Annotated in this window: 42 protein-coding genes (1 of these 42 cut by a window edge); 26 read left to right on the top strand and 16 right to left on the bottom strand. The window is 73.6% G+C overall.

Features of this window, described 5'->3' with window-relative positions; translation table 11 throughout:
- Positions 1 to 657: the 5' portion of a LysR family transcriptional regulator gene (locus ACFY4B_RS29355; protein ID WP_234348579.1), read on the bottom strand. The gene continues 252 nt to the left of window position 1, outside the view; 657 of the gene's 909 nt are visible here — the first part of the coding sequence; the start codon lies at positions 655 to 657; its stop codon lies off the left edge, out of view.
- A gap of 126 nt (positions 658 to 783) precedes the next feature.
- Between ACFY4B_RS29355 and ACFY4B_RS29350 the strand changes: the two genes are divergently transcribed.
- From ACFY4B_RS29350 to ACFY4B_RS29340, 3 genes are all read left to right on the top strand, one after another.
- A complete protein-coding gene (locus ACFY4B_RS29350; protein WP_387972912.1) occupies positions 784 to 1,782 on the top strand; it encodes an FAD-dependent oxidoreductase in 999 nt (332 codons plus the stop codon).
- 227 nt (positions 1,783 to 2,009) lie between these two features.
- Positions 2,010 to 2,330 carry a hypothetical protein gene (locus ACFY4B_RS29345; RefSeq protein ID WP_387972910.1) on the top strand — a complete coding sequence of 107 codons (321 nt, stop codon included), beginning with the start codon at positions 2,010 to 2,012 and terminating at the stop codon, positions 2,328 to 2,330.
- 121 nt (positions 2,331 to 2,451) lie between these two features.
- The gene (locus ACFY4B_RS29340; RefSeq protein WP_074005251.1) at positions 2,452 to 3,381 is read left to right on the top strand and encodes an aegerolysin family protein; all 930 of its coding nucleotides are present in this window, start codon (positions 2,452 to 2,454) and stop codon (positions 3,379 to 3,381) included.
- Positions 3,382 to 3,510: 129 nt separating this feature from the next.
- On the opposite strand, the gene ACFY4B_RS29335 is transcribed toward ACFY4B_RS29340, so the two are convergent.
- Both ACFY4B_RS29335 and ACFY4B_RS29330 read right to left on the bottom strand, forming a co-directional pair.
- Positions 3,511 to 4,713: a LuxR C-terminal-related transcriptional regulator gene (locus ACFY4B_RS29335; RefSeq protein WP_387972907.1), complete on the bottom strand. Its 1,203-nt coding sequence runs from the start codon at positions 4,711 to 4,713 to the stop codon at positions 3,511 to 3,513.
- Positions 4,714 to 4,776: 63 nt separating this feature from the next.
- Entirely contained in the window at positions 4,777 to 6,198 is a 1,422-nt protein-coding gene (locus ACFY4B_RS29330) for an AAA family ATPase (RefSeq protein ID WP_387972904.1), read from the bottom strand.
- 501 nt (positions 6,199 to 6,699) lie between these two features.
- On the opposite strand from ACFY4B_RS29330, the gene ACFY4B_RS29325 reads away from it, so the two are divergent.
- The 6 genes from ACFY4B_RS29325 (at position 6,700) to ACFY4B_RS29300 (ending at position 11,721) form a co-directional block, all read left to right on the top strand.
- A complete protein-coding gene (locus ACFY4B_RS29325) occupies positions 6,700 to 7,197 on the top strand; it encodes a flavoprotein (protein ID WP_181970499.1) in 498 nt (165 codons plus the stop codon).
- A gap of 107 nt (positions 7,198 to 7,304) precedes the next feature.
- Positions 7,305 to 8,693 carry an NAD(P)/FAD-dependent oxidoreductase gene (locus tag ACFY4B_RS29320; protein ID WP_387972901.1) on the top strand — a complete coding sequence of 463 codons (1,389 nt, stop codon included), beginning with the start codon at positions 7,305 to 7,307 and terminating at the stop codon, positions 8,691 to 8,693.
- Between the two features lie 267 nt (positions 8,694 to 8,960).
- Positions 8,961 to 9,923, top strand: a complete 963-nt coding sequence (locus ACFY4B_RS29315; RefSeq protein ID WP_387972899.1) for a DUF6528 family protein — start codon at positions 8,961 to 8,963, stop codon at positions 9,921 to 9,923.
- Positions 9,924 to 10,294: 371 nt separating this feature from the next.
- Positions 10,295 to 10,492 (top strand): hypothetical protein, encoded by a 198-nt coding sequence (locus tag ACFY4B_RS29310; protein ID WP_049657510.1) that lies wholly within the window; start codon positions 10,295 to 10,297, stop codon positions 10,490 to 10,492.
- Positions 10,489 to 11,067, top strand: coding sequence for a thioesterase family protein (locus ACFY4B_RS29305; protein ID WP_074005255.1), 579 nt, complete (start codon positions 10,489 to 10,491; stop codon positions 11,065 to 11,067). Before ACFY4B_RS29310 ends, ACFY4B_RS29305 begins: the two co-directional genes overlap by 4 nt.
- 258 nt (positions 11,068 to 11,325) lie before the next feature.
- Complete coding sequence (locus tag ACFY4B_RS29300) at positions 11,326 to 11,721, top strand: DUF2267 domain-containing protein (RefSeq protein WP_049660531.1); 396 nt, start codon at positions 11,326 to 11,328, stop codon at positions 11,719 to 11,721.
- 68 nt (positions 11,722 to 11,789) lie between these two features.
- Here the strand turns inward: ACFY4B_RS29300 and manA are convergent, their stop codons facing one another.
- The 7 genes from manA to ACFY4B_RS29265 all read right to left on the bottom strand — a co-directional run bounded on the left by manA (position 11,790) and on the right by ACFY4B_RS29265 (position 21,768).
- Entirely contained in the window at positions 11,790 to 12,998 is a 1,209-nt protein-coding gene (gene manA / locus ACFY4B_RS29295; protein ID WP_387972895.1) for a mannose-6-phosphate isomerase, class I, read from the bottom strand.
- A gap of 20 nt (positions 12,999 to 13,018) precedes the next feature.
- A complete protein-coding gene (locus tag ACFY4B_RS29290; RefSeq protein ID WP_387972892.1) occupies positions 13,019 to 13,951 on the bottom strand; it encodes an ROK family protein in 933 nt (310 codons plus the stop codon).
- Between the two features lie 65 nt (positions 13,952 to 14,016).
- Positions 14,017 to 17,064 (bottom strand): alpha-mannosidase, encoded by a 3,048-nt coding sequence (locus ACFY4B_RS29285; RefSeq protein WP_387972889.1) that lies wholly within the window; start codon positions 17,062 to 17,064, stop codon positions 14,017 to 14,019.
- A gap of 40 nt (positions 17,065 to 17,104) precedes the next feature.
- On the bottom strand, positions 17,105 to 18,361 hold the full coding sequence (locus ACFY4B_RS29280) for a glycosyl hydrolase (protein WP_387972886.1): 1,257 nt from the start codon (positions 18,359 to 18,361) through the stop codon (positions 17,105 to 17,107).
- 81 nt (positions 18,362 to 18,442) lie between these two features.
- Positions 18,443 to 19,384: a carbohydrate ABC transporter permease gene (locus ACFY4B_RS29275; RefSeq protein WP_387972883.1), complete on the bottom strand. Its 942-nt coding sequence runs from the start codon at positions 19,382 to 19,384 to the stop codon at positions 18,443 to 18,445.
- A gap of 6 nt (positions 19,385 to 19,390) precedes the next feature.
- The gene (locus tag ACFY4B_RS29270) at positions 19,391 to 20,263 is read right to left on the bottom strand and encodes a carbohydrate ABC transporter permease (RefSeq protein ID WP_074005259.1); all 873 of its coding nucleotides are present in this window, start codon (positions 20,261 to 20,263) and stop codon (positions 19,391 to 19,393) included.
- 215 nt (positions 20,264 to 20,478) lie between these two features.
- Positions 20,479 to 21,768 (bottom strand): ABC transporter substrate-binding protein, encoded by a 1,290-nt coding sequence (locus ACFY4B_RS29265; protein WP_387972880.1) that lies wholly within the window; start codon positions 21,766 to 21,768, stop codon positions 20,479 to 20,481.
- Positions 21,769 to 21,918: 150 nt separating this feature from the next.
- On the opposite strand from ACFY4B_RS29265, the gene ACFY4B_RS29260 reads away from it, so the two are divergent.
- From ACFY4B_RS29260 to ACFY4B_RS29245, 4 genes are all read left to right on the top strand, one after another.
- On the top strand, positions 21,919 to 23,001 hold the full coding sequence (locus tag ACFY4B_RS29260) for a LacI family DNA-binding transcriptional regulator (protein WP_082345973.1): 1,083 nt from the start codon (positions 21,919 to 21,921) through the stop codon (positions 22,999 to 23,001).
- A gap of 240 nt (positions 23,002 to 23,241) precedes the next feature.
- Positions 23,242 to 25,710, top strand: a complete 2,469-nt coding sequence (locus ACFY4B_RS29255) for a discoidin domain-containing protein (protein ID WP_387972875.1) — start codon at positions 23,242 to 23,244, stop codon at positions 25,708 to 25,710.
- 90 nt (positions 25,711 to 25,800) lie between these two features.
- Complete coding sequence (locus ACFY4B_RS29250) at positions 25,801 to 30,006, top strand: NEW3 domain-containing protein (protein WP_387972872.1); 4,206 nt, start codon at positions 25,801 to 25,803, stop codon at positions 30,004 to 30,006.
- A complete protein-coding gene (locus tag ACFY4B_RS29245) occupies positions 30,003 to 30,698 on the top strand; it encodes a hypothetical protein (protein WP_387972869.1) in 696 nt (231 codons plus the stop codon). Before ACFY4B_RS29250 ends, ACFY4B_RS29245 begins: the two co-directional genes overlap by 4 nt.
- 198 nt (positions 30,699 to 30,896) lie before the next feature.
- Here the strand turns inward: ACFY4B_RS29245 and ACFY4B_RS29240 are convergent, their stop codons facing one another.
- Positions 30,897 to 31,217 (bottom strand): putative quinol monooxygenase, encoded by a 321-nt coding sequence (locus tag ACFY4B_RS29240; RefSeq protein ID WP_387972866.1) that lies wholly within the window; start codon positions 31,215 to 31,217, stop codon positions 30,897 to 30,899.
- Positions 31,218 to 31,743: 526 nt separating this feature from the next.
- Between ACFY4B_RS29240 and ACFY4B_RS29235 the strand changes: the two genes are divergently transcribed.
- Entirely contained in the window at positions 31,744 to 32,034 is a 291-nt protein-coding gene (locus tag ACFY4B_RS29235) for a winged helix-turn-helix transcriptional regulator (protein WP_387972863.1), read from the top strand.
- A gap of 37 nt (positions 32,035 to 32,071) precedes the next feature.
- On the opposite strand, the gene ACFY4B_RS29230 is transcribed toward ACFY4B_RS29235, so the two are convergent.
- Positions 32,072 to 33,544, bottom strand: a complete 1,473-nt coding sequence (locus tag ACFY4B_RS29230; RefSeq protein WP_074005266.1) for a cytosine permease — start codon at positions 33,542 to 33,544, stop codon at positions 32,072 to 32,074.
- A gap of 249 nt (positions 33,545 to 33,793) precedes the next feature.
- Between ACFY4B_RS29230 and ACFY4B_RS29225 the strand changes: the two genes are divergently transcribed.
- Positions 33,794 to 37,303: a hypothetical protein gene (locus ACFY4B_RS29225; protein ID WP_387972860.1), complete on the top strand. Its 3,510-nt coding sequence runs from the start codon at positions 33,794 to 33,796 to the stop codon at positions 37,301 to 37,303.
- A 36-nt stretch (positions 37,304 to 37,339) separates the two neighbouring features.
- Here ACFY4B_RS29225 and ACFY4B_RS29220 read toward each other — a convergent pair whose 3' ends face one another.
- Complete coding sequence (locus tag ACFY4B_RS29220; RefSeq protein WP_387972857.1) at positions 37,340 to 37,954, bottom strand: ArsR/SmtB family transcription factor; 615 nt, start codon at positions 37,952 to 37,954, stop codon at positions 37,340 to 37,342.
- 90 nt (positions 37,955 to 38,044) lie between these two features.
- Between ACFY4B_RS29220 and ACFY4B_RS29215 the strand changes: the two genes are divergently transcribed.
- Entirely contained in the window at positions 38,045 to 39,046 is a 1,002-nt protein-coding gene (locus ACFY4B_RS29215; RefSeq protein WP_387972854.1) for a S41 family peptidase, read from the top strand.
- Between the two features lie 51 nt (positions 39,047 to 39,097).
- On the opposite strand, the gene ACFY4B_RS29210 is transcribed toward ACFY4B_RS29215, so the two are convergent.
- A complete protein-coding gene (locus ACFY4B_RS29210) occupies positions 39,098 to 40,336 on the bottom strand; it encodes a serine hydrolase domain-containing protein (RefSeq protein WP_387972851.1) in 1,239 nt (412 codons plus the stop codon).
- Positions 40,337 to 40,532: 196 nt separating this feature from the next.
- Between ACFY4B_RS29210 and ACFY4B_RS29205 the strand changes: the two genes are divergently transcribed.
- A complete protein-coding gene (locus tag ACFY4B_RS29205; RefSeq protein WP_387972848.1) occupies positions 40,533 to 41,069 on the top strand; it encodes a DUF1707 domain-containing protein in 537 nt (178 codons plus the stop codon).
- Here ACFY4B_RS29205 and ACFY4B_RS29200 read toward each other — a convergent pair.
- Positions 41,017 to 42,693 (bottom strand): FAD-dependent monooxygenase, encoded by a 1,677-nt coding sequence (locus tag ACFY4B_RS29200; protein WP_387972845.1) that lies wholly within the window; start codon positions 42,691 to 42,693, stop codon positions 41,017 to 41,019. The two genes, ACFY4B_RS29205 and ACFY4B_RS29200, sit on opposite strands and share 53 nt — an antisense overlap.
- An 89-nt stretch (positions 42,694 to 42,782) precedes the next feature.
- Between ACFY4B_RS29200 and ACFY4B_RS29195 the strand changes: the two genes are divergently transcribed.
- The 3 genes from ACFY4B_RS29195 to ACFY4B_RS29185 all read left to right on the top strand — a co-directional run bounded on the left by ACFY4B_RS29195 (position 42,783) and on the right by ACFY4B_RS29185 (position 44,403).
- Entirely contained in the window at positions 42,783 to 43,367 is a 585-nt protein-coding gene (locus ACFY4B_RS29195) for a CGNR zinc finger domain-containing protein (RefSeq protein ID WP_387972842.1), read from the top strand.
- 84 nt (positions 43,368 to 43,451) lie between these two features.
- Entirely contained in the window at positions 43,452 to 43,661 is a 210-nt protein-coding gene (locus ACFY4B_RS29190; RefSeq protein ID WP_117486873.1) for a hypothetical protein, read from the top strand.
- 376 nt (positions 43,662 to 44,037) lie between these two features.
- Entirely contained in the window at positions 44,038 to 44,403 is a 366-nt protein-coding gene (locus ACFY4B_RS29185) for a hypothetical protein (RefSeq protein ID WP_074005273.1), read from the top strand.
- Between the two features lie 366 nt (positions 44,404 to 44,769).
- On the opposite strand, the gene ACFY4B_RS29180 is transcribed toward ACFY4B_RS29185, so the two are convergent.
- The gene (locus tag ACFY4B_RS29180; RefSeq protein WP_387972839.1) at positions 44,770 to 48,708 is read right to left on the bottom strand and encodes a polymorphic toxin-type HINT domain-containing protein; all 3,939 of its coding nucleotides are present in this window, start codon (positions 48,706 to 48,708) and stop codon (positions 44,770 to 44,772) included.
- Between the two features lie 617 nt (positions 48,709 to 49,325).
- Between ACFY4B_RS29180 and ACFY4B_RS29175 the strand changes: the two genes are divergently transcribed.
- From ACFY4B_RS29175 to ACFY4B_RS29150, 6 genes are all read left to right on the top strand, one after another.
- Entirely contained in the window at positions 49,326 to 49,817 is a 492-nt protein-coding gene (locus ACFY4B_RS29175) for a hypothetical protein (RefSeq protein WP_375877572.1), read from the top strand.
- A gap of 55 nt (positions 49,818 to 49,872) precedes the next feature.
- Positions 49,873 to 50,391 carry a hypothetical protein gene (locus ACFY4B_RS29170; RefSeq protein ID WP_387972836.1) on the top strand — a complete coding sequence of 173 codons (519 nt, stop codon included), beginning with the start codon at positions 49,873 to 49,875 and terminating at the stop codon, positions 50,389 to 50,391.
- A 50-nt stretch (positions 50,392 to 50,441) separates the two neighbouring features.
- Entirely contained in the window at positions 50,442 to 52,052 is a 1,611-nt protein-coding gene (locus ACFY4B_RS29165; RefSeq protein ID WP_387972833.1) for a trypsin-like serine protease, read from the top strand.
- A 101-nt stretch (positions 52,053 to 52,153) separates the two neighbouring features.
- Positions 52,154 to 53,725, top strand: coding sequence for a trypsin-like serine protease (locus ACFY4B_RS29160; RefSeq protein WP_387972831.1), 1,572 nt, complete (start codon positions 52,154 to 52,156; stop codon positions 53,723 to 53,725).
- A 92-nt stretch (positions 53,726 to 53,817) separates the two neighbouring features.
- Positions 53,818 to 55,560 carry a trypsin-like serine protease gene (locus tag ACFY4B_RS29155; RefSeq protein WP_387972828.1) on the top strand — a complete coding sequence of 581 codons (1,743 nt, stop codon included), beginning with the start codon at positions 53,818 to 53,820 and terminating at the stop codon, positions 55,558 to 55,560.
- Positions 55,561 to 55,670: 110 nt separating this feature from the next.
- Positions 55,671 to 57,512: a trypsin-like serine protease gene (locus ACFY4B_RS29150; RefSeq protein ID WP_387972826.1), complete on the top strand. Its 1,842-nt coding sequence runs from the start codon at positions 55,671 to 55,673 to the stop codon at positions 57,510 to 57,512.
- Positions 57,513 to 57,671 lie beyond the last annotated feature (159 nt).

The raw sequence follows: 57,671 nt of genomic DNA, 5'->3' as shown, positions 1-57,671 counted from the left end.
CCGGCCCGGCCACAGCTGCCCGGTGATCAGCGCGTGCATCCCGGGCCCGTTCTGGCGCGGCCAGAGCACCACCGGCTCGTCCGCGATCCGGTGCCGGCCGATCCGGGCCCGGGTGCGGGCGAGCGGATGGCCGGCCGGCACGGCGAGCAGCAGCTCCTCCTCGGCGACGATCCGGCAGTCGAGCCCGGGGACGTCCAGCGGCGGCCGGACGAACGCCGCGTCCAGCCGCCCGGCGAGCAGCTCGGCGACGTTGTGCGAGGTCCAACCGGTCTGCAGGGCGACGTCCAGCCGCGGGTAGCGGTTGCGGAACTCCGTCACCAGGGCGTCGCAGACCCCGCCCCGGGCGGAGCGGGTGTACGCCACCCGCAGCCGCCCCTCCCGCCCCTGGACCACCGCCGCGACCCGCTCCTCGGCCGCCGCCACCTCCCGCAGCACCCGCCGGGCCTCCTCGGCGACCGCGCGCCCGACCGGGGTCAGCGCGCAGCCCTTGCTGGTGCGCTCGACCAGCTCCACGCCCAGCTGCCGCTCCAGCGCCCTGACCTGCTGGCTCAGTGCCGGCTGCGCCACGTGCAGCCGGCGGGCGGCCCGGGTGAAGTTCAACTCCTCGGCCAGAACCGAGAAGTAGCGCATGCGCCGCAGATCCATCCGCAGATCCATCCGGCGATGATAAGGGCGGCTTATCGCTTCCGGACAGAACCGGTCTTGGACGGCTTCCGGCGCGAGCCGCTTTCCTGGTGAGGGCCGCCGGCACCCGGCGGGCGGCCTCCGAGGGAGGGGTTCGCGATGGACGGCACGACGGACGGTGCGACGGGCGGCACGGTGGACGGCGTGATGGACGTCGTCGTGGTCGGGAGCGGGATCATCGGGCTCACCACGGCGATACGCCTGCAGGAGAAGGGGCTTCGGGTCGTCGTGGTGACGGCCGACGGGCTGCTGTCGACGACCTCGGCGGTGGCGGCCGCCGTCTGGTTCCCGGTCGCCACCGGCACCGGCGGCCGGGTGGCGGACTGGTCCGCGACGGCCTTCGCGGAGTTCGCCCGCCAGGCCGAGGAGGGCGTGCCCGGCGTCTCGATGCGCAGCACCCGCATGCTGGAGCACGAGCGGCAGTCGGCAGGCCAGCCCTGGTGGGGCGACGCCGTCCCCGACCTGCGCCGGCTGACGGCCGCCGAACGCGGGGCGGACTGCGCGGACGGCTGGTCGTTCACCGCGCCCGCCGTCGAGATGCCGCTCTACCTGCCGTGGCTGCTCGGCCGGTTCGTCGACAACGGCGGCGGGATCGTCCACCGCCGCCTCGACACCCTCGACCAGGCCCGCGCCTGGGCGCCCGTGGTCGTCAACGCCACCGGGATCGGCGCCCGGCAGCTCTGCGACGACCCGGCCGTGCACCCGATCCGGGGCCAGCTCGTCCTCGTCCGCAACCCCGGCCTGCCCACCTCGACCCGGATCCAGGACGACCCGGCCGGCTACACGTACATCCACCCCCGCAGCACCGACGTCGTCCTCGGCGGCACCTTCGAAGCGGACGACTGGAACACCGTCGCCGACCCGGCCACCGCCGAGGCCATCCTCGCCCGCTGCACGGCCCGGATCCCCGCACTGCGCGAGGCCCGCGTCCTCGGCCACGTCGTCGGCCTGCGGCCCGCCCGCCACGGCGGTCCCCGCCTCGAGGCGGAGCCGGACGGCCGGACCGTCCACAACTACGGCCACGGGGGCGCCGGCGTCACGCTCAGCTGGGGCTGCGCCGACGCCGCGGCCGAACTGGCGGCCGCTGCGGCGAGTTGACCCCGTCGCGGGTGCGTACCGGCCCCCGAGCGCGCCGTCGCGGCGCCGCTCGGGGGCCTTCGGCCGGACGCCCGCCGTGCCAAGTTCGCGGTTTTCCACGATGCCCGAGCGTGGCGGTCGGATGCCAGTCTGTGACTGCCACCGCACCCCGCAGCCGGGTCGGGGCGGGACCGATCGGCCCCGGGTGACCGGCTGTTCACGTGGAACGCCCAGAAGGGACACTTGTCATGAACAGGCGAATCGGAGCGGCCTCGCTCAGCGCGGCTCTCGCGGCCGCGGTTCTCGTCGGCGGTACCGCCCAGGCCTACGCCGCCGAGGCCTCCCCCGCCCCGGCGCACGCCGCCCCGGCGCCCGTCGCGGCGCCCGCCGTCCAGGAAGGCGCGTCGGCGCAGGCGCTCGACATCTGGCACTGGGTCGGCCGGTACAACTCCCAGTTCGCCGCCGAGGCCGCGTACTGGGTGCTGTACGGCCTCGGGAGCGCCATCGCGATGAGGATCGAGAAGATCTGGGACAACGGCGTGGAGACCTGGGAGCTCTACATCCAGTGAGTCTCCACAGCCAGTGAGTCACCCGGCGCCGGCACCCAGCCGCGGCGCCCCCCTCCGGACGGGACCAAGGCGAGCGTGACGCGTGTCCGCTCGTCCAGCCGAGAAGAGAGTTGGTAGACCCATGCAGCGTACGACCTCCATGACCGGTCTGGGCCGCACGGCCGCGGGCGCCCTCACCGCCGTGCTGATGGCGGCCGGAGCGGTCGCCCTCGCCCCGTCCGCGCAGGCCGCGGCCGGACAGGACGGGCCGCAGGCCTCGGCGGCGCAGCGCCCGGCCGCCGAGAGCGCGGCGGCGAACGTGCCGCTGGTCGCCGCGGACCGTTCCACGAAGGTCACGCTCTCCAACGGCAGCGGGTCCGGCCTGACCAAGACGTGGGACAAGCTCGACCACGGCTGCTGGACGAACGACATGCTGCCGTCCGACTACATCCCCAACACGAAGTCCTCCAGCTGGCAGAGCGAGTCCTGCGGGTTCGCGACCGGGACCGAGGGCAACATCACCTACACGCTCGACAACGGCGGCGAGGTCAAGCTGCACTGGAACAACCCGTACTGGGGCAGCAACGACTACAGCTGCTCCGTCCCGGACGGGTACACCTGTTCCCGGAGCGGCGGCAGCGGGGACAACACCGCGGTCACCTTCAGCATCGGGCGCAGCCGGGCCAAGGCCGCCGCCGCGGAGATGCCCAGCCTGACCAGCGCCTCCCGGAGCACGAGCATCAACCTGACCAACAACTCGGGGAAGCTGCTCACCCGCTCCGGCGCGAGCCTGCAGTGGGGGATCTGGTCCGACAACATGATGCCGCCGTCGATGGTCCAGCCCGGTGTCACCGCGAAGTGGGCGAGCGAGTCCGAGGGCGTGATGACCGGCACCGAGGGTGAGGTCAGCTTCAACGTGGCCGGGGAGCAGAACCAGGTCAAGGTGCACTGGAACAACCCGTACTGGGGCAGCAACGGCTACAGCTGCGACGCGCCGGCCGGGTACAAGTGCACCTGGCAGGGCGGCAGCGGCGACAACGCCGCGGTCTCCTTCACCCTGTCGAAGTCCTGACGCCGAAGTCCTGACGCCGAAGTCCTGACGCGGGATCCGGTGCCGGGGCCCTGATCGCGTCGGGCCGGGTCGAACCGGCCGCCTCCGCCCGGGTGCATCCGCACCCGGGCGGGGGCGCGTTCGCGGCCGCTACCGGTCCAGCGCCGCCACCAGCTGGGTGCGCCGGGCGATCCGCAGCTTCCGGTAGGCGTTGGTGAGGTGGGTCTCCACGGTGCGGCGGGTGAGGCAGAGCGCGGAGGAGATCTGGGCGTTGGTGTGCCCCGCCGCCGCCAGTTCGGCCACGCGCCGTTCGGCGGGGCTCAGGGCGTGCCCGCCGTCCCGGTTCCGCACCCCGCCCTCGCGCAGCGCCTCCTCCGCCGCGCCGAGGAGACGGCCGACCGGGGCCGGTCCGCCGGTCTCCGGGGCGGGCCCGGCCAGCCGCAGGGCCACGGCGTGCGCCTCGCGCAGCGTGTCGCGGCCCTTGCGGCCGCTGCCCGCCTCGATGTGGGCCCGGCCGAGGTCGATCAGCACCTCCGCGAGTTCCACGGGCGCGGCGGCCGGCCTGAGCAGTTCGGCGCCCTCGGTCAGCGAGCACAGGGCCAGCCGGCCGCCCACGGCCGCGGCGTAGGCCCGCAGCGCCCGGCCGACGGTGCGCGGGGTGCCCCAGGTCCGGGCGTGGCGCAGTTCCTCCTCGGCGAGTTCGCGGGCTTCGTCCCGCCGTCCGAGCCGTACCAGGGCGAGCGCCGCTCCGGAGCGCCACGGCGTGGCGACCGGGCTGACGAAGTCGTGGGCGAGCTGGCCGGCTCCGCAGACCAGGTAGTCGTCGAGGGCGGCCTGCCAGTCGCCGTCCGCGGCGTGCAACAGGGCCCGGGTGTAGCTGAGTTCGTTCCACTCCCAGGAGCTGTCGCTGCCGGACGGGCCGACCAGGGCCACGGCCTCCCAGGCCGCGGAGCGCCGGCCGGTCTCGCGCCGGGCGGTCGCCACCATGGCGGCGAGGTGCGGCAGCCGGACGCCCTGTCCGGCGGTCGCCTCCACCAGGGGGGCGTTCTCGGCGATGACGCGGTCGAACTCCCCCGCCCAGAGCGCGGCTTCGGCCCGGACGCTGAGCAGGCACTGCAGGCCCACGTCGGTCAGGTCCGGGGGGACGGGCGGGGCGGGCAGGCACTGGCCGGTCAACTCCCGTGCCTCGTCCAGGCGGTCCGCCCACTGGAGCAGGGTGGCCGCGCTGCCGAGCCAGGCGGTCCGCAGCCGCGGGTCCACCGGCGCGGCCAGCCGCGGCCGGACCCGGTCGAGCACCTCGGCCGCCGAGCAGAGGCCGGCCCCGGCCTCGTACTCGGTGATCAGTCCGCACACCAGGGGCTCGATGGCGGGGGGCGCGGTCGGGGCGAGTGCGCGCAGGCCGGCGACGGCGCCGCGTCAGGCGTCGCTGTCGTGCGAGGAGACGAGCGCGCCGAGGGTCCCCAGCACCTGGACGAGTTCGTCGTCGTCGGCGCCGCGACCGGCCCGGCGGAGGACCTCCAGCGCGGTGTCGGGATCCCGGCGCGCGACGTGGGCCGCGCAGAGGGCGGTGGCCGCGGTGGCCCGGTCCCGGAGGTCGGTGTGCAGTTCCAGTCCGGTGCGGAGCCGGCGGATGCCGGCGGTCGCGTTGTGCGGGAGTTCCAGGGCGCCGAGGCGCATGGTGAGGGCGGCCCGGCGGTCCGGATCGAGCGGGCCGCTCAGGGCGTGGCGCAGGTACGCGGCGGACTCCGCGACGTGACCGGCGCGCATCGCCTCCTCGGCGGCCTCGGACAGCGAGCGGGCCATCCACGCCTCACCGGGCCGTTCGACGCGCAGCAGCCGGGAGGCCACGGCGGTCGCGGGCGCGCCGCTCTCGTCGAGGAGTTCCGCGACGCGGGTGTGCAGTGCGGCGATCTCCTCCGGCGCGGCGACGGCGAGGACGGCCTCCCGCGCGAGGGGGTGGTCCAGCAGCCTGCTGATGCGGCGCGCCGACCGCTCGCCCGGGGAGCGCGTGGCGGTGCAGAGGTCGGAGAGCTGGTGGAGCAGGCCGGGGCCGACGGGCATCCCGCCCTCGGCGGCGACGGCGAGGGCGAGGCAGGCGTGGCGTACGCAGGGGTCGGCCCGTCCCAGCCAGCGGGCGATCGTGTCGCGGAAGCGGCTGCGGGACGGGGTGGACGACGGGCGGGGGAGCGCCCCGTCGGCGAAGTCGGCGACGAGCGCCCGCACCAGGGCCGGGTTGCCGATGCCCGCCTCGACGCAGGCCACGGTGGAGCGCTGGTCCAGGCCGGCGTCCCGGGCGAGGCGGATGACGGCGGGGACGCTGAGCGCGGGGAGGGCGACGGCCGTGCCGGTGGCGGGCGGGAAGGGGGCCGGACCGGACGGGTCGGCGCGCTCGGTGAGCACCAGCAGGACGGGGATCTCGGCGATGCGGCGGGCGAGGTAGCCGAGCCAGCGCCGGGACGGCTCGTCGGCGTGGTGGAGGTCGTCCACCGCGAGCAGGACCGGCCGCCCGGCGGCGGACCGGGTCAGCCTGGTCACCAGCCCGTGGAACAGCCGCTGTTCGTCCGCTCCGGCCGCGACGGAGAAGGGCACGGCCTCGTCGTCCGCGAAGAGCTGGCGGACGAGCCCGAACGGGAACGCCGTCTCCTCCGGTACGCCGCGGGCGCGTCCGACGCGTACGGCGTCACCGTCGGCCTGCTGCCGGACGATCGCCTCCAGCGCGGCGGTCCGTCCCATGCCGGACACCGGTGCCGAGAGCAGGACCCAGCGTCCGCTGCCCGCCCGCGCCGCCGCCGCGGCCGCCGAGGCCGTGCCCAGCACCTCGTCGCGCTCCAAGAGCATGTGCTCCCCATCCTGTCGGTCCTGTTCGGCCGGTCCGGCGCGTGGTACCGGTCCGGGCCGTCCCCAGCGGTCCGGACAGGGGTTTCCGCGGTCATCGGAGCCGTATTCCGCAGGAACATCGTGAACGATCTCTTTCCGGTTCGATCTTCACCCATGGGTGGCGCGAGGCGGCCGGTCGAAACGGAAAACGGCGTGATCATGCTCATGGCGAAGCTTGATCCCGACGCTACCGCCGGGTTTCCCGCAGGGTGTCCTGCCTGCGACGACGGCCGCACCCGGCCGCCCGGCCCGTCGGGCGGGGCCCCGGAGCGGAGCGGCGGGCGTGCGGCCGTGCCCACTCGGTTCGTCGGCGTACTGGTGGGGCCCGGCCAGGTTGTTCGAATACCGCTCGATTCCGTCGGGCGTCGACCGGGCGGGTGGAGCGGGCCACGGGGGCGGCTTACTGTTCGGGGGTCCGGAGGCGGGTCGAGAGCGAGCAGTCCGAGAGTGGGGAGGCCGAGGGTGTCCGAGGCGAGGAAGCCGGTGCTGTACGTCGTGGTGTGCGCGGCGGGGGTCGCGGGCGGGGTGGGGGAGCTCATCTCGGCCGCGCAGGAGCAGAACTGGGACGTGGGGGTGGTGGCGACGCCCCAGGCCATGGGGTTCATCGACGCCGAGGCGATCGAGGCGCGGACCGGGTACCCGATCCGCTCCGCCTGGCGGAAGCCGGGGGAGCCCCGGCCGCTGCCGGACCCGGACGCCCTCGTCGTGTCCCCCGCCACCTTCAACACGCTCAACAAGTGGGCCCTGGGCATCTCGGACACCCTGGCGCTGGGGATCCTCTGCGAGTCGTACGGCTGGGGAGTCCCGGTCGCCGTCCAGCCCTGCCTGAGCGCGGCGCAGGCGGCGCATCCGGCCTATGCGGACAGCCTGGCGAGGCTGCGGCGGATGGGGGTGCGGATCGCGGACTTCACGCCGGGCTCGTACGACTGGACGCGGGCCCTGGAGCTGCTGCGGGACTGACAGGGTGGCTGATCGGGCCCGGTGATCCTTGCAGTGTGGGGGGTGGCCCGGGCCGAACCCGCGGAGGTAGCGTCCGGGCAGGTCAGCGAGGGTACGGGAGGTTTCCGGTGGCGGCGGTCAACGGCGAGGTGTCGTTCTGGTACGCGGCGGACGGGGTGCCGGAGCCGGGCCCCGCGCTGCCCGGGGACCGGGACGTCGACGTGTGCGTGGTCGGCGGCGGGTACACCGGGCTCTGGACGGCCTACTACCTGAAGAAGGCCGACCCCGGTCTCCGGATCGCCGTCCTCGAACGGCGGTTCTGCGGCTACGGCGCCTCCGGGCGCAACGGCGGCTGGCTGTACAACGGCTTCGCGGGGCGTGGAGCCTTCGCCAGGCGGTACGGGCGGGAGCGCGCGGCCGCGATGCAGCGGGCGATGGACGAGGCGGTCGGGGAGGTCGTCGGCGTCGCCGGGGCCGAGCGGATCGACGCGGACATCGTGCGCGGCGGCGTCCTCGAAGTCGCCCGCAGCAAGCCGCAGTTGGAGCGCCTGCGGGCCCACGTCGAGGCCGAGCGGGCCTACGGCGAGGGCCGGGTCGAGCTGCTCGGCGCCAAGGAGGCGGCCGAGCGGATCAACGTCGCCGGCACCCTCGGCGGCTGCTGGACGGCGCACGGCGCCCGCATCCAGCCCGCCCGGCTCGCCCGCGGACTGGCCCGCACCGTCCGCGAGTTGGGCGTCGAGGTGTACGAGGGGACGGCGGTCACCGCGATCCTGCCCGGCAGCGGCTACCGCAAGCCCCGCGCCGTCACCCCGTACGGCACCGTCACCGCCGACCACGTGCTGCGCGCCACCGAGGGGTTCACCGCCGGGCTGCGCGGCGAGAAGCGCACCTGGCTGCCGATGAACTCCGCGATGGTCGCCACCGAGCCGCTGCCCGCGGAGTTCTGGGCGGAGGCCGGCTGGGAGGGCCGCGACGTGCTGGGCGACTTCGCGCACGCCTACATGTACGCGCAGCGCACCGCCGACGACCGGATCGCGCTCGGCGGGCGGGGCGTGCCCTACCGGTTCGGCTCGCGGACGGACTCGGACGGCAGCACCCAGGTGGAGACGGTGCGCCAGCTCCGGGCCGTCCTCGACCGGTTCTTCCCGGCCGCCGCGCAGGCCCGGATCGACCACGCCTGGGCGGGCGTGCTCGGCGTCCCCCGGGACTGGTGCGCCACCGTGGAGCTGGACCGGGTGAGCGGGCTCGGCTGGGCCGGCGGGTACGTCGGCAGCGGGGTGACCACCACCAACCTGGCCGGCCGCACCCTGCGGGACCTGGTGCTCGGCCGGGACACCGAGCTGACCCGGCTGCCCTGGGTGGGCCACACCGTGCGGCGCTGGGAGCCGGAGCCGCTGCGCTGGCTCGGGGTGCACGCGATGTACGCCGCGTACCACGCCGCCGACCGGCAGGAGGCGGCCGGCCGGGCCACCACCTCGCCGATCGCCCGGGTCGCGGACCTGGTCGCCGGGCGCTGAGCCCACGGGGCCGGGCCTCCGGGCCTCCCGCGACAGGGCCTTCGGGGAACCGGGTGTTGAACGGGTGCGGGCGGCACCGGGTTGACGGTCCGGCGGCGTGCCGACCCGGTGCGACGGCCGCCGGTGCGGTCGTCCCGCCAGGATGTCCGGATGACAGTGAACGAGGCGGACCCGCCGCCGGCGCCGCACGATCCACGGCCGTCGCTTCGATCGTCCGTTCGGACGTGCCGCCGAGCGGAGTCGGCCCGCAGCACCCACGGTGAAGGCGTGCTGAGGAGAACACTGCCGGCCCTCGCGGTCGCCCTGCTGCTCTGCGCGCCGACGAGCGGCGCGTGGGCCAGGTCGCCGGGCCGGCAGGTGGCGGTCGTGGACCAGGCCTCGCGCAGCGTGCTGGTGTTGCAGAGCGCCGAGGAGCTGATGGCCTACCGCGGCCCGGGCCGACTGCCGGTCGTGTGGGGCTGGAGTGCCGACCGCGCACCGGAGTTGACGGATCTGGCGCCCGCGCGCAGCTGGACCGACCCGGACGAGGCCAAGTCCCGGATCCGGCAGGGGCGGCGCTTCCTGCTGACCACCGCCTCCGGCGGGCTGGCCGCCGTCGTGGAGACCACCACCGGCCGCGTCCACTGGGCGACGGATCTGGGAACGGCCGCCAACCCGCACAGCATCGAGCTGCTGCCGGACGGCAACGTGGCCGTGGCGGCGAGCGCGGGCGGCTGGGTGCGGCTGTACGCGGCCTCGCAGGGCCCGCGGGCCGCGGTGTACGCGGAGTTCCCGCTGCCCGGTGCGCACGGGGTGCACTGGGACGCGCGGACCGGCCTGCTCTGGGTGCTCGGCGACACGGCGCTCACCGCGCTGCGGGTCGGCGGCACCCCGGCCGCGCCCGCCCTCACCGTCGTGCGGAGCAGCCCGCTGCCCGACCGCGGCGGGCACGACCTGGCGCCCGTCCTGGCGGATCCCGGACGGTTCTGGGTGGCCACGCTGACCGGCCTGTGGCGCTTCGACCCGGCCACCGACCGCTTCACCGCCGTGCACCTGGCCGATCCGGCCGCCGAGCGGGACCTCAAGAGCGTCGGCGACGAACCCGGCACCGGCCGGCTGCTCACGGTGGCGCCCGAACACGAGGCGCCGTGCGACTGGTGCACCTCGGTGATCACCCTGCACCGGCCGGAGGGGACGCGGTCGCTGCGGGGCTCGCACCTGTACAAGGCGAGGTGGTGGAGCGTCTGGTAGCAGATTTCGTTCCCCGAGGAGTCGATCCGGGGCCGCGCGTCGTGGATACCACTCGAATTGCGGACGGCATTCGACTGATGGGGCATATTGTGTACACCGACAAACTACTCCGATGGAGGTCAGTTTTCCGTCGCGGTCGGCAAACCATCCGTCGACCCCCGTCGGCTGGGATAGCGTCGTGGGGTCGGGGGGTCGACACCGATCCGGTGCATTCGAACGCTAGCTACTGGGCCGTAATGGCCGAATGAGTCATGGAGAAAATCATGCGGAATTTCCCTGCGGAAAACCGGCCAGACGGAGTCGACGACCTTCAACTCGCGATGGAATCACTGGCCGCCTTCCCGTCCCGGAACGCAGGGAGCGGGGCGGATGTGACCGAGCGGCTCGCGGCCGTCCACGATCTGTGCCGCGCGGTCGACGCGGTGCTGGACAGCCTGGTCGTCCAGGCCGCCGCCGAGGCGGCCGAAGAGGGTTGGACCGCGGCCCGGATGGCGGCCGAACACTCCGGCTACTACGCCAGGTTGCAGCGCGCGCTGCTCCCCGCCGGTGCCGGGCTGACCCGGCAGTGAGCGCGGTGCTGCCGGGCGTGCACGTGCTGTCCTGCCCCACCCGGTGGAGCGACGTCGACGAGAACGGGCACATCAACAACGCCCGTCTGGTCGGCTACATCCAGGAGGGGATTTACGACCTGTTCTGCCACCACGAAACCGCCGTCCGGGAGTCGCTGTTCCCGTCCGGGTTCATTATCGCCAGGCACGAGATCGACTACCTGGAGCAGTTGCACCACCGGCCCGAGCCGCTCTCGGTGGTGCTCACCGTGGAACGGCTCGGACGGAGTTCCGCCCAGGTCGAGGTGAATGTCTGCCGGGACCGGCTCACCTTTATGCGGGCGCGGACCGTGGTGGTCGCCCGGGACCGCGAATCCGGCCGCTCGCGGGCGCTGAGCCCGGCGGAACGGATCTTTCTCTCGGCGTTTATGCCGGACCCGGCCCGGGCCCAGGCGGTCCTGGCGGCCACCACGGTGACCGCGGCGGCAGCGGTGAGCGCGGCGCCCCCGGCGCAGCGCGTGGCGGCCGGCCCGGTCACCGGCGGGCTGCTGCCGTCCCGGCGGCCGCGCAGGCGGTGCCACGCCTCGGCGCGGTGAACGGCGCGGCGGGCGGTGCGGTGCGGTGAACAGTGCGGTGCGGTGAACACCCCGGTGGACCGCAGGACGGACCGTTGCCCCGGGGCGGCGGCGTGATCGACGGCGGCGGCCGGTTCCGAAGGCGCCGGGGCGAGTTACGCTGAGCAGCACGGGCACCGGTACGTCCCACGGCGGTCACGGACCGCGATCCCCGTCCTGGCCCAGGGCGAGCGCGCCGCCGTCGGTCCGGCCGAGCCCGCCGACCGGAAGGAGGACGCGATGACCATCTCCTGGGAGGACTTCCTCGCCCGCGTCGTGGAGCGCGGCGAGTACCGGGGCGCGGCCGAGGCGGACCACGCCACCCGGGTCGTGCTGGCCCTGCTCGGCGAGCACCTGGTGGGGTCCGAGCGGGGCGAACTCGCCGACGCGCTGCCCGAGACCTACGCCTCGCTGCTGCGCGACGCCCAGCCCGCGGCCGAACCGCTGACCGCCGAGCGCTTCGTGCAGGCCGTGGTGGGGTGGATCGACGGGGCGACCCCGGCGACGGCGCAGTGGGACATCGGGGCCGTGCTCAGCGCCGTCGCCGACCTCGTCCCCGGCGAGCTGCTGGACCAGGTGATCGAGCAACTCCCGGACGGCTACGACCTGCTGTTCGGCCACCCGGCACCGGCCTGAGCCCGCGGCCGGTGCCTGCCGCCTGAGCCCGCCGCCCGCTGTTCCGCGGCCTCGGCCGGTCGGCGCGGCTACCCCGTGGTGGCCCGGAACAGCTCCGCGCCCGGGCCGGTCAGTGCGACCGGCCCGGCGTCCGGGCGCAGGTAGGCCGACGCGCCCGCCGGAAGCGGGAGTTCGGAGCCGTCGGGGGCCCGCAGCAGGGCCCGCCCGGAGACGCAGAGCAGGATCTGCGGGGCGGGGAGGTCGACCCGGACGGCGGCGGCGCCGGGGCGCAGCCGGGAGAGCCTGAACTCCTCGGCCGGCGACGGGTACTCCTCCTCGAAGCCGTCGCCCGTCGGGCGCGGGGCGAGCGGCTCGACCTCGCCGGGCCGGAAGTCCGTGACCGCCAGCAGGCCGTCCACGTCGACGTGCTTGGGCGTGAGGCCGCAGCGCAGCACGTTGTCCGAGTTGGCCATCAACTCCACACCCAGGCCCCGCAGGTAGGCGTGCGGCACCCCGGCGTCCAGGTACAGCGCCTGCCCGGCGGTGAGCCGGACGTGGTGGAGCAGCAGGGCGGCGAGCAGCCCCCGGTCGCCGGGGTACTCCTCGGCGAGGCGGGCGTACGCGGCGCTGCTCGCGTCGTACGGCCCGCCGGCGGCCGCCGTGCGGCGCAGGGCGCCTGTGACGGCGGCGAGTTCGGAGCCGTCGGCGTTCAGGCCGGAGCGCAGCAGCTCGGGCAGCACGGCCTCGGCGGGCCGGGTGCGCAGGGCGGCGGCCCAGGGGGCGAGCACGCCGAGCGCGTCCAGCAGCCGGGCGGTGTCAGCGGCCGGGCGGAAGCCGCACAGCGCCTCGAAGTCGCCGAGCGCGCAGAGGAGTTCGGGCTTGTGCCCGCGGTCCTTGTACACCCGCTCCGGCGCGTCCAGCGGGATGCCCCGGGCCTGTTCGGCCGCGTGCCCGGCCTCGGCCTGGGCGCGGGTGGGGTGGACCTGGAGGGAGAGCGCCCGGTCGGCGGCCAGCACCTTGAACAGGAACGGCAGCGCCGGGCCGAACCGCCGGACGGTGTCCGCCCCGAGCAGGCCGTCCGGGTCGGCGTCGATCAGCCGGTCCAGCGGCTGCGGGCCGCTGCCGTCGCCTTCGTCGCCGGACCCGCACAGCAGGGACGGCGCCGACGGGTGGGCGCCGAGCCAGAGTTCGGCCTGCGGGGCGCCGTCGGGCGCGGCGCCGGTGAGCGCGGGGATGGCGGTGGGCGAACCCCAGGCGTAGCGGCGGACGGGGTTCTTCAGGAGGGCGAACGGCGGCATGCGGGCGGCTCCGGGGAGGCTCAGCGGCAGAGCGCGGCCGCGCCGATCAGCCCGGCGTCGGTGCCGAGCTCGGCGCGGCGCACGTCCAGGCCGCGGATGTACGAGAGGGCGGCGTAGCGGTCCAGGTGGCGGGCGAGCGGGGCGAACAGCACGTCCCCGGACTCGGCCACGCCGCCGCCGACGACGACCCGGGAGAGGTCCACCAGGGCGGCCGTGGCGGCGATCCCGGCGGCCAGCGCCCGGGCGGCGCGGTCGAAGGAGGCGCGCGCGACCGGGTCGCCCGCGGCGGCGGAGGCGGCGACGGCGCGGGCCGTCCGGTCGCCGTCCACGGGCCGCCAGCCCTCGGCGAGCGCCCGGCGGGCGATCGCGGTGCCGCTGGCGAGGCCCTCCAGGCAGCCGCGGGAGCCGCACGGGCAGGGCTCGCCGTCCAGGTCGACGGTGATGTGGCCGAGGTGGCCGGCGTTGCCGCTGGGGCCGGGGCGCACCGCGCCGTCGAGCACCAGTCCGGCGCCGACGCCGGTCGACACCACCAGGCAGAGCGCGTTGTCGGCGCCCCGGGCCGCGCCCTGCCAGTGCTCGGCGGCGGCCATCGCGACGCCGTCCCCGGCGAGGTGGACGGGCAGCGTGCGCTCTGCCACCGCCGGGTGCGCGGCGACCGCGGCGACCAGCGGGAAGCCGCGCCAGCCGGGGATGTTGACCGGGCTGACGGTGCCGCCCGCGAGGTCGACCGGGCCGGCGCTGCCGATCCCGACGGCCGTCACGGCGGCCCAGTCGGCCGTCCCGGCGAGCCGCTCCAGCACCTGGTGCACCACGGCGAGCACGGCCGCGCCGGGCTCGGTGGCGGGGGTGGGCAGCTGGAGCCGGTGCCGCAGCCGTCCGTCGGCGTCGACCAGCGCCCCGGCGATCTTGGTGCCGCCGATGTCGAGGGCGGCGAACAGCGGGGTGAACGGCACGGTGGGCTCCAGGAAGTAGGGGGCGGCGCCCCGGCCGCGGGGACCGGGGCGCCGAACAGCGTAGATCAGCCCCGGCGGGCGGCGCTGAGCCGCAGGGTGACCAGCTCGAACGGGCGCAGCGCGAGGCGCACCGCGCCGTCCTCGACCGCCACCTCGCCGCGGGTGCCGTCCCAGGGCCGCTCCAGCAGGTCGCAGGGGACGGCGCCGGCCAGCGGGTAGGAGGTGGTCAGCCGGCCCCGGGCGCGGCCGCCGCCGGCCTCGTAGACCCGGACGATCAGGTCCCCGCTGCGGTCGTCGGCGAGCTTGACGGCGCTCACCACCAGGGCGTCGTTGTCCAGCTCCACCAGCGGGGCGACCCGCTCGGCGCTGCCGGTGACCGTCCGCTCGGGCAGGCCGATCCGGTAGCCCTCGCGGACCGCGTCGCCGATCGCCGCGCCCGGCACCAGGGCGTGCCGGAAGCGGTGCAGGCCCTGGTCGGTCTTCGGGTCGGGGAAGCGCGGGGCGCGCAGCAGCGAGAAGCGGACCGTGGTGGTCGTCCCGCCGTCGTCGGGGCGCACGGTGCGGGTGACGTCGTGGCCGTAGGTGGAGGCGGTGACCAGGGCGACGCCCCAGCCGGGCTCGTCGAGGTGGACGAAGCGGTGGTTGCAGGCCTCGAACTTGGCCGCGTCCCAGCTGGTGTTGGTGTGGGTGGGCCGGTAGAGGTGGCCGAACTGGGTCTCGGCGGCGTAGCGCTCGGTGTGGACGTCCAGCGGGAACGCGGCCTTGAGGAACTTCTCGGTCTCGTGCCAGTCGACGTCGGTGTCGATGTCCACCCGCTGCTCGCCGGCCGGCAGGGTGAGGGTCTGGACGACGGTGGAGGAGCCGAAGGAGCGGGCGATCCGCACCGAGGCCCCGGCGGGGGAGGACGCGGCGGTGAGCGAGTCCACGCCGGTCAGGTCGGTGACGGTGTTGCGGTAGAACTGGTCGACGTCCCAGGCGTCCCACATGTTGGGGAAGTCGGGGTGCAGCTGGAGCAGGTTGGCCCGGCTCCCGGGGGCGACGGTCTCCCGGCCGGTCGCGGTCTCGACCACCGAGGCGATCAGGCCGTCCGCGTCCACGACGACCTCCAGCAGGCCGTTGCGCAGCGTGAAGCCGCCCCCGGGGCGCTCGACCGCCTCGCAGGTGCCGTCCGGCAGGCCGACCGCGGCGGCCCCGCCGGCCGGCACCGTCGAGCGGCCGTGCGGCGCCGAGTTGAACACCAGCTCCCGCCCGCCGGCGGCCGCCCCGGCCAGCGCCTGCTGGGCCGCGCCGATCAGCGCCTCCAGCTCCCCGGCCAGCGCCGCGTACGTCGCCTCGGCCTCGCGGTGCACCCAGGCGATGGACGAGCCGGGCAGGATGTCGTGGAACTGGTGCAGCAGCACCGTCTTCCAGATCCGGTCCAGCTGCTCGTACGGGTACTCCGCGCCGGTGCGCAACGCGGCGGTGGCGCACCAGAGTTCGGCCTCGCGCAGCAGGTTCTCGCTGCGCCGGTTGCCCTGCTTGGTCTTCGCCTGACTGGTCAGGGTGGCGCGGTGCAGCTCCAGGTAGAGCTCGCCGACCCAGACCGGCGGGTTCGGGTACTCGGCCTCGGCCTTGGCGAAGAACTCGGCGGGCTTCTCCCAGCGGACGGTGGCCGAGCCCTCCAGGTCCTTCATCCGGGCCGCCTTGGCGACCATCTCGCGGGTGGTGCCGCCGCCGCCGTCGCCCCAGCCGGTCGGGGCGAGCGAGTGCCGGGCGACGCCCTTGTCCTTGAAGTTCTTCGCCGCGTGGGCGATCTCGCTGCCCTTCATCGAGCAGTTGTAGGTGTCCACGGGCGGGAAGTGGGTGAAGATCCTGGTCCCGTCGATGCCCTCCCAGAGGAAGGTGTGGTGCGGGAACTTGTTGATCTGGCTCCACGAGATCTTCTGCGTCAGCAGCCACTTGGAGCCGGCGTTGCGGATGATCTGGGGCAGGCCGCCGGTGAAGCCGAAGGTGTCCGGCAGCCAGGCCTCGTGGTTCTCCACCCCGAACTCGTCCAGGAAGAACCGCTTGCCGTGCACGAACTGCCGGGCCATCGCCTCCGAGCTCGGCATGTTGGTGTCGGACTCCACCCACATGCCGCCGGCCGGGACGAAGCGGCCCTCGGCGACGGCCTTGCGGACCCTGGCGTACACCTCGGGGCGGTGCTCCTTGATCCAGGCGAACTGCTGGGCCTGGGACATGGTGTAGAGGAAGTCCGGCTCGTCCTCCAGCAGCGCCGTCATGTTGGCGGTGGTGCGGGCCACCTTGCGGACGGTCTCGCGCAGCGGCCACAGCCAGGCCGAGTCGATGTGCGCGTGGCCGATCGCGCTGATCCGGTGCGCGGACGGCACGGCGGGCGCGGCCAGCACGTCGGCCAGCTCCGAACGGGCCGCCGCCGCCGTGCCGTTGACGTCCTGGAGGTCGACGGCGTCGAGCGCCCGCTCGACCGCGCGCAGGACGTCCCAGCGGCGGGCGCCCTCCACCGGCAGCTCGGCCATCAGCTCGCCGAGCACCTCCAGGTCCAGCACCAGCTGCCAGACCGTCTCGTCGAAGACCGCCAGGTCCATCCGGGTCAGCTTGTACTGCGGCTGGTCGCCGGCCGTCTCCTTGTCGCCCAACTCGGTGGGCAGGAAGGGGTGGTAGTCCAGGATGACCGGGTTGGAGGCGGCCTCGACGTGCAGCAGCATCTGCTCGCCGCCGGTCGCCGGGGCGGCGATCCGCACCCACTGGTTCTGCGGGTTGAGGCCCTTCACCGGGGAGCCGTCCGGGCGGTAGACCAGGCCCTCGCACTGGAAGCCGGGCATGTTGGCGTCGAAGCCGAGGTCGATCAGCGCCTCGACGGTGCGCCCGGCCCACTCCCGCGGGACGGTGCCGGTCACGGTGATCCAGCTGGTGCCCCAGGGCGCTCCCCAGGCGTCGCCGACCGCGATCGGGGTGCGCGGGGCGGCCAGGCCCTCGGCGACCGGGACGGGCTCGCCGGGAGCCGTCCAGATGCCGACCTCCAGCGGGACGGACTCGGGGTAGACGGCCGGGCGGATGCGCTCGTCCAGGACGCGCTTGAGGCGGGACTCGACCAGGGTGCGGTCATCGTGCATGTCAGCGGGCTCCGTTGCGTGGCTGAGGGGAACGGACGGACTAGAGGGACGGTACGTCGGAGGGGTGGACCACCTCGGTGATGCCGCGCGCGGCGAGGTGCTCGCGGTCCTCGGCGCGCTCGGCGAGCACCGTGGTCGGGCGGGCGCCCTCCTCGGCGAGGCGCATGAACGCCTCGTACACCGGGCCGCCGGGGCCGCAGACCGAGCGCCGGGGCGAGAGGGCCTCGTCGCCGGTGGCGACCACCACGGCGGTGCTGCGCGGCTTCGGCGGCTGCCAGGAGCGGCGGGCCTCGGCGGCGGCCTCGGCGAGCCGGGCGCCGGCCGGCTTGACCGTCCGGTCGGTGGTCAACAGGCCGAGGCTGTACTCCAGTTCGGGGAAGTCGGCGAGCGAGCGGTCCACGTCGTGCGAGCACCACCAGGTCACGCCCCACAGGTCCGGGCAGTCCAGCACGGCCTCCACGGTGGCGCCGGTGAAGCGCGCCGCGTCCTGCGGGGTGATGTGCGGGGCGGGCGCGCCGACCTCCTGCAGCCAGACCGGGCGGGCCGGGTCGTCCGCCCAGGCCTTGGACAGCTCGACCAGGTAGGCGGCGTGCTGCGCGGTGGCGGTGGAGTGGGCGCCGTAGCGCTGGGCGGTGCCGTTGAACACCCAGGAGTGCACGGCGGTCGCGGCGCCGATCCGGGCCGAGTGCCAAGGGGTGAACGGGTGCTCGTCCAGGTACCAGGCCGCGTCGTACGAGGCGTGCAGGTGCAGCCGGCCGGGGGCGCCCTGCTCGCAGGCGTCGAGCATCCGGCGCAGCCAGGCCTCCGCCTCGGCGGGGGTGGCCCGGTCCGGGTCGGGGTGCGGGGCGCCGGAGAACTGGTTGATCTCGTTGCCGAGCGTCATCCCGAGGAAGTTGGGCCGCTCGCTCAGCGCGGCGGCGAGGGTGCGCAGGTAGGCGGCCTGGCCGTCGAGCACCTCGGGGTCGGTGAAGATGTTGCGGCGGTGCCAGGTCTGCGTCCAGGACGGGAGGAAGTCGAAGCTGGACAGGTGGCCCTGCAGGCCGTCCACCGCGACGTCGAGACCGCGCTCGCCGGCCGCGTCCACCAGGGCCGTCAGCTGCTCGACGGCGCGCGGGCGGATCAGGGTGCGGTTGGGCTGGAAGACCGGCCAGAGCGGGAAGACCCGCACGTGGTCCAGGCCGAGGGCGGCGATGGAGTCGAAGTCGGCGCGCACGGCGTCGAGGTCGAAGTCGAGCCAGTGGTGGAACCAGCCGGCGCTGGGCGTGTAGTTGACGCCGAAGCGGGGAGCGGTGGTCATCGGGGTCATCGGAGGGCTTCCTCAACGGGTGTGGGGCGTACGGACGGTGGGTCGTCACCGGCGGGGGCGGTCCCGGTCGGGCTATCCCTTGACGGCTCCTTCCTCGACGCCCTTGAAGAAGAAGCGCTGGCAGACGCCGAACACCACGACGATCGGCAGGAAGGCGATCATGGTGCCGGCCGCGATCAGCCGGGGGTTGGCGGCGAAGGTGCCGTTGAGGTACTGGAGCCCGACGGTGAGGGTGTACTTCTGCGGGTCGTTGAGCACGATCAGCGGCCACAGGAAGTCGTCCCAGGCGCCGATGAAGGTGAAGATCACGATCACGCTGAGCATGCCGCGCACGTTCGGCAGGCCGATGTGCCACAGCCGCTGCCAGACGTTGGCGCCGTCCACCAGCGCGGCCTGGTCCAGCTCGGCCGGGACGGCGGCGAAGGCGGTGCGCATCAGCAGCACGTTGAGCATCGCGATCGAGCCGGGCAGCGCGACGCCGGCCAGGGTGTCGGCCAGGCCGAGTCCGCGCACCAGCACGTACTGGGAGACGATGGTGACCTCGCCGGGCAGGATCAGGGTGGCGAGGAAGAGGCCGAGGACGAGCTTGGCGCCGCGGAAGCGCAGCCGGGCGAGCGCGTAGCCGGCCAGCGTGCAGCCGACCACGTTGCCGGTGATGCAGACCACGGCGACGATCACCGAGTTGAGCGCGTAGGTCCACACCGGGATGACCTCGGCGACCTTGCCGTAGTTGCCCAGGGTGGGCTGGTCGGGCAGGAAGCTCGGGGTGCGGGTGTAGACGTCCTCGGCGGGGCCCTTGAGGGAGGTCGACAGCTGCCACAGGAAGGGGCCGATGACCAGCAGCAGGACCAGCACCAGGAGCAGGTAGCGGGCGGCGGTCTGCGCGGTGGAGGGGGTGTTGAAGCTCCGGGAGCGCCCGGCGGGCCCGGCGGGGCCGGTGGGCCTGGCGGCCTTGGCGGCCTTGGTGGGCTCGGCGGGGGTGTCGGGGGACTGGGGCGTGCGGACGGTGGTCATGGGGGGTCAGGCCGCCTTCCGGTTCAGCCGCATCAGGAACAGCATCGGGCCGAGGGTGACGACGAACAGCAGCAGGCTGAGCGCCGAGGCGTAGCCCAGGTGCCCGTTGAAGCCGCGGCTGTACATCTGGATCAGCATCACCACCGACATGTCCCGGCCGCCGGGGCCGCCGAGGCCGTTGGAGAGCACGTACAGCTCGGAGAAGACGCGCAGCGAGCTCACCGAGATCAGCGCCGAGATCAGGATCATGGTCGGGCGCACCCCGGGCAGGGTGACGTGCCAGAACCGGTGCAGCGGTCCGGCGCCGTCCACGGCCGCCGCCTCGTGCAGTTCGCGCGGGACGTTGGCGAGCGCGGACAGGTAGATGACCATGTAGTAGCCGAGGCCCTTCCAGACGGTCAGGGCGATCGCGCTGAACAGCAGCAGCCAGCGGTCGGTCAGGAAGGCGACCGGGGAGTCGGCCAGCCCGGTCTGCTGCAGCAGGCCGTTGGCCAGGCCCCGCTCGTCCAGCACCCAGCCCCAGATCAGCGCCACCACGACGGCGGAGGCGATCACCGGGGTGTAGAAGGCGGTGCGGAAGAAGGTGATGCCGGGGATCTTGCGCTGCACCAGCAGGGCGAGCAGCAGCGGCAGGACGGTCAGCAGCGGCAGGCAGACCAGCATGAACACGATGCTGTTGACCAGGGCGTCGGCGAGCTGGTCGTCGTCCAGCAGCCGGCCGTAGTTCTCCAGGCCGGTGAACTGCCCGCCGCCCAGGGGCTTGGCGTTGGTGAAGGACAGGATCACCGTGTTGACGGCCGGCCAGAGGTTGAAGACGGCCAGCCAGACTATCGCGGGCCCGGCGAGCAGCCAGGGGGTGAACCAACGCCGGTGGGTCATGCCGTTGCCTTCCTGGGGCCTGGGGGTGGTGCGGGTGATTCCCGGGGAGCGGCGGGCGCGGGGGAGGCCCGCCGCTTCACCGGTACTTCGCCGATACTTCGCCGGTACGTCTCCGGTGCCGCGCCGGAACGTCTCTGGTACGTCTCCGGTGCTTCGCCGGTGCTTCGCCGGTGCGGGGTGGGGCACCGCGGGGCTGGTGCCGGGGCGGCGTCGGATCAGCCCTTGAGCAGCTTGTTGCACTGCTCGACGGCGGTGTCCAGCGCCTGCTTGGAGCTGGTGTCGCCGCTGATGGCCAGCGCGAACTGCTGCTTGATGATGGTGCCCATCGCGTCGTCGACCTCGACCGGCTGGATCAGCTTGGCCTTGGCGAGCGAGGCGAAGGCCGTCACCTTGGCGTCGCCCGCGTTGGTGCCGTCGCTCTTGCTGAAGAACGGGTCGTTCGCGGAGGCCTTGGTGGACGGGAACACGCTGGTCAGGTGGGCGAAGGCGGCCTGGTTCTCGGGGCTGGTCACCCAGCGGGCGAGGGCCACCGCGGCGGCCGGGTTCCTGGTGTTCTTCGGGATGGACAGGCCCTGGACGTACAGCGGCGGGGTGGCCATCGCGGGGGAGGAGACGACCTTCGGGGCGAGGGTCGGGTTGTCGGTGGCGAGGCTGGTGATGTAGTTGCCGCCGCCGGTGGTCCAGGCCACCGTGCCGGAGCTGAAGAGCTTGGAGTTGCCGGCGTAGGTGTCGGTGAGCACCCCGTTCGGCATCAGGCCCTCCTTGAAGGCGTCGCGGTACTTGTCGAGCAGCGCGGCGGCGTCGGGGGTGTTGAAGGTGAAGGACTTGCCGTCGTCGGACATGATCTTCACGCCGATGTTGTACAGGTCCCCGATGCCCGGCTTGCGGCTCATCAGGTAGGTCTGGCCGCCGGACTTCTCCTTCATCGTCCGGGCCTGGGCGATCAGCTCGTCCAGACTGGCCGGGGGCTTCTGCGGGTCCAGGCCGTTCTTCGTCAGGAGCTCGGAACTCCAGTAGTTCACATCGGTGTTGAGGTACCAGGGGTAGCCGAAGGTGCCCTGGTAGCCGTTGAACCGGTAGGCGTCCACGCCGCCGGGGACGTACTCCTCGGCGAGCTTGGGGTCGGCCTTGGCGATGTCCAGCAGGACGTCCTTCTTCGCCAGCGGGAAGGCGAAGTCCGGCGGGAGGTTGACCACGTCGGGCAGGCTGCCGGCGGCGGCCTGGCTGAGCACCTTGTCGGAGTAGCCCTCACCGGGCTGGTCGAGCCACTCGACCTCGACGCCGGGGTACTTCTTCTTGAAGCCGTCGAGCACGCCCTGCATGTAGTCGGTGAACTTCGGCTTGAGCGACCAGGTCTGGATCGAGACCTTGCCCTTGACCTCGCCGGTGGCGGCCGCACTCGCCACCGCGTCGCTGTCCTTGGTGTCGCCGGAGCCGAGTCCGCAGCTGGTGAGCGCGGCGGTGGCGAGCGCGGTCGTGGTCAGTGCCGCCCAGATTCTTCGCATGAGGGTCTCCCGGTCCTGGGGGTGGGTGGGGGATCGTGCCGAGCTCGGGGGTTGTGTCGGATTCCGCAATCTGACTAACTAAACCGGTCTAGCTATGCCAGGGACTATGCTCCCGCCTAAACTTGGATGTCAAGAGAGGAGTCGGGTTCTGTGGGCAGACCGACGATCGCCGACATCGCCCGCCAGGCCGGTGTCTCCAAGGGCGCGGTGTCCTTCGCGCTCAACGGCCGGCCGGGCGTCAGCGAGGCGACCAGGGCCCGGATCCTGCGGGTCGCCGAGGAGATGAACTGGCGCCCGCACAGCGCCGCGCGGGCCCTCGGCGGAGCCAGGTCCGACGCCGTCGGCCTGGTGATCGCCCGGCCGGCCCGCACCATCGGCGTCGAGCCGTTCTTCAGCCAACTGCTGTCCGGGCTCCAGGCGGTGCTCTCGGCCAGCTCGATCGCGCTGCACCTGATGGTGGTCGAGGACACCGCCGCCGAGATCGAGGTCTACCGGGGCTGGGCCTCCGAGCACCGGGTCGACGGCTTCATCGTGGTCGACCTCCAGGTCAGGGACCCGAGGCTGCCGGTGCTGGACGAACTCGGGCTGCCCGCCGTGGTGCTGGGCGGGCCCGGCAAGGGCGGCAACCAGCTGCGGATCTGGGCCGACGACCGGGAGGCGATGCTCTCGATCGTCGACTACCTGGCCGCGATCGGCCACCGGCGGATCGCCCACCTCGCCGGGCTGCCGCACTTCCAGCACACCCAGCGGCGGATCCGCGCGCTGCGCGACGCCTCGCGCCGGCTCGGGCTGGAGGAGGCGGTGTCGGTGCCCACCGACTTCAGCGACGCCGAGGGCGCGGCCGCCACCCGGACGCTGCTGTCCCGGGCCGGGCGGCCCACCGCGATCGTCTACGACAGCGACGTGATGGCCGTCGCCGGGCTCGGCGTGGCCGGGGAGATGGGGGTCGCGGTGCCCGGCGAGCTGTCCATCGTCTCCTTCGACGACTCGGTGCTCGCCCGGATCGTGCACCCGCCGCTGACCGCGCTCAGCCGGGACACCTTCGCGCTCGGCGAGCAGGTCGCGCGCAGCCTGCTGGAGGCGCTGGACGGGGCCGGGGCGGGGCGGGACCTCCAGATGCCCACGCCGCGGCTGACCGTCCGGGAGTCCACCTCGCCGCCCGGCGCGCCCGGGACTTCCCCCTCCGGAGTGGTTGTCGCGCGCATCGTTGACAGCGGTTCTGAACCGGTTTAGCCTCGCAGCGCCGAGCGGCAGCCGCTCGGTCCGCTCCGCCGCACCCCGTCCGGCCCCCGCTGCCCGTCCCGCTCCCCGCGCCGCCGCTCCGGTGCGCCGGGGGCCCGGCGGCGGCGCGACCCCCACCCGATCCACCACCGGCACCACACGCTCCAGCACCGGCACGCCCGCATGCAGTCGGGCCCCCGTCCGCGACGGCGGGCCCGCCCCCACCCTCCTCCGCTCGATCGGAGCCACCGCATGTCACGACGCCTCCCCCTGCTGCTCAGCGCCGTCCTCGCGACGGCCGCCCTGACCGCCACCCCCGCCGCCTGGGCCGACCCGGCACCGGCCGCGCTGCCGGGCGCCGGGCCGGCCGCGGCACCCGCCGCCACCGCCGGCCAGGGCAGCCAGCCCTTCGCCTCGTACTGGTACCCCAACAGCATCCTGAACTGGGACCCGGCCACCGACCCGGACGCCCGCTTCAACCGCTCCCGCGTCCCGCTCCAGCCGCGCACCAGCGATCCGGCGCTGCGGGCCAACCCCAACGCCCGGACCGGCGAAGGGAAGATCGCCTCGCTGGTCTCCTTCGGCCCCACCTCCAACAACCCCTCGCAGGGCTCCGCCGACCCCAACTACTACGCCTTCGGCTACTGGCAGTACGTCGACAAGCTGGTGTTCTGGGGCGGCTCGGCCGGCGAGGGCCTGATCCTCGCCCCCAACCCGACCGTGATCGACGCCGCCCACCGCAACGGCGTCAAGGTGTACGGCACGGTCTTCTTCCCGCCCGGCGCGTACGGCGGACAGCTCCAGTGGGTGCGCGACTTCGTCCAGAAGTCCGGCAGCCGCTACCCCGTCGCCGACAAGCTCGTCCAGGCCGCGCAGTACTACGGCTTCGACGGCTGGTTCATCAACCAGGAGACCGGCGGCGGCGATTCGGCCCTGGCGGGCGAGCTGCGCAACCTGATGCAGTACACCAAGGCGCAGAGCGGCACCGAGTTCATGTGGTACGACGCGATGACCACCTCCGGCGGGGTGAACTGGCAGAACGCCCTCACCTCCGCCAACTCGCCCTTCCTGCAGGATGGTTCGAAGCGCACCTCGGACTCGATGTTCCTGAACTTCGACTGGTCGGCGAGCGGCCTCAACTCCTCCCGGGCGCTGGCCCGGCAGCTCGGCCGCAGCGAGTACGACCTCTACTCCGGTATCGACACCGAGGCCAACGGCTACAACACCGGCGTGAACTGGTCCGCCCTCTTCCCGTCCGGGCAGCCGCACACCACCTCGCTCGGCCTCTACCGCCCCGAGTGGACCTGGAAGTCCGCCACCGACCGCGCCGACTTCTACGCCAAGGACGCCCGCTACTGGGTCGGCGCCAACAACGACCCGTCCCGGACCGACCTCTCGGCGAGCTGGCCCGGCCTGGCCGGCTACGTCGCCGAATCCTCGCCGATCACCGCCAAGCCGTTCGTCACCACCTTCGACACCGGGCAGGGCGACTTCTACAACGCGGCCGGCACCCGGGTCGCCACCGGCGGCTGGAACAACCTCTCGCTCCAGGACGTCCCGCCCACCTACCGCTGGATGGTCGACTCGACCGGCAGCAAGCTCACCCCGTCGGTCGACTTCGGCGACGCCTACCAGGGCGGTTCCTCCCTGCGGTTGAGCGGAAAGCTCGACGCCGCCAACACCGTACGGCTGTACCAGACCAAGCTGCCCGTCGCCGCGAACACCAGGCTGGACCTGGTGGTCAAGACCCCGGCCGCCGGGTCCACGAAGCTCAAGGCCGCGGTGTCGTTCACGGACTCCCCGAGCAGCTTCACCACGGTCGACGTCGGCGCCAACACCGGCACCGGCTGGGAGCGGCACATCCTCGACCTCTCCCCGTACGCGGGCCGCACCATCGCCCAGATCGCCCTGCGGGTCGAGGGGAGCGACCCCTCGTACGACCTCCGGGTCGGCCAACTCGCGGTCTACGACGGCTCGGTGGAGACACCGGCGGCACCGGCCGGACTCACCGTGCTCGGCGCGAGCGACGTGACCGCCGGCTCCAGCCAGTCGCTGCGGCTGTCCTGGACGGCGGCGCCCGGCGGCAACGTGCACCACTACGAGGTGTACCGCCGCAACGCGGACGGCAGCCGCAGCTTCCTCGGCGCCACGCCCAACGACGCGTACTTCGTCGGGCGGCTCGACCGGGCGGGCGGCGAGAACGCCACCACGCTGGACGTCGAGGCGGTGTCCACCACCTACGGGCGCTCCACCGCCGCGTCCACGACGGTCGGTTGGAACGGCACCCCGCCGACCTCCACCAACCTGGCGCTCAACCGCCCGGCCACCGCCTCCGGCCAGTGCAACGCCAACGAGGGCCCGGCCAAGGCCGTCAACGGCAGCGTCAGCGGCGGGACCGGCGACAAGTGGTGCGCGCTGACCTCCGCCAAGTGGCTGGAGGTGGACCTCGGTTCGGCGAAGCAGCTGTCGAAGTTCGTGGTCAAGCACGCGGCGGCGGGCGGCGAGAGCGCCTCGTTCAACACCCGCGACTTCACCATCCAGGTCCGCTCGGGCGCCAACGACCCCTGGACGACCGTCGCCGACGTCACCGGCAACACGGCCAGCACCACCACCCACCCGGTGGACACCGCCGCCCGCTACGTCCGGCTGGTCGTCAACACGCCGACCCAGAACGGTGATCCGGCCGCCCGCGTCTACGAGTTCGAGGCCTGGGGCGCGTAGCCCCGCTGTCCCGCGCTGTCCCGCTGTCCCGCGCTGTCCCGCTGTCCCGTGCGCCCCGCGCCGCCCTGTTCGAGGAAAGGAAGCACCCCCGTGCCGGTCACCATCACCGCCGTCGAGAGCACCGATCTGTTCGTCGGCCCCGAGGACGCCCCGCGCCAAGTGCTGCGGGTCACGCTGGAGGGCCCGGCCGCCCGGATCACCGTCAGCGGCCCGGGCGTCCGCGGCGAGGCGACCGGCACGGGCCTGGTCGAGGTCCCGCTGGAGATCAGCGGGGCCTCGACCGGCGACCGACTCCCGGTCACCGTCCGGGCCTCCGACGCCACCGCCGAATCCGTGTCGGACGCCACCGCCGAATCCGTGGTCGAGGTCGCCGAGCCCGGCTGGACGATGTTCCTGGTCTCGCACTTCCACTACGACCCGGTCTGGTGGAACACCCAGGCCGCCTACACCTCCCCGTGGGAACTGCTCTCCGCCGACGCCACCACCCGGCCGCTGTGGGAGCGCAACGGCTTCGCCCTCGTCGACGCGCACCTGGACCTCGCCCTGCGGGACCCGGTGTACAAGTTCGTGCTCGCCGAAGTCGACTACCTGAAGCCGTACTTCGACCAGCACCCGGAGCGCCGCGAGACCCTGCGGCAGCTGCTGGAACGCGGCCAGGTCGAGCTCGTCGGCGGCACCTACAACGAGCCGAACACCAACCTCACCGGAGCCGAGACCACCATCCGCAACATCGTCTACGGCATCGGCTACCAGCGCGACATCCTCGGCGGCGACCCCCGGACCGCCTGGCAGCTCGACGTGTTCGGGCACGACCCGCAGTTCCCCGGCCACCTCGCCGCGGCCGGCCTCACCGGCAGCGCCTGGGCGCGCGGCCCCTTCCACCAGTGGGGCCCGATCCAGAAGAACTTCCGCGAGGCCAAGGACGACGCCCGGGTGATGCAGTTCCCGAGCGAGTTCGAGTGGATCGCCCCCGGCGGGGACGGCGTGCTCACCCACTACATGCCGCACCACTACTCGGCCGGCTGGTGGATGGACTCCTCCCCGGACCTCGCCACCGCCGAACAGGCCGTCTACGAGCTGTACCGCAAGCTCAAGCCCGTGGGCGCGACGAAGAACCTGCTGCTGCCGGTGGGCACGGACTACACCCCGCCGAACAAGTGGGTCACCGAGATCCACCGCTCCTGGGCCGCCAAGTACCTCTGGCCCCGGTTCGTCTGCGCCACCCCCCGCGACTTCCTCGACGCCGTCCGCGCCGAGCTGGCGGCCACCGGCCGGCGGCCCAGCCCGCAGACCCGCGACATGAACCCGGTGTACACCGGCAAGGACGTCTCGTACATCGACACCAAGCAGGCCCAACGGGCCGGCGAGGTCGCGGCCGTGGACGCCGAGAAGCTCGCCACGCTCGCCTCCGTGCACGGCCTCGGCCGCTACCCGGCCGCGGCGCTCGACAAGGTCTGGCGCCAACTCGCCTACGGCGCCCACCACGACGCGATCACCGGCTCCGAGTCCGACCAGGTGTACCTGGACCTGCTCGGCGGCTGGCGGGAGGCGTACGACCTGGCCTCCGGCGTCCGGGACGCGGCGCTGGACGCGCTGACCGCGCGGATCTCCACGGCGGGCGCGGGGCAGGCCGTCGTGGTCGCCAACACGCTCTCCTTCGACCGGACCGACCTCGTCACCGTCGAACTCCCCTCCGACGCAACCTCGGTGAGGGTGCTGGACGACACCGGCTCGCCCGTGCCCAGCGCCGTCGACCGGGGCACCCTGCGCTTCCTCGCCGCCGATGTGCCCGCGCTCGGCTGGCGCACCTGGCGACTGGTGGAGGGGGAGGCGGAGCAGCCGTGGACGCCGGCCCCGGGCCTGACGATCGGCAACGGCCGGTACCGGGTGACCGCCGACCCGGTGCGCGGCGGCGGCCTCTGCTCGGTTCAGGACCTCCTGCGCGACCGGGAGTTGATCCAGGACGGCCGGATCGGCAACGAGCTGCGCGTGTACGAGGAGTACCCGCAGCACCCCGACTTCGGCGAGGGCCCCTGGCACCTGGTGCCCAGCGGACCGGTGACCGGCTCCGGGGGAGCCGACGCCGCCGTCCGCCGGGAGACCGGGCCGCTCGGCGAGCGCCTGGTGATCGACGGCACCGTCGACGGCGTCCGGTACGAGCAGACCGTCACCCTGTGGCGCGGCCTCGACCGGGTGGACTGCCGCACCCGGGTGGTGGACTACTCCGGCGCCGACCGGCTGTTGCGGCTGCGCTTCCCGGTGGACGTCCCCGGCGGCCTGCCGGTCAGCGAGGTCGCGGGCGCGGTCGTCGGACGCGGCTTCGCGATGCCGGACGTGGACTCGGCGGAGGCGCCGTGGACCCTGGACAACCCGGCCAACACCTGGTTCGGCCTCGGCGCCACCGCGCGGGCCGAACTGACCGACAGCACGGGGATGGTGACCGGCTCGCGCGCCCTCGGCGTGGCCGAGGTCGTCGTCCCCACCCTGGACGACGCCGCCGACGCCCGCCCTCTGGTGGTCGCGCTGGCACGGGTCGGGGTCACCGCCACCACCTCGGGCGCCGACTGGGCGCGGTACGGCTGGCTGGACGTGGACTCCAACCTGCCGGACTTCCGCATCGTGGTCGGCTCGCCGGACCTCAACCCGGTGGCATGGGAGTTGATCGACCTGGCGGGCGAGGAGTACGCGGCCGCCCTGAAGACGCACGGCGCGGTCTGGGTACCGGCGGCGACCCCGCTCACCGAGGTCTGGCGCCCGGACGCCGACCTGCGCGACCTGCGCGCACTGCCGGCACTGATCGTCTCCGACCCCTCCGCCCTGGTCGACGACCTGGCCGACGCCCGGATCACCGCCGTCTGCCCGTCCGCCGTCCAGGACCAACTCGCCGACCACACCGTGGCCTTGCTGAGCTTCGGCCTGCCCGGCTTCGCCGTCGACACCACCGGCGCGCTGCACCTGTCGCTGATGCGCTCCTGCACCGGCTGGCCCTCCGGCGTCTGGATCGACCCGCCCCGGCGCACCCTGCCCGACGGCGCATCCTTCCAACTCCAGCACTGGACACACGAGTTCAGCTACGCACTGGTCGGAGGCGACGGCGACTGGCGGGATCAGACACTGCCCGCCCAGGGCCAGGAGTTCAACCACCCGCTGTACGCCCGGATCGCCCCCGCCCAGGAGGGACCGCTGCCGGCCACCCTCTCCTGGCTGCGGGTCGAACCCCAGCGCGAGGTGCTGCTCGGCACCCTCAAGCCGACCGGCAACCCGATCGCGCACGGCTCGGCCGCGCCGCTCGGCAGCGAACTCACCGTCCGGCTGGTCGAGTCGACCGGCCTCGGCCGGACGGCGAAGCTCAGCGGCGCCCTCGGCCTGGACGACGTACGGGCCGCCGACCTGCTGGAACGCCCGCGCCCCGCCGACGGCCCCGCCCTCGACCTCGCCGGCTCGCAGATCGCCACCCTGCTCGCCTCCCCGGCCGTCACGGCCCCGGTGGGTGAGACGGACCTCGGTCCGGTGGCGGAGACGGCCCAGCCCGTCCACGCCCGCTACTGGCTGCACAACCGGGGCCCGGCACCACTCGGTTACCTGCCGGTGTCCGTCGGCGCCTCGCCCGGACTGCTGCGGACGGCGGGGGAGCCGGTGACGCTCTCGGTCGCCCTCTCCTCCCAGCTGCGGGACGCGGCCGTCGAGGGCACAGCCGTCGTACTCCCGCCCGAGGGCTGGACCACGAGCCTCGGCAGCCGCCCGTACCGGCTCGCACCCGACGGCCACCTGCGCTTCCCGGTGACCCTCACCCCGCCAGCCGACGCCGAGCCCGGGCTGCACTTCGCCGCTGTCCGGATCGAGCACGACGGCCAGCAGATCGAGGACGTGGTGACCATCGCCGTCGGCGACCTGCCCGACCTGCTGCCCGTCCCCGGCGACACCCCCGAGGACTGGACGATCGCCCAGGGCACCAAGGCCACCAGCGGCCGCGACACCGGCCTGGACGTCGAGGTCTCCACCGAGACCCTGCACGTCGTCCCCGGCAGCCGTACCGCCCTCTCCCTCACCCTCACCAACCGCACCCGCGGCGAGATCCGGGGCGAGCTGCAACTCGTCTCTCCCTGGGGCACCTGGGACGTCATCGCCGACCCCGTCCGCGGCTTCACCGTCCCGGCCGGCAGCTCGTCGGTGGTCGAATTCGCCGTCTCCGTCGCCGAATCCACCGACCCGGGCTCGTACTGGGCCCTGGCGAAGGTCATGTGGTTCGGCCGCTGCCAGTACGCCCCGACCGTCGCCCTGGTGGTGGAAGCATGACCCTCGGCCTCCTCGACGGTCGCCCCCTCCCACGTGCGGCCCTCGACCACCGCCTCGCCGCCCTCCGGAACGGCCCGCGCGCCACCGCCCTGCCACAACCAGGCAGTTCGGAGGACCGCCAGCTGACCCGCTGGGTCGCGCAGGTCTTGTTGACCGAAGCCCTCTGCGAGGCAGTCGCCGCCGAACGCGACCTGCCCGTGGTTCCTGATGGCCCCGCCCACCTCGACCAACAGGCCGCCGTCGAACTCGGCTCCATCACGGCGGCTGCCTACGAGGGCAACGCCGCCGTCCGCGCCGTCTACGACGCCGTTACGGCCGACATTGACCCCTCACCCGAGGGCATCGCCCACTACCGCACCCTGACCGCCCGCCCGGCGGCCGAGAGTTGGCACCTCGCTCTCCCTGACGGCGAGTTGGAAGCCGACCCCACCACCCTCCCCGCCGCCCTAGCCGAGGCCCTCCGCACAGCCCCACCCGGCGCATGGGTCACCGCCGGCCCCTGGACGGCAGCCCTCCTCGCCACCCACACCACTCCGGAAGGCGACGACCCCACCCCCACCCTCCGCGCCGCCGCCCGCCGAGCAGCATTCGTCCGCTGGCTCGACCACGAACGCGCCCAACGCCTCACCCTGGTCGAGGGATTGGAACACCCAGGCGACCCGGCCCAACCCGACAACCACCACCGCCACTGAGGTGCACGGACGCGCCCGCCGCGCTCGTCCACCGAGCGCGGCGGGCTGGATCCAATCGAGCCGATGAGTCGATCCGCCGGACGTCGCCGATACGGCGACGTCCGGCGGCCTGAACTTCGCCATCACCTCGTGGCGTTCGCGCGTTTGGCGAGCTTCACCAGCTCCGACGGGGCGATTCGGCCTGCGATGACGACGAGTTCATGAACGGCCTCCCGGGCTGCCCTTACCTGAGATCTCCTCCAGGAACGTGACGTCGAAGGAGGCGAGGTACTGGGCGCGTTCGTCCAGAAAGGCCTGGACATGCGGCTGTCGTTCGTGCTCCTCGAAAGCCTCGCGGTCCGCATACAGCTCGTAGAAGACGCGGACGGTGGGCTCCTCAGGTACGGCGTGGTTGACGTACACGAGAGTGCCGGGCTCCTTGGCGCGGATGCCCTCAAGTGCCTTCTCTGCCAACCGGTCGAAGGCACGAGCGGCTTCCGCGCTGTGGGCGACGAAGCGCACGACAAGACCGAATCCCATGGTGACGACTCCACTTCCGATGCTGGTCGAGGCTCGCATGACTGGGCGAGGTTCTGCGGGTAACAGATTCCCTTGACCTGGGGCTGGCATCCAGTAGCGGGTGTGGGCAAGGTCGGATGGTTCGACGTCCTGGAGGTCGTACGACTACTTCCTCTATGGCGGCAGCGGCCCGGCCCGGGATGACCGGGCCGGGCAGTACCTCAGTCGTCCTCCTCGGTGCCGGGGAACGGGACGGCCCACGGTTCCGCATCCAGTTCGACGCCGTTGGCGAGGTAGGCGATGGTGCGGTACCAGCCCGTGAGGACGAGGAGTTCCAGGAACTGGGCGTCGTCGTAGTGCGGGCGTAGGGCCTCCCAGGCGGCTGGCGAGAGGTGGGCGGTGTCGTGTAGCTCGTCGACGGCGGCGAGCAGGGCCGACTGCCGGGGGGACCAGGCGGCGCCGGCCGCCTCCGGATCGTCGGCGGCGGTCGCCCGGAGCTGTTCGGGGGTGAGTCCGGCCTGCGGGGCGAGGGTGGGGCCGCCCGGTGATGGCCGCGCTCGACCTGCTGGGCCGGCGCTGGACGCTGCGCATCCTGTGGGAGCTGAGCCAGGCCCCGGCGGGCTTCCGTGATCTCCAGCGCCGGTGCGAGCGGATGTCCTCCAGCGTGCTCAGCACCCGTATCGCCGAGCTGACCGAGGCCGGGCTGCTCGCCCCGCACGACGACGCCTACCGGCTCACGCCGCTCGGCGCCGACCTCGTCACCGCCCTCGGCCCGCTCACTGCCTGGAGCCACCGGTGGGCCGCCGAAACGGAGCCGCCCGGCGGTCGGCTCGGGTGAGCCGACCGCCGGGCGGTCCGGGGGCGTGGTCGTGCGGTCAGACGGTGGCGGCCTGCTCAGCGGCCTGCTCGGCAGGCTGCTCGTCGGTGCCGGAGGTGTTCTCCCGGGGGGTCGGGAGCACGGCCATGATCACGCCGGAGATCACGATGGTCGCCGCCCAGGCGAGCCCGTACTTGCCGACGAAGGTTCCGGAGAGCGGGCCGGCGAACCAGTCGCACTTGGTGAAGGCGAGCCCGGCCAGCAGCGCGAGCACCCAGGAGACCATCGCCTGCCAGCAGAAGCCGCCCGTGTACCAGTAGCGGCTCTTCCTGCTGGTGTCCATGAGCGCGGCGGCGTCGTAGCGCACCGCGCGCGAGCGGCGCCGGTACATGTCCACCGCGTAGACGCCGATCCAGGCCGAGAAGGAGACGGCGAGCAGGATCAGGAAGGTGATGAACGAGCCCAGGAAGCTCTTGGCGACCAGCATCAGCAGCAGGCCGCCGACCAGCGAGATCACGGCGTTGATGCTGACGGCCATGGCGCGCGGCAGCTTCACGCCCATGGTCTGCGCGGTGAAGCCGGCCGAGTACATGGAGAGGCTGTTGATCAGCAGCATGCCCACGATCGCGGTCAGCAGGTAGGGCACGGCCAGCCAGGTCGGCAGCAGGTCGCCGAGGAAGGAGACCGGGTCCGCGGCCTCGGCCAGGCCGGGCGAGGCCACCGCCATCACGGCGCCCATCAGCACCATCGGCACCATGACCAGGCCGGCGCCGGAGACCGTCACGCCGACGATCTTCCGGCCGGAGGCGGCGTGCGGCAGGTAGCGGGCGAAGTCCGGGCCGGTGGGGACCCAGCTGATGCCGCCGGCCGCGATGGTGCCGATCCCGGCGATCATCATCGCGGTGGTGCCCGCGGGCTTGGAGAAGACCTCGCTCCAGTTCATGGTCGCGACCAGGTAGCCCAGCACGAGCACGCTGAAGACCCCGAAGAGGTACGTCGACCAGGTGTTGCAGACGTTCAGCGCCTTCCGGCCCATTCCGGAGACCAGGAAGGTGCAGGCGACGAAGGCGAAGAGCGTGATCACGATCAGCGCGGTGTTGCTCTTGACGCCGAAGACCAGGTCGAGGACGGTCAGCACGGCGTAGGCGCCGGTGACGGCGTTGATCGTCTCCCAGCCGAACCGGGCGATCCAGAGGATCGCGCCGGGGAAGAGGTTGCCGCGTACCCCGAAGGTGGCCCGGGAGAGGGTCGCGCCCGGGGCTCCGCCCCACTTCCCGGAGACCGACAGCACGCCGACCATGCCGAACGAGATGAGGGCGGCGCACGCGGCGACGACCAGGACCTGCCAGAAGTTCAAGTGGTTGAACACCACCAGGGCCGCACCCATGGTGAGGAGCAGGACGCTGATGTTCGCCGCGACCCAGGTCGGGAAGAGCTCGCGGACTCTGCCCCGGCGCTCGTGGTCGGGGACAGGCTCAATGCCGCGGGTCTCGATCGCGCCGTCGTTGGCGTCGGTGGACGGATTGTCCATGAGGGTGGCTCCGTGCGTGTGAAGCGGGAGGTAAATCGGTCAAATAAGATATTTGTGGAACTCTTCGCGCGTAGCGGGAGTCGAATCATCCTACTTTGTTCTGGACGCAGAGCGGTTGGCGCCGATGGTCCGGGAGGCGGCGGCCGGCGCACCCGCCTCCCGCTCCCGGACCGCCGGGCACGTTCGTACAACCGGTCCACCCGGAAAACCCTGCGACCGCGGGGGCGGCCGGCCTGTTGAATGGCCCGCATGTCCAGTGCACCGCACAGCCCGGCCGAAGCCGTCGACCACCTCCTCGCCGAGCTCGCCCCGCTCGCCCACCCCGCCCGGATGCGGCGCCTCGCCGCCTGGACGAAGGAACGGGCAGCGGAGGGACCGAACGAGGGCGACGGACGGGAGCGGTTCGGCCCGCTGCTGTCGGAACTCGACAAGCGCGGCGCCTACGGCCGAGGGCTGGCCGGAGTCGCCGCCACGATCGCCGGGGACGGCGCCTTCGTCGCCGCGCGGCTCACCGATCCCGACCCGGCGGTCAGCCGCCAGGCCCTGAAGGCCGCACTCCACCTGCCGGTCGCGGACGAGCTGCTGGCCGCGGCGATGGCCGACGCGCCCGCCGTCCTGCGCCACCGGCTCACCACCTTGATCGTCGCCCGCGGGCGCACCGCGCTGGCGGAGCGGCTGCTGCTCCCCGTCCGGCAGGCGTGGGGGGACGCGGCGGCGGCCCGGCTGCTGCCGGGCTGCGGGCCCGAGACCGTCGCCCGGTACCTGCCCGGGCTGTTCCTCGCCGTGACGCGCTGGAGCGTCCTGGCCCGCCGCCACCCCGACCTGCTGCTGGACGAGGTGGCCCGCCAGCTCGCCGAACTGCCCGAGCCGGCCCGCCCCGCCTGGTGGCAGCGCAACGCGGACGTCCTGGCGGCCGCCGCCGGGCACCGACCGGAGCGGGTGCTGGACCTGCTGGAACGCCACTGCCCCACGTGGTTGCCGCAGCCGGTGCAGGGGTGCCTGGGCCGGTTGCTGACCGCCGCGCCCGGCCGGACCATCCGGTTGATCACGCCGCCCGAACGCGCGGCCACCGCGTCGATCTCCCGCAGCGCGCTGACCCGGGTCGCCCGGTTCGACCCGCCCGAGCTGCCGGACCTCGGCCGGGCCTGGAGCACCGCCCCGATCTGGCTCGCCCGGCTGCTGCGCGCCCTGCCGCCGTCCCGGCGCGAGGCGTTCTACGACCTCGTCACCGCGGACCGGGACCTCAGCCGCAGCGAGCTGTCCGGGGCCGTGCTCGACGCGCTGCCCCGCCGACGGGCGCAGGCCGAGGCCCGGCGGATGGCCGCGCAGGCCGCCGAGCGCGGCGCCGCGTGGTCGGTCGTGCTGGCCCACGTCGCCCACCTGCCGGTGGCCGAGGCCCGGCCGCGGCTGCTCGCCGCCACCCGGCGGCCGGCCGCGGAGGACCGGGCGCTGGCCTACCCGCTGCTGGTCCGCAACGCGGCCCGGTCGGGCGAGCCGGCCGCCGTCGGCGAACTCCTCGACGACCTGCTGCGGCTGCGCAACGAGCAGGATCCGGTCCGCTCCCCGGCCCTGGTCGCGCTGGCCGAGGTCCCGCCCGCGCTCTTCCGGGGGGAGGCGGCGGCCGCCGCCCTCGGCCGGATCGTCACCGACGCCGTCGAGGCCCGGGACACCTCCTGGCAGACCCGCGGAGCGCTCTCGCAACTCGCCCTCGCCGTCCTGCGGGAGCACGCGGTGAGCGGTGAACAGCCGCTGCTGGGCTGGGCCCTGGCCGCCCTGCGGCAGCTCTCCGGGATGCTCGGCAGCGTTCCGCTGGGCCGACTGGACACCGTGCTCCGGCGCGGACAGGAGGCACAGGTCTTCGAGGCGCTGCGCCCGTGGCTGGCGGCCGGCGCGGACCGGGTCGACCACACGCTGACCTTCGCCCTGGCCGGAGCCCTGGGCCGGCGTGCCCACCACCTGCCCGAACTGCAGGAACTCCTCTGGGAGGCCATCCAGTTCGGCGACAACGCTACCTTCATCCAGGCCGTCCGGTACTGGCTCGCGGACCCGGCCACCCGCGGCGAGCGGGTGGCCCGGGTGCTGGAACTGGAACCGTCGGCCGCCGTCCTGCCGCCGGTGCTCCGGGTACTGGCCCGCGGGCGCACCGACCTGTTGGACACCGTCCTCGCCGACACCCCGCCGTACGGGCGCTTCCTGGCGGCGGGGACGCACTGGCTGCCGCCGGTCGACGGCATCGAGGGCTGGACACCCGGACAACAGGCCGCCGCCGCACGCCTGTTGGCGGAGGCCGCGGCCGACGCCTCGCTGCCCCGGCAGGTACGGGCCGGACACCTGTGCACCGTGGTGGCGGTCCCCGAGCGCGGCTTCGCCACCGTCCGGCCGTACGTCGACTCCCCGGACACCGTGCTCGCCGAGGCCGCGCTCGGAGCCCTGATCTGGACCGACCGGCCCGCTGAGGCACTGCCCCTGCTGCTCGCCCAGGCCGGGAACGACCGGGCACGGGTCGCGCTGTACGCGGCCGGGCGGGCCGCCGGGTTCGTCGCGCCGTCGCGACTGGCGGGCATGCTGCGGGCGGTGCTGCTGCCGGCGGCGGACGGGGCCGCGGAAGCCGGTGGCGGGGCGGCCGGCGGCGGGGCGGCCGGCGGCGGTGGGGCGAAGGTCACCAGCCGGAAGGAGCTGGTGCGGCTGGCCGCCCGGCTGCTGCCGGTGGACACCGCAGGCGCACTCCTCGCCGAGGCCCACGACCTGCCCGGCCAGCACCGCGACGTCCGGGCTGCGGTCGTGGCCGCCACCGTCGACCTGCTCCCCGCACCCGCGGCCTGGCGGCTGCTCGAAGACGCCGCGACGGGCGCCCCCGTGGCCCGGTCCGCCGTGCTGCGCACCCGGCCGCTGGACCTGCCGACCACCGACCGCCCCCGCTACGCCGCGCTGGTGGCCCGGGTGGCGAGCGGCGACGACCCGCACACCGCCCAGGTCGCGCTCGACCTGCTGGCCGCCTGGTCGCCCTGGTACCCCGAAGCGGAGGAGCTGCTGCTGGCGGGCACCGTCGACCTCGCCAACCGCTCCTCCTGGCGGGCCGCCGCAGCCGGCCTGGCGGCTCTCGCCGTCGGCGGCACGGGCCGCCGGCTGACCGAGGCGCTGGCGCAGCTGCTGGCGAGCGAGGCGTCGGCCGCGGGAGCCCCGGAGCGGGAGGACGGGGACGTGGACGGGGACGGTGGCAGCGGCGGACTGGACGCGGCCGCCGACCGGGACCGGCCGGCCCGGCAGCGGATCGACCACCTGGTCGCCCGGCTCGCCGCCGGCGTGGCCGACCACCCGTCGGCGGAGGGCCTGAAGGCGGTCGGCGAGGCAGCCGAACTCCTCTCCACCGAACCTGACTTCATACCCAAGGCCGTCCAACTCCTGACCGCCACCCTGGAGTTCGACACCACCCAGGACCATCTCCTCGCCGAGCTGGACCGGTTGGCCGCCCTGCACAGTGACCGCCCGGTGCTGGCCGCCCGCACGGCCGAGGCCCTGCGGAGCCGGCTCAACACGCCTCGCCGCCCGGGCGACCCGGCGGTCCTGCACACCGTGACCGAACGGCTCGCAGCCCACGGCGGCCACACCCAAGGCCTGTTCGCGGTCGGTCTCGCCCATGCCCTGGGTCCGCGCACCGGCTGGCGCTCGCAGTGGCGAGCACTGCTCCGCACCCTGCGCCGCCACCCGCAGCCGGATGTCCGGGAGGCGGCCCTGGCGGTACGGACGGCGATGGAGTAGGAGAGCGGGGGAGCGGGGCCGGTAGGGGCGCGGCGGTCAGCCGTCGCGTCCGGCGGCCTGTTCGTAGAGCGCCACCAGGACGCCGTGCACCGGCTCGCCGGGCGGGGCCTCGGCGGCCTCGGCGACCAGGGCCTGGAGGGTGGCGCCGAGGCGCGCGGCCTGGTCGGCGGTCAGCCGCAGGTGCCGCAGGACCAGTACCGGCTCCTGCGGGGCGTCGGCGCACTCCTCGGCCACCGCCTTGAGCAGGGCGGTGGTCGGCCCGGCGTCGCGTCCGGTGTCGCGTCCGGCGCCACGCTCCGTGACGGCGATCCGGCGGGTGGTGCGCTGGTAGAGGTGTTCGCTGCCGCCGCGCACCTTCCGGGTCTCCACGATGCGGACGACGCCGGCCTCCTGCAGCACCTTGAGGTGGTGCGCCACCGTGCCCTTGCGGCTGTCCAGCAGCGCCGCCAGTCGGCCGACCGTGGCGGGCTGCCCGCCGAGTGCCAGCAGCAGCCGTTGGCGCAGCGGGTGGGAGAGCGCCTTGTACTGCTGCGGGCTCTCGATGGTCAGCTCGTGGTCCTCGGGCTGGTGGTCCTCGGGTTGGTGGCCCTCCGGCTGGGGGTCGTGGGGCTCGTGCTCCTGGGGCCGGTCTTCCCGCTGCTGGTCGTCCATGCGTAAAGCGTCCAATTTTCTTGACGCTTTCGCAAGCCGCGTGCTCTACTCGTCGCGACCTGACCGAGCATCACCAGCGGGGGACAGCAGATGGCGCAGCTCCAGTCGGCCGAGATCACCGGGATCGTCACGGAGGTGAGCCGGCTCACGGCCGGGCTCTACGTCTTCCCCGAGATCGGCGAGCGGATCGCCCTGGGCCTCGACGACGCGCTGTCCAAGGGCCGCTACCACCAGTCCGGCGACCCCGAGACGCTCGGCCGGCTGGTCACCGAGGACCTCCAGTCCGTCAACGGCGACGGCCACCTGCGGCTGAAGTTCCACCCGCACGCGATCCCGACGGAGCAGGAGGACGGCGCCGTCCTCGCCGAACTGGCGCGGGCCGCCGACCTCTCGCTCGGCGGCGTACCCCGGATCGAGCGGCTGGAGGGCGGCGTCGCCCTGCTGAAGCTCGCGCCGATCCTCTTTCCGCTCGACATGACCGGCGACTCGCTGAACGCCGCGCTCGGCCTGGTCGCGCGGGCCGAGGCCCTGGTCCTGGACCTGCGCGAGTGCGTCGGCGGCGACCCGTACACGGTCGCCCACATCTGCGGCCACCTCTTCGACGGCCCGACCCACCTCAGCACGATCTACGACCGCGAGGAGGACGCCGAACGGCAGTTCTGGAGCCCCGCGCCGGCACCCGGCCCGCGCTTCGGCGGCAGCAAGCCGCTCTACGTGCTGATCAGCGGGGCCACCTTCTCGGGCGGCGAGGCGCTCGCGTACGACCTCCAGCAGCGCGGCCGCGCCGTGGTGGTCGGCGAGGCCTCCGGCGGCGGCGCCAACCCCCGCCGGGGCTTCACGCTCCACCCCCACCTGGAGGCCACCATCCCGACCGCCCGCTCGATCAACCCGGTGTCCGGCGGCAACTGGGAGGGCACCGGCGTCATCCCGGACACCGCCACCGACCCGGCCCGGGCCCACGAGACGGCCCACCGCGCCGCACTGGCCGACATCGCCCGGCTCGGCGGCGACACCCCGTCGGCCGAGGAGGCCCGGCAGGCCCTCCACGGCCAAGCGGACGACCACCCCACGCCGCCGGACGCCCGGCTCTGACCTCCGGCCCTGGCGTCCGGCGCTGCGCCGGTCCTGCGTCCCGGGAGTGGTTCAGTGTCCGGGGTTGGCCCCGCACGCGGCCGTGGTGAGGAAGGCCGTCACCGCGGACTTGGCGGCGCGCGGGTCGGAGCGGTCGTACGGGTTGTGGGAGAGCACCAGTTGGCGTCGGCCGTCCGCGGTGCCGGCGACCATCGTCGAGTAGCCGGGGAGGTCTCCGCTGTGACCCCAGAACACGCCGCAGGGAGTGTCGAACCGGGCCAGCCCCAGCCCGTATCCGCGTCCTGGGCCGGCGTCCGTCCTCCTGGTCATCTCGGCGAGTTCGGCGGGCCGCAGCAGCCGGCCGTCCAGCAGGGCGGCGATGAAGCGGTCGAGGTCGGCGGCGCTGGAGATGCCCTGCCCGGCGGCGCCCATGACGGACGGGTTGAGTTCGGTGACGTCCACCGGCCCGGTCGAGAGCTTCACATAGCCGTGCGCATGGGGGCCGGGCAGCCGGACGGAGCGGCCGGGCATGCCGGTGTCGCGCAGTCCCAACGGCTGGATGATCCTCCGGTCGACCTCCTGTTGCCAGGGGTGGCCGGTGACCTTCTCGACGAGCAGGCCGGCGAGCAGGTAGTTGGTGTTGGAGTAGTGCCAGCCCTGTCCCGGTGGGAAGTACGGAGCGTTGCGGTTGGCCAGTGCGAGCAGGTCGGCCGGCTGGTAGGTCTGCCAGCGCGGTCCCGCCAGCCAGTCGAGGTACTGGGACTCGTCCTGGGGATCCAGGCCGGGCGCATCGGTGTAGTTGTACAACCCGGAGGTGTGGTCGAGGAGTTGGCGGACGGTGATGGACGATCCGTTCGGGACCGCGCCGGGCAGGTGACGGTCGATCGGGTCGTCCAGGCCGATGCGCCGCTCGGCGGAGAGCTGGAGCAGGACGGTGGCGACGAAGGTCTTGGTGACGCTGCCGATCCTGAACCGGGCGTGCTCGGGTACCGGCGTGCCGGTGGCCAGGTCGGCCACGCCGGCCCGCCCGCGCCAGACGGTCCGCCCGTCCTGCCGGACCTCGCCGACGGCTGCCGAGGAACCGGTGTCGACGATGCCCTGGAGCGTGGTGCGCAGTGCGGTGGCCTCGGCGCTGCCAGTCGCCAACGTTCCCTGCTCGCCTGCCGGTTGGGCATCGACCGGCAGGCGGCCGGGGGGTGCGGCGAAGCTCGGGGTGGCACCGGCGCCGAGCAGGGCGGCGGCGGCCAGGAGCGCGGCCGCCGAGCGGAGGCCGCGCCTCAGGGTGCGCGGAGGTGTCGTCACGTCGGACATGGGCTGCTTCCCTCCCGGGGCAGGCGCGCATCGCCGCCCCCGTACCGAGCGTGCCGGAGGGGTTCCCGCCCGGGCATCCACCGGAGGTGCCGCGCCGTGTCCTCCCCGGGACTGGTCGGGCCAGTTGGGCGTCGCCCTGCGGGCTGAGCCGGTCCTACACCGCGGCCCGCCCCCGGAGCGGGACTAGAGTAGGACGGTGACCGCTCTGCCGGACAACCTGCCGATCAACGACGTTGAACGCGACCATGCCGTGGAGCGCCTGCAAGAGGCGTTCACCGAAGGGCACATCTCGCGCGAGGAGATGGACGACCGTCTCCACCAGGTGCTCACCGCGAAGACGCGTTCCGACCTCGCGCCGCCCCTGGCCTCGCTCCCCGAGCCGGACCAGGGAGCGGTCCCGACCATCGCCGCCGTCAGCGGGCGCCTGGTGCGCCGCGGCCCCTGGCGGGTTCCGCGCAGCTTTCAGGTGGCGTCGGCCTTCGGGCGGGTGCACTTGGACCTGTCGGAGGCGGTCATCGAACATCCGGTGATCGACATCGAGTTGGGGCTCGGTACCGGCAGTGCGAAGATCACCGTCCCGCGCGACGCCGTCGTCAACATCGACGGCCTCCAGGGAGGCTGGAAGGACGTGCGCTACACGCCTCCCCGCCGCTCATCCGTGGGCAACCCGACGATACGGATCACCGGGACCACCGGCTTCGGCCGTCTGAAGATCCGGCACGCCCGGCGCTGAGCGGCGGCGTCGGCGAGGTCGGTGCTCTCTCTGGCTGGACCGAGGGGCTGGTTGCCTGCGCTGCGGACAGCAAGCGCCGCAGGATGGTGAGCAACTCGCCTTCTCCGGCCGGTGGTTGCTGCGCCCGCCAGGCGATGTGGCCGTCCGGGCGGACGAGGGCGGCGCCGCCGGTGGTGGCGGGAAGGCCGGTGGCGCGGGCCCAGTCGGGGGGCGCCAGGGTGTGTACGGTGACCGGCAGTCCCGCCGCTGTCGCGGTGTCCGCCTGGTGCTGCCAGCCGGCGTCCTCCGTGGCCGTGGTGAACAGGGTGAAGCCCGGCCCGACCAGGTCGAGGGTGGATGTGGCTGCGGCCCCGGGCGGGCCGGGGAGGCGGAGGTGGGGGAGGCGGGTGCCGGGCGTGCCGTCGGGGTGTTCGCGGTCCGGATCCAGGGGTGGCCGTTCCGGGGCTGTCGGGTCCGCGAGGACCGCCGTCGAGCGGTAGGCGGCGGTGAGCAGCAGCTCGTCGTCGATCCGGTACCCGGCGCGGGCACGGGAGTTGGCGAGCGAGATGTCGATGACCTGCCGGGCCACCGGGCGGCGCTCGGCCTCGTAGGTGTCCAGCAGGGCCTCGCCGGCCGTCCCGGCGGTGACCGCCGCGAGTTTCCAGGCGAGGTTGTCCGCGTCGCCGATGCCGGTGTTCATGCCGTGCCCGCCGGTCGGCGGCACCATGTGGGCGGCGTCGCCCGCGAGCAGCACCCGGGCGCGGCGGTAGGCCCCGGCGAGGCGGGCGTCCATCCGCCAGGTCATCGTGTCCTGGACGGTGACGGCCAGACCGGGCAGTCCGGCGGCCTCCCGGACCAGCCGGGCGAGTGCCCGGTGGTCGCCCAACAGGGCGTCTATGCCCGGGAGTTCGGGGTCGTACGGGTACTGGTAGATCCACCGGCGGTCGTTGTCGACGGCCAGGAAGCCGCCGCGGCCCGGTTCGGTGAGGAAGTACGAGGCGCTGGCGCGGTCGGCCACCACCTCGCCGAGTGGTGCCTCGAAGCGGATGCTGAGGAAGTGGCCGAGGCCGGTCGGCCCCGCCATCTCGATGCCGACCGCCGTGCGGACGGTGCTCGACGCGCCGTCGCAGCCGACCAGCCAGTCGGCGCGCACGGTGTGGCGCTCGCCGGTGGTGCGGTCCTCCAGCAGGGCCTGGACGTGTCCGTCCCGCGGGGTGAGGGAGAGCAGACGGGTGGCGAACCGGACGCCGTCCGGGGCGAGTTGGCGGGCCCGTCGGAGCAGGACGGCCTCCAGGGCGTCCTGCGAGCAGATCAGCCCGGGGGCAGGGGTGCGCTCGGCGTCCTCCGGCGTGCCGGCCGCCACGCCGGTGCGGACGAAGTCCGGGTCGACCAGGCTGCGGCCCCGGTAGAAGAACACCTGCGAGGCCGGGAGCCCGGCCCGCCGGACCTCCTCCTCCAGTCCGCACCGCCGGAAGAGCTCCATCGAACGCGCCGACACCCCACGGGCCTTGGGATGGCGCGAGGTGTCCGGGTGCGCCTCGACCAGCAGGTGCGGCACGCCGTGGCCGGACAGCAGGACGGACAGGGTCAGGCCGACCGGTCCGCCGCCGACGATGAGCACGGGTGTGGCCCCGGGGTACCGCATGCCACCACTCCTCAGTAACGCCTACTGGGTCATTTTGACGTTACCATGGTCCGGACGGCACCCTCCCAGACCTCGCGAGGCGACCCCCCATGGCGCAGTCCCAGTCCCAGTCCCAGCCTCAACCCCAACCCCAGTCCCGGCTCCAGGACGGCGACGACGGCAACCCCCGCGGCCTCCATTTCCTCACCGACCTCGCGAACACCGTCCGCGAAGACCCCGACACGGGCGCCGCCGAACTCCAGGCCCTCCTGGACCGCCACGGCGGCCCGCCCCTCCGGCTCACCGACGCCGACGCCCGCGAACTGCGCCAGGCCACCGCCGAGGTGACCGCGGTCCTCGAAACCGACGACCCGGACCACGCCGCCGACCTGATCAACACCCTGCTCGACCGCCACCCGCCCCGCCCCCGCCTGGTCCGCCTCCCCGGCCGGCCCTGGTCCCTGCACACCCGCGCCCCCGCCGACGCCGGCCTCACCCACTGGCTGCTCTCCACCGCCGCCCTCGCCCTCGGCCTGTGGCTCAGCGAACGCGGGACCTGCGCCTGGGGCCGCTGCGCCGCCCCGGGCTGCGGACGCTTCTTCATCGACACCGGCCGCCGCACCCCACAGCGCTACTGCACCCCCCGCTGCGCCACCCGCGTCCGCGTCGCCGCCCACCGCGCCCAGAAGGGCTAGAGGACTGGTGCTGACCGCCGGGTCTACGCTGCCGCCGGAGGGCCCCTGGAGGGTGGCCCGCACAGAGCGAAAGTGAGGGCCGCCATGGCCGGGCGACACCGCCGCCCCCCGCAGCCGGAGCTGCCGCCGGACTCGGACGGCCGGCTCCGGGCCATCGCCGAGCAGCGGGCGGTCGTCGAGGACGGCATCGCCGTGTTCGACGGCTCGGGCGTCCCGTACCTGTACCGCACCGTGTACGAGCCGGACGGCACCGTGCGGCAGACCCTCGTCAGGATCGATACCGGGCCCCTGTGACCAGTCGGCCCGTCCGGGAGGCGTCAGCGGAACGGCCCGCCCGGACCCGCTCACCGTCGGCCCCGGTGGCTGTCCGGCGCCCAACTGGCGAACCTCGGGCCGAGGTTCGCGCACGTGGACGACCATCCGACCTCACCCCCATGGTGCGGGACGTACCCCTTGGGGCGTCCGTACCACCCCGGTGCCGCAGGGGTGGACCGCCGCCGCTCGTGGCCGACTCCGGCGTTGACGACGGTCGTTCGAATACGTCACGCTCGGTGGAACGCCGAGGGCGGGCGCCGGTCGTGCCGCGCTCCGTGCGCCGCCGCCGATGTCCTGCCGCCCCGCCACCCCGGCCTCCGGATGCCCACCGTGAACCCCGTGTGGAGGTACCGCCATGTCCAAGCGCCGTCTCGCCGTCCACGGAGCCGCCGTCGCCGCTCTGACCCTCGCCGCCGTGCTGCTCCCGGCCGTCGGCGCCCACGCCGCGCCGCCCGCCGACTCGTGCACCCAGAACTGGAGCATCAGCTCCGGCGAGGGCTACGCCAACGGCAAGTGGTGCAACTACAACTCCAAGGTCGTCGGCACGGTGCACGACACCAAGGCGGACGGCCGCTGTCCGTACGTGCGCGGCAGCCTCTCCAACGGCGGCCACGTCGACAGCGACTGGGCCGGCGGCAAGGGCAAGTCCCGCGCCATCACCCTCTACGCGCCCTCGGGCACCCACATCACCGGCCTCAGCATGCGCTACATCGGCTGCTGATCCGGACCGGGAGCGACTCCCCGGCCCCCTCCGAGATCGGAGGGGGCCGACGTGCCACCACCGGTGACGGGTCCAGCGGAGCACCTATACGGAGGCCGACTCCCGGAGGTCCTCAGTCGGGACCCGACCGTCCCGCACGGTGATTGCGCGATCCTCCCGACACGTCCGTCACTTGTGCCACCTGTCAGGACCAGCAGGAGCCCGCCAGAGCGGACTCTGGCGGGCTCCTGGGACCGATCGGAAATCGAGCGTGCGGCGACGGCGGCTTCGAGCACGTTCCCCGAGCCTGGGCGGACAATCCGTCGCGCCCGGAGTTCGGGCGCATGGTCAGCAGCTCAACGGCCGTGCGTTCGAAGGGGGTTCGTCTCAGTCGAAGGGGCTCGTCGTCTCGACCCCGTTCTCGTACCACTTCACGCGGTCCCGCACCTCCTTGGGCGACTCCCTGATCATTTTCAGCTCCCAGGCCGTCCAGTGCCTTGAGGGGTCTGCGAGGTCGCCGAACTTCTCGGCCCACTCCCGGGCGTTCGCCTTTCCGATCTCGTCGAGGTTGAAGAAGATCTCGGTCTTCTTCCCCGGAGTGAGTGCCTCGCGGACGGTCTCCATCCAGTTCGTGCCCCTGGGGAAGTCGTGGTACGACTTCGCCTTGATGGCATCCGACTTGGCGAATGCGTCCAGAATGAGCTTGCCGTCGTCGTCCACGGTGACACCGAGGGCGAGCCGCTTCGGGCAGTAGTTCTTCGCGTTGTGGACCAGGACCGGCAGGTCGCCGGCCTGCACGTAGTACGTGTGGAGGTCGTCGACGGTGAGGTTGTAGGCGGGCTGGAGGGTGTTCCAGTGCCGGACGTCCTCGACGCGCTGGGGCCGGCCGGCCGGGTCGCGCAGTTCGTCGCCGGGCTTGAGGGCGGCGGCGTCGGTCCACTGCTTCCGGTTCTCGGACCAGAAGGGGTGGTGGTCGGTGCTGGTCAGGGACTTCCCGGCACCCAGGGAGATGTCCGTGAAGTCGCGGTCGTCCGGGGTGTAGATGGTGTCCGTGACCCGGCGGGGGCCGGTCAGTCCGGTGGTGGGGTCGGTGGCGAGGACCTCGTCGCCGATCCGGACCGTCTCGATGGCGCGGGTGGAGCCGTCGGCCATCAGGACGCGGGTGCCGGCCGGGAAGCTGTTCAGCAGGCACTCGGTGGGGAGCCTGGTGACGAGCTTCTGGATGAACTCGACGGCCTTCTCGCCCCAGGAACCGAACTTCTTGGCCCACTGGGCGAGCTTGGCGACGGCGGCACCGTCGCCGATGAAGGGGATCGCGCCGATGCAGGAGGTGAGAGCCTCCGTGGTGCGGCCCTCGACGGCGTAGTAGGCGCAGTTGACGAGGTCGGCGATGTCGGCGAGGCCGGGGGCGATGACGCCGCCCGCGCCGCCGATGACGTCCAGGGTGAGGTGGACGCTCTCGGAGAAGAGGTGGTAGAGGTAGCTGACGTTGTCGCTGTCCTCCTTCGCCTTCTTGATCTCCTCCTCGATCCCGGCGATCGCGTCCTGCTTCTCCTTCTCGGCCTGGGCCTGCTTCTCGGCCTCCTTGCGCTCCGCCTCCAGCCTGGCGAGCCGGGCCTTCTCCTCGGCGTCCCGCTTCACCTCGTAGCTGGCGTGGGCCTCGTCGGCGGCGGTCTGGGCGGCCTGGGCGTCCTTGCCGGCCGCCTCGGCGGAGGCCCGGGCGGCGGACGCGAACGAGCTTGCTTCGGAAGCGGACCAGCGGGCCTGCCGGGCCGAACTCTCGGCCTGGTTGGCGGAGTAGACGGCCTTGGCGGCGTCGCGGTTGGCGGAGGCCTTGGCGGCGTTGGCGGTCTTCGCGGCCGCGGCGGCCTTGGTGGCGTCGGCCTGGGCGGCGTCGGCGGCGGCCTGGGCCTTGGCGACGTGCTCGGTGGCGGTGTTGGCCGATGCCTGCGCCGCGGCCTCGTAGCCCCTGGCCTCGTCAGCGACGCCGCGGGCGTAGGCGGCGGCGGCCTGGGCCGTGGCGGCGTTCTTCTGGGCGGTCGCGGAGACCGCGGTGGCCTCGGCGATCAGGCCCTTGACGTCGGCGACGTGGACGGCGGTGAGCCGGTCCTTCTGCTGAGCCGTGTACTGGCCCTTGGCGACGAAGGCGCGCAGGTCCTGCACGGGACCTTCGAGGGCGACCTTCGCCGCGGCCTTGAGCTCGGGCTCGGTGGCCGGGGCGTCCTCGAGCCGGGTGGCGGTGAGCCGGTCGTCGGCGGCCTGCGCGTCGGCCAGACCCTTGCCGAGGAAGTCCCGCAGCGCGGCGGGGGTGTTGACCCGCAGCGCGGCGTCGGCGGCCGCCTTGACGGCGGGACCGGCGTTGTCGCTGAGTCGGGTGATCGTCAGCCGGTTCTCCGGCGCCGCGGCCTCGTACTGGCCGCTGTTCAGGAACGCGCCGACCTGGGTCCGGTCGCCCTGGAGCACGGTGTAGGCGGCGTCGCGGACCGCGTTGTTCCCCGAGTCGGTGTAGACCTCGACGGCACGGTCGTGTGCGTCGCGCTCCTCGGCCTCGCGGCGCCCGCTCTTCAGGTAGGAGAGGACGGCCGTGTCCGGGCCGGTGAGGGCCGCTTCGGCCGCTACCTCTCCCCAGTCTCCGGAGATCTTGCGGGAGATCAGGGCGAGCTTGCGGCCGTCGGTGGCGACCTGCGCCGGGGTGGCTCCGGGCTGGTTGGCCAGCTGGGCGAGGCGGTCGGCCTCGGCCTTCGCCTGCTGGACCTGCTGGGCGGCCTGGTCGGTCTGCGCCTGCTTGTCCGTCTCGTCGGCCTTGGCCTTGCGGGCCTTCTCCACGGCGGCCGCGGTGCGGTTCGCCAGGTCCTCCGCCTCGGTACGGCGGGCCAGGTCCTGGACCGCGTTGGCCTGGTCGACCGCGCGCTGCGCGTCCACGGCGGCCGCTGAGGCGGCGTTCGCGTGGTTGGTCGACTCCTGCGCGGCGTTCGCGCTCTGGCCGGCGTGCTCGGCGGCGTACCGGGCGGCCTGCGCCGCCGCGGCGGCGTGCTCGCCCGCGGACTTCAGGAGCGCCGCGGCGGCCGCGGCCTGCGTCGAGGCCTCCCCGGCCAGCTGCTGGGAGGCGGCCGCGGCACGGCCGGCCTCGGCGGCCGAACGGCGCGTGGCCGCCGCGGCCTGCTTGGCCTTCGCCGACTGCCCGCCGGCACTGGCCGCGTAGGCACCGGCCTGCTCGGCGGAGCCCGCCGCGGAGTCGGCGTTGCCCTTCGCGCTCAGCGCGGCACCCGCCGCGTCCTTGCTGCTCTTGGCGGCGTCGTTCGCGTGACCGAGCGTCGTGTTCGCGTCCGCCGCCAGCTTCGCCGCGGCGTCGGCGACATCGGCCGCCACCCGCGCCTCGTGCGCCTTCGCCTGGTCACCGGCGGCCGCGGCCGCGGCCGTCTCGGCATCGGCCGCGGCCCGCTGGGCACCCGCCGCGGCGGCGGCCGCGTTCGACGCCGCGTAGGCGGCGGCCCGCGCACCCGCGTTGGCCGCACGAGCTGCCGCCATCGCCGTCCGCGCCGCCGCACCCGCGCGCTCAGCCGCCGTCGCGGCCTTGTTCGCCGCCTCCGTCGCCTTGGCCGCGTCATTGCCGGCCTTCTGCGTCTCCGACGCGGCCAGCGCAGCGGCCTCCATGGCCTTCTGCGCCTCGTAGACCGCCTTGTCCTTGGCCTCGATCGCCGCGGCCGTCTCCTGCGCCGCCTGCGCGCCCGCGTCCTTCGCCTGCTGCACCAGCTGCGCGATGCTCGCACGCTCCTGGTCACGGCTCTGCGCGATGTACTGGCCGACCGCCAGGAAGTCGCGCACGTCCTCGATCGACCCGTTCAGCGCCGCACGCGCCGCCGCCTGGGTGTTCGTGCCGCCCGCGCTGAGGATCTGCACCAGCTTGAGCCGGTCGTCGGAATCCTTTGCCGGGAACTGTCCCTCGGTCAGGAACCGCTGCAGATCATCACTGTTGTTGCTGCGCAGCGCCGCGTCACCGGCGGCCTGCAGGTTGCTGCCCGCGCCCATCGCGGGGTCGGTGAGCCGGGTGATCATCAGCCGCCGGTCGGCGTCGAGAGCCGCCTGCCAACCACCCTGCAGGAAGGCGCGCAACTCGTCGGGAGTTCCATCGATCGCCTTGTCCGCGGCCTCGCGGACCTTCGGCCCGCCCACACTGGAGATCTGTGTGGCGGCGAGCAGGTCGTCCAGGCGCTGGGTGCCGGCGAGGTCGTTGTCGACGAACCGCTTCACGTCCTGGTCGGAGCCCGCGAGCGCGGCCTCGGCGAGCTCGTGGACGCGAGGGCCGCCGTTGAGCCACGCGGTCAACGCGCGCTCACGGGGGGTCGGTTGGACCTGCCCGCCGGTCGGCTCGGCAGCGACGGCGCTCTGGATGCCGGATCCCACCAGACCGGCCGTCAGGGCGAGCGGCAGCAGGCTAAGGGAGAGCCTGCCCAGTAGCGGCGGCCTCCCCCTCCCTTGCCGTCGCGAGCGGGATATCGATTGGCGCACCGGAAAACCTCCACTGTCGACATCGGCCGAATCCCGGCCGCAGCGGAGCCTATGTCAAATGATGTCACGACAGAACGCTTACGAAGTCAAGGAGTTGAGAGTTGAGACACGTGCATTAAACCCCCTCAGTGGGCCCATATTTCAGCAAAGCGAGCGCATCGCCAGGAAGTGCCCAAGCTATTCGAAACTGTGACAGAGTGCCTGCTCGGGAGGGGTCTCCGGAAGAAAGATCTGGCGTGTCGTCAGCTTGATCTGGTTCGATGGGGCCGCATTCCGTCCTTGATCACGAAGGCGCCGAGTGGTTGATTCCGTGCATCCCCATCACCCATGACGCGCCATCACGACAGGTTGGTTCGCCTGCCATCAAGGGTGGTTCGCACCAATCCGTTGATCTGCCCGTCAGGGCAACACCAGATGAACGAAGAGGAATAGTCATGGCAAAGCGCATGTCCCGCTTGCTCGTTGGCGGTGCGGTCGCCGTGGCCGCCACGCTCGGCGCCACCGCACTGGCCTCCGCCGACGGCACTCCGGCGGACAACTCGGCCGCGCCGGTGGCGGTCGAGGACTTCAACTACCCCGGCCCGGCGCCGTACCCCAACGTCAAGCTGCTGCGCGGCGACGGCCACATCGTGCTGTCCGACTGCGCCGTCGACAGCCAGATCAGCGTGTTCAGCTTCGACCTGCCCAACGCCGGCGGCAACCAGATCTGCTTCCGCGCCACCAGCACCACCGGCTACCTCGCCCTGGAGGTGCCCAACGTGTTCCGCATCCGCACGGACGCCTACTCGCTCAACGCCAAGCTCACCAGCGTCGACGGCGCGCAGAGCGTCGACATCGCCAAGGGCACCGCCCTCCCCGTCGGGATCGGCAGCGGCTCCGGCAACGGCAAGCCGGCCGCCCTGCTCGAACTGCGCGTCACCGGCTGACGACCGCCCACCGGTACCGCACCGCTCCCCGCTCACCTTCCCGATGGAGCCCCAGGTGACCCACACCCCCCTCCGCACGGCCAGAAGGACCGGCCGCGCCACCGCAGGCCGGTGGCTGGCCGCCGCCGCCGTGACCGCCACGGCCCTCGCCGGCGCCACCACACTCGCCGCTGCCGACACCACCCCCGCCGACAACTCCGCCGCACCGCCCGCGGTCGAGGACTTCGCCTACCCGGGCGCTGCCGCGATCACCAAGGTGAAGCTGCTGCGCGGCGACGGCCACATCCTGCTCGGCGAATGCTCCAAGCCCAACCAGATCCAGGTCTGGACCATGGCCCCGGGCAACCCGGACAACCAGATCTGCTTCACCGTCTCCGGCACCACCGGGTCGCTCACCCTCGAGCTGCCCCAGGTCTTCGCCATCCAGACCTCCGGCGGCCGCGCCGTCCGGGCCGGCCTCACCGACGGCACCACCCAGCAGACCCTCGAGGTCCCCAAGGACGGCTTCAAGTCGGTCGGCAAGGGCAGCAACGGCAACGCGACCAGCCTCCTCGAGCTGACCGTCACCGGCTGACGGCCACCGCCCGCATCCACCTCCCACCTCTCACCTCCGGGAATCCCCCTATGCCTCGCAACTCCTCGACCCGCAACCTGCGGGCGGGTGTGCTGGTCGCGGCCGCCGCCGCCGGCACGCTGAGCACCGTCTCTCCGGCGGGCGCCGTGGTCGGCGACGCGGCCGCCAACGACACCTACACCGCCACCACCCGTCTGGTGGTCGGCGACAACCTGCGGGCCTGCACCGGCGCGCTGGTGGACCGCTACTGGGTGCTCACCGCGGCCTCCTGCTTCTCCGACGACCCGGCGCAGCCGCAGGCCCTGGCCGCCGGTGCGCCGAAGTGGAAGACGACCGTGACGGTCGGCGGCCAGTCGGCCGAGGTGGCCGAGCTGGTGCCGCGTCAGGACCGTGACCTCGTCATGGCCCGTCTCGCCACGCCCGTGGACGGCATAGCCCCGCTGCCGCTGGCGACCGCTGCCCCGACGGCCGGGCAGAGCCTGCGCGTTCCCGGTTTCGGCCGGACCAAGGACGAGTGGGTGCCGAACAAGCTCCACGCCGGCACGTTCACCCTCGACACCGTGAGCGCGACGGGCATCGGTACCACCGGCACCGGCGGCGCCGCGATCTGCAAGGGCGACACCGGCGCCCCCGCCATCCGCGAGGTCAACGGCAAGGCCGAGCTGGTCGCCGTGGCCTCCCGCTCGTGGCAGGGCGGCTGCCTGGGCACCCCGGCCACCGAGACCCGGACCGGCGCGTTCAGCTCCCGCGTCGACGACATCGGCGGCTGGGTGCAGGAGGTGCGGTTCCGTACGACGGAGGTGACGGCCGGCCTGCACGTGCAGGTCATCGGGTCGGACACCAAGCTGTGGGACACCGTGGCCGACTACAAGGCCGGCAGCTGGCTCGGCAAGTGGTCGCCCGTCCCGAGCGGTGCCCTCTCCGCCGTGGACTCGGTGGCGATCGGCGACACCGTGCACGTCTTCGTCGTCGGTTCGGACGGCAAGGTCTACACGCGTGACGGCAAGGTCGGTGGCTACTGGACCCCGTGGGCCGAGGTCCCGGGCGGTGCGGTCGGGGTCAAGGGCATCACCGCGTCCGCCCGCGGCAACACCGTCGGCCTGCAGATCATCGGCGTCGACGGCTCCCTGTACAGCACCCGGGGCGACTACACCGCCGGCCGGTGGGTCGGCTCCTGGGAGCTGGTCAGCGTCAACAACCTGAAGGCGATCACCAGCGCGACCACCGCCGACGGCGTCGGCCACGTCTTCGTCATCAACGAGGACGGCAAGGTCTACACCCGCGACAACCGGCCCGACGGCAGCTGGACCCCGTGGGCCGAGGTCCCGGGCGGTGCGGTCGACGTCAAGGGCATCACCGCCGCCGCCCGCGGCAACATCGTCGACCTGCAGATCATCGGCTCCGACGGCTCGCTCTTCAGCACCAACGGCAACTTCGACCTCGGCCGCTGGGACCCCGTCTGGACCAAGATCAGCGACAACCACCTGAAGGCGATCACCAGCAGCGCCGAGGGCAACGTCATCCACGTCGTCGCCATCAACGAGGACGACAAGGTCTACAACCGCGACGCCGACTACAACGCCGGCAGGTGGACCCCGTGGGGCGAGGTCCCCGGCGGCGCCACCGGCGTCAGGGCGATCACGGCCGCCACCACCGGCTGACCCCGACCCGCACCGCACCGCGTCCCGCCGGACCGACCGCCGTCCGGTCGCCGGTCCGGCGGGACGCCACCTTCTCGCAACTCCTCAGGGGGGAATTCCTGATGTCCCGTAAGTCCCAGTTCCGTTCCCGTCGGGCGGGTGTGCTGGTCGCGGCCGCCGCCGCCGGCACGCTGAGCGCCGTCTCTCCGGCCGGTGCCGTGGTCGGCCCCGAGGCTGCCGACAACACCTACACCGCCACCGCCCGTCTGACGATCGGCGACAACCTGCGCGCCTGCACCGGCGCGTTGGTCGACCGCAGCTGGGTGCTCACCGCCGCCTCCTGCTTCTCCGACGACCCGGCGCAGCCGCAGGCCCTGGCGGCCGGCAAGCCGAAGTGGAAGACCACCGTCACGCTCGGCGCCAAGTCGGCCGAGGTGGCCGAGCTGGTGCCGCGCGCCGACCGCGACCTCGTCATGGCCCGTCTCGCCACGCCCGTGGACGGCGTCGCCCCGCTCGCGGTCGCCACCGCCGCCCCGACCGCCGGGCAGAGCCTGCGCGTAGCCGGTTTCGGCCGGACCAAGGACGAGTGGGTGCCGAACAAGCTCCACACCGGCGCGTTCACCGTCGACACCGTGAGCGCGACCGCGATCGGCATCACCGGCACCGGCGGCGCCTCGATCTGCAAGGGTGACACCGGTGCCCCGGCGATCCGCGAGGTCAACGGCAAGGCCGAGCTGGTGGCCGTGGCCTCCCGCTCCTGGCAGGGCGGCTGCCTGGGCACCCCGGCCACCGAGACCCGTACCGGCGCGTTCAGCTCCCGGGTCGACGACCTCGCCGGCTGGGTGAACCAGGTGCGGGTCTCCCGTCCGGCCAGCCGGCTGTTCGCGATCGGCGGCGACAGCCAGATCTGGGCCAACGAGGGCGCGTACACCACGAACGTGTGGGGCACCTTCGAGGCCGTGCCGAACAGCGGCGGCGTCCGGCAGGTCAGCGCCGTCACGATGGGCGACAAGGTGCGCCTGTTCGGCATCGGCAGCGACCAGCGGATCCGGACCACCACCAGGGACGCCTCCGGCGCCTGGTCGCCGTTCGAGGTCGTGCCGGGCAACAGCGGCATCCGGCAGGTGACCGCCGTCGCCATGGGCGACAAGGTGCGCCTGTTCGCCATCGGCGGCGACGAGCGCATCTACGGTGCGGACGGCGACTACGCGGCCGGCACCTGGAGCGCGTTCTCGCCGCTGCCCAGCAGCGCCATCAAGCAGGTGACCGCCACCGTCGTCGGCAACACCGTGCGCCTGTTCGCGATCGGTGGCGACGGCCGGATCTGGACCAGCACCGGCGACTACACCGCCGGCACGTGGAGCACCTTCGAGGCGATCCCCAGCAGCGGCATCCAGCACATCGCCGCCACCACCATCGGCAACACCGTGCGGGTGTTCGCGGTCGGTGCCGACAGCCAGATCTGGACCACCGACAGCACCGGCAACGGCCCCTGGACCACCTTCGAGAAGGTGCCCGACGTCCTCGGTGTCAAGCAGGTCGCCGCCACCACCATCGGCGACACCATTCGCCTGTTCGCGATCGGCACCGACGCCAAGATCTGGACCGCCGACAAGAAGGCCGACGGCAGCTGGACCACCTTCTACGAGGTCGCCAGCAGCGCCATCCAGGGCATCGCCGCCACCACCGGCTGACCCGGGGCCCGTACCCGTGCCCCGCGGGGGCCGTCGGCGCGAGACCGACCGCCCCCGCGGGCTCCCACCCACCGACCCGAAGGGGAGTCCCCATGTCCCGCAAGTCCCAGCTCCGCCCGCGGCGGGCGGGTGTGCTGGCAGCCGTCGCGGCCGCTGCCGCCGGCGCGCTGACGACCTTCGCCCCGGCCGGCGCCGTCTCCGGCGGCGCCGCGGCCGACACCACCTCCGCCACCACCGCGCGGATCGTCATCGGCGACAGCCTGCGCGGCTGCACCGGCGCGCTGATCGACCAGTACTGGGTGCTCACGGCCGCCTCCTGCTTCGCCGACGACCCGGCGCAGCCGCAGGCGCTGGCGGCCGGCAAGCCGAAGTGGAACACCACCGCCACCGTCGGTGCCAAGTCGGCCCAGGTGGTCGAGCTGGTGCCGCGCGCCGACCGCGACCTGGTGATGGCCCGTCTGGCCGTGCCGGTCGACGGTGTGACGCCGCTGGAGGTGGGCACCTCGGCGCCGACGGCCGGGCAGTCGCTGCGTGTTCCCGGTTTCGGCCGGACCAAGGACGAGTGGGTGCCGTCCAAGCCGCACACCGGCGCGTTCTCGCTCGACACGGTGAGCGCGACGGGCGTCGGCATCACGGGGACGGGCGGTGCGGCGGTCTGCAAGGGGGACACCGGTGCCCCCGCGATTCGTGAGGTCAACGGCAGGGCCGAGCTGGTGGCCGTCGCCTCCCGTTCCTGGCAGGGCGGCTGCCTGGGCACCCCGGCTACCGAGACCCGCACCGGCGCGTACGCCACCCGCGTCGACGACCTCGACATGTGGATCACCAAGGTGCGGCACTCCACCCCCTCGGGGTCGGTGGTGAAGGCCTCGCCGTTCACGGTGGTCGACCCCGTCACCGGGCACCTGCTGACCTTCCTCCAGGACAGCAAGACCCACCTGTGGTCGGTCGACCCGCAGAACGAGGGCTGGACCGACCTGGGCGGCTTCGCGGCCGCCCGCCCCACCGCGATCGCCAACCCGGCCGACAACCACGTGATCGTGTACGTCAACGGGCCGGACAACAAGCTCTGGTCCTACGACCGCACCACCGGCAAGTGGACCGAGTTCGTTCCCACCCCCGCCGGGACGGTGCTGGCCCCCGACGCCGTGCCGCGCACGGTCGTCGACCCGGCCACCGGCCACCTGGTCACCTTCGTCCGCGACACCGCCCACCACCTGTGGTCCGTCGACCCGCAGGGCGAGGGCTGGTACGACTTCGGCGGGCTGGCCGCCACCGACCCGGTGCCGGTGATCAACCCGAACGACGGCCACATCGTGGTGTACGTCAACGGGCCGAACAACCGGCTGAACTCCATCGACCGCCGGGGCGCCGGCCGGGTCGAGTTCATCCCGCCGGCCCTGGCCCCCGACGCGGTCCCCTCGACCGTGGTCGACCCGGCCACCGGGCACTTCACCACCTTCGTCCGCGACGCCGCCAACCACCTGTGGTCCGTCGACCCGTACGGCCCGGGCTGGCGGGACTGGGGCGTGATGGCCGCCACCGACCCGGTCGCGATCGCCGACAAGGCAGGCAACCGGACCGTGGTGTACGTCAACGGGCCGAACAACCGGCTGAACGCGCTCGACTTCGCCACCGGGAAGTGGACCGATCTCGGCCTCACCCCGTCGGGTACCGCGATGGCCGCCGACGCCGTCCCGCAGACCGTCGTCGACCCGGCCACCAAGCACCTGATCACCTACCTGCGGGACGTCAACAACACCCTCTGGTCCGTCGACCCGCAGGGCCAGGGCGGCCCGCTCTGGATCCGCTTCCACGGCGGCCCCTCCGCACCCTGACCCGCGGCAGGCCCGCTGCGGCCACCGGTCGAACGCGCCACCGGCACCCCGCGCACCCGCGGGGTGCCGTCCTCCCCGAACGATCCGCGAACGCTCCCTGGAGATCCCTCATGCCCCGCAAGTCCCAGGTCCGCTCCCGGCGGGCCGGCGTACTCGCCGCTGCCGCTGCCGCCGGCACGCTGTGCAGCATCGTCCCGGCCGGCGCCGTGGTCGGCGACGCGCCCGCCGACGGCTCCTACGCCTACACCGTCCGCCTGGCGATCGGCGACAACGTGCGCGTCTGCACCGGCGCGCTGGTGGACCGCTACTGGGTGGCCACGGCCGCCTCGTGCTTCTCCGACGACCCGGCGCAGCCGCAGGCACTGGCCGCCGGTGCGCCGAAGTGGAAGACCACCGCCACCGTCGGGCGCACCGACCTGGCCACGGGCGCCGGTGTCGTGACGGACGTGGTGGAGCTGGCGCCGCGTCAGGACCGCGACCTGGTCCTGGCCCGCCTGGCCGTCCCCGTCACCGGCGTCGCCCCGCTCGCGGTCGCCACCACCGCCCCGACCGCCGGCCAGACCCTGCGGGTGCCCGGGTACGGGCGCACCAAGACCGAGTGGCTCCCGAACCGGCTCCACTCCGGCGCGTTCAGCCTCGACACGGTGAGCGCGACGGGCGTCGGCATCACGGGGACGGGCGGCGCGGCGGTCTGCAAGGGCGACACCGGTGCCCCCGCCGTCCGCGAGGTCAACGGCAAGGCCGAGCTGGTCGCCGTCGCCTCCCGCTCGTGGCAGGGCGGCTGCCTGGGCGTGCCCGCCGGCGAGACCCGTACCGGCGCGTACAGCACCCGGGTCGACGACCTCGGCGCGTGGATCAACCAGGTCCGCGACGGCTGGTGGGACACCGTCACCGCCAACCCGGCCGCCCGCAGCTCGGTCTACGACCCGGTCCGGAAGACCACCACGGTCTTCGCCGTCGACAGCGACCGCCACGTGGTGTCCTCCTCCAGCGCGGACGGCACGACCTGGAGCGACTGGACGCGGGTCGGCGGCGACTGGCAGTTCGCGAGCGTCCCCACGGCCGTGTTCAACCCCGCCACCGGTGCCATCGAGCTGTTCGCCATCGGCACCGACGGCGTGCTCAGCCAGACCTACTGGCTGCCGGACGGCAAGGGCTGGATCGAGTGGTACTACCAGCCCACCGACAAGAGGTTCACCGGCAGCCCCACCGCCGTCTACAACCCGGCGACGAAGACCGCGGAGGTCTTCGCCACCCAGACCAACGGGGCCGTCGCGCACTCCTACTACACCGTCGGAATGACGGGGTGGAGCGGCTGGTACGACATCAAGGCCAACAAGGAGTTCACGGGCAGCCCGAGCGCCCTGTACAACCCCGCCACCGGTGCCATCGAGCTGTTCGCGGTCAACACCGACGGCGTGCTGAAGCAGAGCTACTGGCTGCCGGGCCAGGACTGGAACCCCTGGTACGCCCAGGACGACAACGTGAGGTTCACCGGCAGCCCCACCGCCGTCTACAACCCGGTCACCAAGGTCGCGGAGGTCTTCGCCACCCGGACCAGCGGTGTCGTCGCGCACTCCTACTACACCCCGAGCATGACGAAGTGGAGCGGCTGGTCCGAGGTCCGCAGCCGTCAGTTCGCGGGCTCGCCGACCGCCGTCTTCGACCCCGCCACCGGCGGCTTCGCGCTGTTCGCGGTCGACGGCAACGGTGTCCTCGCCCGCGCCGAGTGGCAGCCCGACGGCAAGCCGTGGAGCGAGTGGACCAACGTCGGGGACTGGCGGTTCACCACCGGCCGCTTCCCGACCGCGACGTTCAACGCGGCGGCCGGCACCCTGGACCTCTTCGCCACCGGCCAGAACGGCGTCTTCAACCACGCCTCGTACCAGCCGGGGAAGAGCGGGTGGAGCGGCTGGAGCACGCTCCCCGGCAAGACCATGGTCACCGGCTGACGAAGCGTCCACGGGCCGTTCACGGACCGGGCCCGGGCGCGGCCCCCCCCCGCCGGGGGGGGGGGCCCCCGCCCGGCCCCCCGCCCCCGGGGATGCGCCCCGGGGGCCGGGTGGCGACCCCCCACCCTAGGGGGCCCGGACCGCGCCTTACAAGGGCCC

The organism is Kitasatospora sp. NPDC001261 (genome assembly GCF_042896795.1).
GTDB lineage: Bacteria > Actinomycetota > Actinomycetes > Streptomycetales > Streptomycetaceae > Kitasatospora.
The sequence above is the reverse complement of the archived record's forward strand: the minus strand, read 5'-3'. Positions and strand labels throughout refer to the sequence as shown.

Excerpts from the sequence above, each read along its gene's own strand:
- manA (WP_387972895.1), bottom strand. The coding sequence starts at position 12,998 with ATGCCGCCGTTCGCCCTCCTGAAGAACCCCGTCCGCCGCTACGCCTGG.
- ACFY4B_RS29245 (WP_387972869.1), top strand. The coding sequence starts at position 30,003 with ATGACCCTCGGCCTCCTCGACGGTCGCCCCCTCCCACGTGCGGCCCTC.
- ACFY4B_RS29215 (WP_387972854.1), top strand. The coding sequence starts at position 38,045 with ATGGCGCAGCTCCAGTCGGCCGAGATCACCGGGATCGTCACGGAGGTG.
- ACFY4B_RS29165 (WP_387972833.1), top strand. The coding sequence starts at position 50,442 with ATGCCTCGCAACTCCTCGACCCGCAACCTGCGGGCGGGTGTGCTGGTC.
- ACFY4B_RS29350 (WP_387972912.1), top strand. The coding sequence starts at position 784 with ATGGACGGCACGACGGACGGTGCGACGGGCGGCACGGTGGACGGCGTG.
- ACFY4B_RS29185 (WP_074005273.1), top strand. The coding sequence starts at position 44,038 with ATGTCCAAGCGCCGTCTCGCCGTCCACGGAGCCGCCGTCGCCGCTCTG.
- ACFY4B_RS29300 (WP_049660531.1), top strand. The coding sequence starts at position 11,326 with ATGACCATCTCCTGGGAGGACTTCCTCGCCCGCGTCGTGGAGCGCGGC.
- ACFY4B_RS29230 (WP_074005266.1), bottom strand. The coding sequence starts at position 33,544 with ATGGACAATCCGTCCACCGACGCCAACGACGGCGCGATCGAGACCCGC.
- ACFY4B_RS29285 (WP_387972889.1), bottom strand. The coding sequence starts at position 17,064 with ATGCACGATGACCGCACCCTGGTCGAGTCCCGCCTCAAGCGCGTCCTG.
- ACFY4B_RS29155 (WP_387972828.1), top strand. The coding sequence starts at position 53,818 with ATGTCCCGCAAGTCCCAGCTCCGCCCGCGGCGGGCGGGTGTGCTGGCA.
- ACFY4B_RS29200 (WP_387972845.1), bottom strand. The coding sequence starts at position 42,693 with ATGCGGTACCCCGGGGCCACACCCGTGCTCATCGTCGGCGGCGGACCG.
- ACFY4B_RS29195 (WP_387972842.1), top strand. The coding sequence starts at position 42,783 with ATGGCGCAGTCCCAGTCCCAGTCCCAGCCTCAACCCCAACCCCAGTCC.
- ACFY4B_RS29225 (WP_387972860.1), top strand. The coding sequence starts at position 33,794 with ATGTCCAGTGCACCGCACAGCCCGGCCGAAGCCGTCGACCACCTCCTC.
- ACFY4B_RS29330 (WP_387972904.1), bottom strand. The coding sequence starts at position 6,198 with ATGCTCTTGGAGCGCGACGAGGTGCTGGGCACGGCCTCGGCGGCCGCG.
- ACFY4B_RS29270 (WP_074005259.1), bottom strand. The coding sequence starts at position 20,263 with ATGACCCACCGGCGTTGGTTCACCCCCTGGCTGCTCGCCGGGCCCGCG.
- ACFY4B_RS29275 (WP_387972883.1), bottom strand. The coding sequence starts at position 19,384 with ATGACCACCGTCCGCACGCCCCAGTCCCCCGACACCCCCGCCGAGCCC.
- ACFY4B_RS29255 (WP_387972875.1), top strand. The coding sequence starts at position 23,242 with ATGTCACGACGCCTCCCCCTGCTGCTCAGCGCCGTCCTCGCGACGGCC.
- ACFY4B_RS29210 (WP_387972851.1), bottom strand. The coding sequence starts at position 40,336 with ATGTCCGACGTGACGACACCTCCGCGCACCCTGAGGCGCGGCCTCCGC.
- ACFY4B_RS29190 (WP_117486873.1), top strand. The coding sequence starts at position 43,452 with ATGGCCGGGCGACACCGCCGCCCCCCGCAGCCGGAGCTGCCGCCGGAC.
- ACFY4B_RS29150 (WP_387972826.1), top strand. The coding sequence starts at position 55,671 with ATGCCCCGCAAGTCCCAGGTCCGCTCCCGGCGGGCCGGCGTACTCGCC.
- ACFY4B_RS29160 (WP_387972831.1), top strand. The coding sequence starts at position 52,154 with ATGTCCCGTAAGTCCCAGTTCCGTTCCCGTCGGGCGGGTGTGCTGGTC.
- ACFY4B_RS29220 (WP_387972857.1), bottom strand. The coding sequence starts at position 37,954 with ATGGACGACCAGCAGCGGGAAGACCGGCCCCAGGAGCACGAGCCCCAC.
- ACFY4B_RS29280 (WP_387972886.1), bottom strand. The coding sequence starts at position 18,361 with ATGACCACCGCTCCCCGCTTCGGCGTCAACTACACGCCCAGCGCCGGC.
- ACFY4B_RS29340 (WP_074005251.1), top strand. The coding sequence starts at position 2,452 with ATGCAGCGTACGACCTCCATGACCGGTCTGGGCCGCACGGCCGCGGGC.
- ACFY4B_RS29265 (WP_387972880.1), bottom strand. The coding sequence starts at position 21,768 with ATGCGAAGAATCTGGGCGGCACTGACCACGACCGCGCTCGCCACCGCC.
- ACFY4B_RS29240 (WP_387972866.1), bottom strand. The coding sequence starts at position 31,217 with ATGGGATTCGGTCTTGTCGTGCGCTTCGTCGCCCACAGCGCGGAAGCC.
- ACFY4B_RS29235 (WP_387972863.1), top strand. The coding sequence starts at position 31,744 with ATGGCCGCGCTCGACCTGCTGGGCCGGCGCTGGACGCTGCGCATCCTG.
- ACFY4B_RS29345 (WP_387972910.1), top strand. The coding sequence starts at position 2,010 with ATGAACAGGCGAATCGGAGCGGCCTCGCTCAGCGCGGCTCTCGCGGCC.
- ACFY4B_RS29175 (WP_375877572.1), top strand. The coding sequence starts at position 49,326 with ATGGCAAAGCGCATGTCCCGCTTGCTCGTTGGCGGTGCGGTCGCCGTG.